The sequence below is a fragment of the [Limnothrix rosea] IAM M-220 genome (assembly GCF_001904615.1).
In the GTDB taxonomy this organism is placed as follows: Bacteria; Cyanobacteriota; Cyanobacteriia; order Cyanobacteriales; family MRBY01; genus MRBY01.
In genome coordinates this window covers 1-43,264 of sequence record NZ_MRBY01000036.1, presented here as the reverse complement: position 1 = coordinate 43,264, position 43,264 = coordinate 1, and the positions used below count along the sequence as shown (strand labels likewise).

Below are 43,264 nucleotides of genomic sequence, written 5' to 3'. Positions count from 1 at the left end.
CTCGCTCTCCCATTCACCGCGTCGTACTTCCGAGCATGCTTAAGCAAAACTCACATTAATTATGAAGTTTATATCAGTGATGTACGGCTCTGGATTCCTAAAACAAGGAAATATACCTATCCAGATGTGATGATTGTCCGAGATAAGCCGATTTATACTGACACCACAAAAATGACGATTACTAATCCGAACAAAAACCCCTACCGAGATGGCAGGGGTCAAGTTTTTTAATTACAACTATTTTTTATTGCAACAAGCCTTTCGACTTGAGTTAGCCCAAAAAATTAACCGTTGATGGCAGGAGCCTGAAGCGCCACAGGAGCCTCAGTACCAGCAGCCAAATCAAGCGGGAAGTTGTGAGCGTTACGCTCGTGCATTACTTCAAAACCGAGGTTTGCACGGTTTAGGATGTCAGCCCAAGTGTTGATTACACGACCTTGACTATCCAAAACAGATTGATTGAAGTTGAAACCATTGAGGTTGAACGCCATGGTGGAAATACCAAGCGCTGTAAACCAAATACCAACGACAGGCCATGCGCCGAGCAAGAAGTGCAAGGAGCGGCTGTTGTTGAAAGATGCATATTGGAAGATCAAACGACCGAAGTAGCCGTGCGCTGCAACGATGTTGTAAGTCTCTTCTTCTTGACCGAACTTGTAACCATAGTTCTGAGACTCAGTCTCAGTGGTTTCACGAACGAGAGAAGATGTTACTAGAGAACCGTGCATTGCGGAGAACAAAGAACCACCAAATACACCAGCTACTCCCAACATGTGGAAGGGGTGCATCAAGATGTTGTGCTCAGCTTGGAATACGATCATGAAGTTGAACGTACCAGAGATACCCAAGGGCATACCGTCAGAGAAAGAACCCTGACCGATGGGGTAGATCAAAAATACGGAAGTTGCAGCAATGACAGGGGCACTGTAGGCCACACAGATCCAAGGGCGCATGCCTAAACGGAAAGACAATTCCCACTGACGACCCATCCAGCAATAGACACCGATGAGGAAGTGGAAAATAACGAGTTGGTAAGGACCACCGTTGTACAACCACTCATCTAGGGATGCTGCTTCCCAGATAGGGTAAAAGTGAAGACCAATGGCATTGGAAGAAGGCACAACTGCACCGGAGATGATGTTGTTGCCAGAAAGCAAAGAACCTGCCACAGGCTCGCGGATGCCGTCAATATCAACAGCTGGAGCTGCGATAAATGCAATGATGAAGCAGATAGTTGCGGAGAGAAGGCAAGGAATCATTAAGACACCAAACCAACCCACATAAATGCGGTTGTCAGTGCTAGTGATCCATTGACAAAACTTCTCCCATAAAGACGCATTACCGCGCTTATTTAGAGTAGTAGTCATGGTTACTTATGATTTCAATAAGGTTTCTAAGGGTCGTTCTAGTAAGCCAGAACTTTTTTGTATTTACGCAACATCTTATGTACTGTTTCTAGGACTTAAAAAGCATCTTTACTTTTCTTGCTGAAGTTTTTCTTTTCTTTACTAAAAATCCTTGAATTGCTTAGTTTAGAGGCGTTTTCGCAAAATATCTAAAAAATAAAAATCTTTTCACTTTTATGATTGTGAAGTTTTGCAAATTAGATGGCGGGGAGGCTAATTTATGATTTTGGAAGGTATTTAAGAATATTAAGTTAATATTAAGCTGGCTTTTGTTTTGATACTAAAGTGGCGATTTGCTGGAAAAAGTAAGGGCTTATTTTCGATTGGAAAGATGGCTAGAGTTTGGTTTCTAGTCGCGCAGCATTTGATATGTAATGGTGCAATCAAGGGTGAAGAGAAGTAAGCTTAGTAGGCTGATAAAAATAAGGATTAGGATGGGATTGTGAGGGAGGTAATGGCTAGTTCGTTATGGATGTAATGGCTGTGTGGGGCGATCGCCGCGAGAGAGTGTTCTTCCGGGGTGGATAGGGTCCGACTTGCCAAAAAATATTCTCGAATCGAGATGGATTTGCGGTTGCTGGGATAACTGTCATGTTTAAGATTGTGTTCTTTTTCCTACTGGCTTGCCTGTAGCTTGAATTTTTTTCGCCAATCTGTGCGGAGGCGATCGCCTTGGGTTTGTAAGAAAACAGAGTAAAAAAGTTTTCCATGCGACAACACAAATCTCCATAATTTTTCCTATTTTTTAGCGAACAAGCCGGCTAATGTCTCCTCTCCTTCAAAATTATTCGGATCAAGATCAATTTCAGTTTTCCATTGTGATACCGCTGGGCGATCGCCTCACCGATTTAGAAAAATGCATCGCCTCGATCTGCCAACAGCAACACCAAGGACAAACAGAGATTTTATTGTTAGATGATGCTAGTCAGACTTTTAATCTCCAAGATCTAGAGCTTATTTTTGAGCAATATAGCGTCTATTTAAACCCAGAAAAATATACGATTCACTATATTCGTCATCCCCAATGTTTGGGGGAATATGCCAACCTTAATTGGGGTTTAAAGTGTGCTAATAGTCCTTGGATATATTTTGTATGTGATGATAATCTATTGCTCGAAAACACCTTACTATGGTTTGAAGAAATTATTGAAAAACAACCCAGTCTAGATTTGATTAGTGGTGCTTTTTATACGATTAATAAAACCGATGAAATTCTTGAAAAATCCGAGTTTTTGGCTAATAGTGGCTTGGTCGATCAAGGGTTTTTAAACCGATTTCTTGCCGAAAATCCATTACAATCTATCGCAACGATTTATCATAAACGTCTCTTTAAAAAAATTGGCTATTTTAATTTAGATTTAGGCAAGCTGGCAGACTGGGAATTCTACCGCCGTGTGACGAAAATTCGTGGATTGAACTGGTATTATTTGCCGCAATATATTGGTGCTTACCGTCAGGAGCCGATGTTAAAATCCCCGCTTGCAACAATCAATGTTTCGGATAAAGCTGTTTGGCAAGTGCTTAAATTATCACAGAAATATTTTTCACCAGTAGAGCAAAGAATTTCTCGGAAAAGTCGCTATTGGCAATGTTTCGGTGCGGTGGATGGGTATTTTATTGCGGGGCAAATTGATCAAGCCATTTCGATTTGTTTGGGGTTGGTCGACTTTTCTGGGCTTGGCGATCGCCTGTGGCTGGAGGTATTAAATCAATACGACTTTAAGTACAAACAACAAATTTACGAATTGATGCTTATCTTGACAAAACAGGTTGCTGAGGCGAGCTGATAGTTTAGCTAAATTTAGCTTTCTAAACGTTTTTGCCAGTCGGCATCAATGGCGGCTTGTTTGTCTAAGGTTTGGTCGAGTAGATCGCGGTCTGTGCCGTAGGCGATGTCTGCTTCACCGATGATTTTTTGGCTGGCAAATTGCTGGGCATATTTGAGTTTCTTTTGGATTGGTGGATAGCCTTCAGCGAGGACAGCGGCGGTTGCTTTACGTTGGCTATTGCGAGCGTCGAGTTTGCTATTGCGGCGTTGAATCCAAAAATAACGCACTAGGGGAATCGTCAAAAAGGCGATCGCATAAACGATCAAAGCCGGATAAAGGGCACTGACTAAACCGATAAAACCACCCATTTGTGCCACCATGACCGAATCTTGGAGCATGGAACCCAAGACTAGGGCGAGGACAAAATTAATGCCGCCTAAACCCATCGCCAAGAATTTTTGGTTGACGGGGGCAAGGGTAAATGTCCAACGGTTTTCTTCGAGATAGTCTGGCACAAATTGTTTACGACGTTCTTGGGCTTTGACCTGTAGCTCTGGGAAATAATAAATCAGTTCACCTTCGGGAGAGACTTCGGGGTAGCCGTTAAAGCGTGCCATTACCGCCATCATGTGGTTTTCTTCGGCAATGGCATCGAGGTCATCGAAATAGGGGGCAATTTGCTCGGCAACGACTGCACCATCGTTGTTTTGGATAATTTGGCCAATATTTTGCCAGCGACGTTCTTCGAGGTTGGGGTTCGGATTGCCGTCGCCAAAGAGGAACGAAAAGACTGACTCCAAAAAGTTCATGTCCGAGCTTTGGCTACTATTTCCCACTGTGCCTACGGAATATTGCGGCGATCGCCCATAGCCACGACGGTAATAGCCGGGGGTAAACATGCGGAATAAATCAGGCCCCCACCAAATGAGCCAGGTTGTGGGAATGCCACCGCCACGGGAGCGGGAGTTGTTGTTATCGTCACGATTGTTGGCTGCAAAAATGAGCACTAATATGGCGATCGTTATCAGGGCGATCGATGCGACTAACGCCACGCCAAAGGAAATGCGAATGAGATAAAAAACAACTTGCCAAGTTTTATCGAGCCAAGCTTTGAGGCGGAGTTTGGCGGATTTGCTCGTGAGAATTGACCGAAAATTTGACGGAAACTCGTAGACAATGTCGCCTGTTTCCGCCACTTGGAGTGTGCCGCCAGCTTCAGAAGCAAGGCCTGCTAGTTGATTTTGGGCAAGCTGTACGCTGAGTCCAGCCTGACTGGCAACTTCCCCGACTGTGGCGCGATATTGCAGTTTTTCAACTGCTTTCATTAATTGGGGTGAAAAGCTCATAAATTCTCGTCTTTTGTCACGAAATACCGAACTGGTCTTATCTCCAGTATAAAATTTGAGTTAGGTTCTGGGGAATTTTGCCATGATTGTTACAGGTCTCATTATTACGGCAGTGGCGATCGCCATTGGAATCGCCATAAATCGCATCATTGCCGCAGACCAGAGTTGGTTTTTTAAACTACGCCGTCCGGACTGGCTAACCTTCGAGCAAATTATCCCGATTGTCTGGATTTCGATTTTTATTTGCGGCATCATTTCCGCCACCTATGTGTGGGCCGCAGATCCCCATGGCTTTCGGACATGGCTACTCCTCGCGGGTTACGCCATCCTCGAAATTTCGATTATTTCCTACACCCAAGTCATGAGCAAAATGCAAAGCGTTACCGTTGGCGTTGTCATCGGCGGTGTGGGGTTTGTCATCGGTTTAATTTTGTCGCTTTTTGTATTTCCAGTGTCACGTCTGAGTTTTGCTTTACTTGTGCCCTATTTGCTGTGGAGTCCCTTTGGCACTTATATCACTTTGGAAATGATGTGGCTCAACCCCGGTAAGCGCTAATGTTGAGCGGCTACAAGAACGGGCGATCGCCCCATTGTGAGCAAATATTTCATCCGTTTTATCCCGTTGTAGGCTGATCTATAATTTCCCAATGGAAAATTTGACTATTACTAGACCGGACGACTGGCACCTGCATTTACGAGACGGCGACGCACTAAAAGCAGTTTTACCCCACACCGCGAAACAGTTCGCTAGGGCGATTGTGATGCCAAACCTCAAGCCACCCGTCCGCACCGTGGCCGAAGCAGCGGCCTACCGCGATCGCATCCTCGCTGCCATTCCAGTAGGGGAAAAATTTGAGCCATTAATGACCCTCTACCTCACAGACAACACGACACCTGCAGACATTATTGCGGCGAAGGATTCCCAATTTGTTAAAGCCGTTAAATATTACCCAGCCGGCGCAACGACCAACTCCGACTCAGGTCTCACGGATATCCGGAACGGCGATCGCGTGTTTGCCGCCATGGAAGCAGTCGATTTACCCCTATTGCTCCATGGCGAAGTGACCCACCAAGAAATAGATGTTTTCGACCGCGAAAAAGTTTTTATTCAAAGATATTTGATGCCCCTCAAGGAACGATTTCCAAAACTACGCATCGTGCTGGAACACATCACGACCGAAGATGCCGTGAAATTTGTTTTATCTACCGACGAGAAGGTCGCCGCCACCATCACTCCCCAGCACCTACTCCTAAACCGCAACAGTATTTTTCAAGGGGGAATTCGACCTCACTATTACTGTTTGCCTATCCTCAAACGAGAAACCCACCGCCAAGCACTCATCGAAGCGGCAACTTCTGGTAATCCTAAATTTTTCCTCGGCACCGACAGTGCTCCCCATGCCCGCGATCGCAAAGAAACCTCCTGTGGCTGTGCCGGTTGCTACTCGGCGCTGCATGCCCTCGAACTTTATGCGGAGGCCTTTGAAAGTGTAAATGCCCTCGATAAACTAGAAGCCTTTGCCAGTTTCCATGGCGCAGACTTTTATCAATTGCCGCGTAATACTGAGAAAATCACCTTAACTAAAAAAACTTGGCGTATCCCTGACGAGTTGCCCTTTCCCGACTCGGCATTAGTGCCTCTCCGAGCTGGGGAAGAAATGACTTGGCAAATGGTTTGATTGGTTGAACATTAGCCAAAAAATAAGCTCAGCGTCACGGAAAAAGCCGATCATATGCTGAGCTGAAAAGAATATTCGGTTGTCTCTTTATTTGGCAAAAACCATGGAAAATGACAATCGAATTTTTCTACTTATAGAATTTTTTACTTATAAAAGTCGCCGTGGGAAGGAACAGTTTCATAAATTTTTTCTTTGATTTGATGCGTCTCAACATGGTGCTGGAGCTGTAGTTCCGGCAAAATAGGTGAAAACGGCTGATGTAGACTAATCATTTGTGCCAAGGTCTTTTTCAGGTCTGTGCGGGACACAATGGCATCTACGAAACCATGTTCTAGTAAATATTCTGAGGTTTGGAAATTATCGGGAAGTTTTTCGCGGAGGGTCTGCTCAATCACACGTCTTCCGGCAAAACCGATCGCCGCCTGAGGTTCTGCCAAAATTAAGTCGCCCAACATCGCAAAACTTGCGGTGACTCCGCCCATGGTTGGGTGAGTGAGAATGGGAATATAAAGTAATTTCTGCGCGCGATGGCGTTCTAGTGCGCCAGAGATTTTTGCCATCTGCATCAGGCTGAGCATCCCTTCTTGCATTCGTGCCCCACCGGAAGCACACAGAATAACAACGGGTACACCTTCGGCTGTGCCATGTTCGACAAGGCGACAGATTTTTTCGCCGACAACGGATCCCATGCTGCCGCCCATAAAGCCAAAATCCATAATGGCGAGGGCAAGGGGTAAACCGTCGATGAGACCTGTGCCTGTGACAACGGCATCGCTAAGGCCTGTTTTTTCTTGGTAGTCTTTGAGGCGATCGCTGTAGGCTTTTTTATCGCGAAACTTTAAGGGATCAGTGGGCACGACATTGGCGTTCAGTTCTTGCCATGTGTCACTGTCGATGAGCTGATGGATACGATCACGGCTACTGACACGGTTGTGAAACCCACATTCTTTACAGACCATTTGATTGTTAATCAGGTCTTTCGTGTAGGTGAGCACGTCACAGGCTTTGCATTTCGTCCAGAGCCCATCCGCAATTTCGCGCTCTTGCTGGGGGTGGAGGGCTGTTTCATTGTTCTGGCGATTTGCCGCAAACCAATCAAAAAGAGACATAAGCGATAGTGACGGAACGTTAAAGAATTAAACCTGTTAGTCGTCTTCTGGGGGGCTGAGGAGCAAACGGGCTGTCCATTGATCTTGCGATCGCACTTGCAGCGCTGCTTGGCTACCTTGTCCGCAGTAGATTCCTAGTCCGATGCTAAGGACACGATTTGGGATGCTATGGGACTCTAGCAGTTGACCCATAAATTCGGCTTCCCAACGGGCTTTTGTGGTTCTAATTGTAATCCAAGTCACAGTTTAGAAAAAGTCAATGGTTATGGTAAAAGGTTGGGGCGATCGCCATTTTTGTGGTGTGGTATGGCGATCGCCCCGGTTTGGAGGCTGCCATTATCGGGCAAAGTTCCTTGACAATAGCACCGAAAAATTACGGTTTGCTAATCCGTTTATGCCTTGTAACATCTTCTATAATGGGCGGGTTTGTTGAGATTGGAGAGAAAAATATGTCCTTGCCCCACAAGCAGATCGGCGTTGCGGTTATTCGGAATGCAGCGGGGGAAATTTTAATTGATCGTCGGTTAGATCGAGGCGACATGGCTGGTTTGTGGGAGTTTCCCGGCGGCAAAATCGAAGCGGATGAAACGGTTGAAGCTTGTATTGCCCGTGAGATTAAAGAAGAAATAGCCCTAGATGTGAAAGTCGGCGATCGCCTGATTTTGATTGAGCATGAATATCCCAAATTTAAAGTATCGCTCCATGTCCATTGGTGCGACTATCTTGGTGGCGAACCCAAGGCCATCGAGTGCCAAGAGATTAAATGGGTCAAGCCGCAAAATCTGGGAGCCTATGAATTTCCTGAGGCTAATCAAGCCATTATTGATCTGATTCATAAAAGCTAATTTTTTTTCTAAAACCTGTGGGAACTCCGGCTAAATTCCCACGTCAAAATGGATATCTGGTGTGAGGAATCACCGGAAAACGCTTAGGGTCGAAACAAGGACAGACACCTAGGCGTTTTTCTTTGGATATGTGTGATCTAAATTTGCTGCGTGACAACATTTAGATACGCAACTTGTCATTACATGATCAACTGCCATTCCAGTAGAACCGCAACGGGAATATCGATAGTGACAGGATTGTCGAGGGGTAAGTTTAGCTGAACCGAGTCGCTTGTTGGTAAAAGTGGCAAAATTTCGCTCAGGTCAAATTGTCCAATATTCTTTGCCGGAGCCTCTGCGGCAAACTGATCTGGTGCTGTAAGGAGGCGATCGCCCTCCATGATTTTCAACTCCGCAGGATGTCGAAATACCGCCTGCTCAGGATAGCCAGATAGCCGTAAATCCACCTGCTCCACCACACCATCTTTGACGCGCTTAAACAAAATTACCTGCCAAGTTTGCCCCTGATCATCCCGAATAGATTGACGCGATTGGTACAACATTTGCCCCGGCTTTTCTTCCTGTTGCCGAATACTTCCATAGCTCGGTGCAGCCCAAACTAAACTACTACAAAAAAGTAAAATAATTAGACTTAAATTCAATAAAACTCTTTTAAAAAATAACGAGCATTTCATTGTTTATAACTCACTACTGATACTTTCTAAGGTGGGCATTAAAACGGAATACATACCACGCAAATCCCCAACTTTAAAGTCATAGGCAAGATCGTCGAGATATTTTGCTTTGATAAAATTAGGACGATCATTTTTAGCTCCGTGGCAAGCTAGACAGCTACTTTCAACATTAATGCGTCGGTAGTAATGTAAGCCATCCTGAGCGGTTTGGCTGAAACTTAAAAGTTCGGGGTCTTGTTCAAATTTGGCGATCGCCATCGTCTCTCGCAAAGTTTGAGGAGCATGGTCTAAATTACGATATTTTTTAGCAACTTGCTTTACTTGCCAACCATTATCCACACCGAGTTTTTTTGCCTGCATTCCCACAGGTTTACAGACCTCTCGCATCGTTTCTGGCGTAATGTCGCTACCCGGTTCAAGGGTACTAGCCAAACCCGAACGCATGGCATCCAACTCCTCAATCGCCTGCACCGCATAGCCAAACTCTGGTGGATTAACCGCCGCTAAAACGATATCAGGTTTGATCAAAATCAGGGCGATCGCCACAAAACCAGCACAAAACCCCCTCCATAATTTCCCATAACACATATTTAGATTCTCCTAATTATTTTGCAGCACATCTCTGCGTCACCAAATCACAGCGATCAAAGGAAAAAAAAATCCCTACCGTGCCATAGGGATTTTCAATTGTGAGATTGTCAACGAGAGAAAAATAGATAGATATTAGCCGCTAATACTCGGTGCTTGGAAAGCAACCGGAATTGATTCACCAGCCGCTAAATCAAGAGGGAAATTATGCACATTTCGTTCATGCATACTTTCAATGCCAAGATTCGCTCGGTTAATAATATCAGCCCAAGTATGAATGACTTTTCCTTGGGAATCTAGCAGCGATTGATTGAAGTTAAAACCATTTAGATTAAAGGCAAAACAAGCCACCGCTAAAGACGCAAACCAAATACCAATCACTGGCCAAGCCGCAAGAAAAAAGTGTAAAGCACGACTATTATTAAATGAGGCATATTGGAAGATCAATCGACCAAAATAACCATGGGCAGCAACAATATTATAAGTTTCTTCTTCTTGACCAAACTTATAGCCATAATTTTGAGATTCAATCTCTGTCGTTTCACGGATCAAAGATGACGTAACAAGGGAACCATGCATTGCCGAGAATAGCGCTCCACCAAATACGCCAATAACGCCAATCATATGAAAAGGATGCATTAGAACATTATGTTCTGCCTGCAATACAAGCATGAAATTAAAGGTTCCCGAAATGCCTAAAGGCATACCGTCAGAGAAAGAACCTTGACCAATGGAATACACCATTAAAACCGCGGTTGCAGCAGCGACAGGAGCCGAAAAAGCCACAGCAATCCAAGGGCGCATACCAAGGCGATAGGACAATTCCCATTCACGACCCATGTAGCAAAAAATGCCGATAATGAAGTGGAAAATAATCAGTTGGTAAGGGCCGCCATTATAGAGCCATTCGGCTAGAGATGTGGCATCCCAGATAGGATAAAAATGTAGGCCAATGGCATTGGAGCTAGGTACAACTGAGGCTGAAATGATGTTGTTGCCATAGAGCAGAGAACCGGAGACTGGCTCTCGAATTCCGTCAATATCAACGGGGGGAGCCGCAATAAATGCAAGGATAAAACAAGTCGTTGCGGTCAATAGAGTTGGAATCATTAGTACGCCGAACCAGCCAAGGTAAAAGCGATTTTTGGTACTAGTTACCCAACGGCAAAATTTCTCCCAAAGAGAGATATTTGTTCCTGAATTTAGAACTGTAGTCATAATTACTATTGTCCAGTTTCAAGTACTGGGATCAAGCTGTTTTCATGTAAGCTTAATCACTTTTTTACTATAAACAATATTTTCTATAATTGACAACTTTTCTGGGACTTTTTAGTGATTATTTTGTCTTTTTTTAATGAATTATTTGAGGTTTTAATTATTTTACTTGGGGTAACTTACTGGCACTAGAGGAAAGTTTTTATTTGTGTTTTTTTACATCGAACATTTTTTTTCGTTAAATTTTTTTCTTGTCCAAAAAAGTTGGTTTTCTCAGCATATCTAGAGGCAATAAAAAACGACTTAATTGCCTTGATATTTGGGAGGTTAAAATCTCTATTTCTTCAGGGTTGACGATGGTTTTTATCAAGATATTTGGCGGGGCGATCGCCCCGTGGAATCAGGCTGGATGGGTTGATCTGGCGATCGCCTAAAAAAAATCTCACCCAAACTTAAAAAGCTAGGTGAGAGTGGAGTTGTCTATGAGAGTTGAGAGGAAAACTTGTAATTAAAATTGGTAAAGGGTTAGCTCGTCGGCGGCATCACGACTTTTTTCGCAAGACCGAGGCGACGCAATAACCAAATGGACCACCATGTCATGTCGATTTCGTACCAACGCCAGCCTGCTTTGGCGACATGGGGATGGGCGTGGTGATTATTGTGCCAACCTTCGCCATAGGTGAAAATAGCTGCCCACCAGAGGTTACGGGAATTGTCGGCGACCTCAAAACGGCGATCGCCCCACACATGGGTAGCCGAATTAATCAGCCATGTACTATGCCAAAGCAGTACGGCTCGCACGAAAATACCATAGATTACCCAAGACCAACCGCCGAGAAAATAGAGCAATAATCCTAGGGGAATTTGTAGTAAGAGAAAATTGCGATTTAGCCAGCGATAATAGCCTTGACGCACGAGATCTGGAGCGTATTTTTTGTAACGTTCGTACTCAAAGAAATCAGGATTTGGGTATAGCATCCAAAGCATATGGCTCCACCAAAAACCTCGTTTTGCCGAATAGGGATCTTGGGTTTCATCTTCTGTATGGGCATGGTGCAAACGATGTCCCGCAACCCAGAAAATAGGCCCTCCTTGTAAGGCTAAAGTGCCAATAAAAGCAATAATATATTCAAGCCATTTGGGCACTTGTAAACTGCGGTGACTAAGAAGACGATGGTAGCCGAGGCAAATGCCAATACTGCCAAATAACCAATGTAGAAAAATGGCGACACCAAGGCCAGACCAAGAAAAAAACCATGGGGCTAATAAGGCAATGCCATGGACTACGGCAAAGAATAATGCGGAGACCCAATCTAATCGGGCTTTTGTGGTGATTTGAGGTGAAATATTGGTCATTAAATTACAAATTTTATCATCAAAAAATTAGCAAGGAATTAGTAAGAAATCAGTAATTCCCTAGGTATCGATGGGGCTATTTTAGATTGCTTTCGAAAAGGTTTGTTGGCGATCGCCTTTGCCTTGGAGATAGGGATCAAAGGCCGCCGCAATATTACGAATTAACAAACGTCCACGGGGAGTCACCTCAATCCCATCACCCCAGCGACAAATCAAACCATCAGCTTCAAGACTATCAAGAATGGGTAAAACATCAGCAAAATAATCATTAAAATCAAGGTCAAAACCCAAATGGTATTTTTCCTCTAAATCCGATGCCGATAGTTGAAACTCACACATTAATTCCATAATTACTGTCCGGCGAATCAGATCATCTCGGCTGAGTTGAAAGCCTTTGGCAATGGGTAATTGGTCGGCATCTATTGCCTGATAAAAATCCTTGAGACGCTTGTGATTTTGTAGATAAACGTCCTGCACCATACTGATGGAGGTCATACCAAAACTGAGCAAATCTGATTCTGGTTGGGTTGTATAGCCCTGAAAATTACGGTGTAATGTCCCTGCTTGTTGGGCGATCGCCAATTCGTCATCCGGTTTTGCAAAGTGATCCATGCCGATAAACCCATAGCCATTCTGGGTCAATTGCTCGATGGTCATTTTGAAGATATCGAGTTTTTCCGCAGTGCTGGGCATGGCCGCTTGGGGCATCTGTTTTTGCACAGGTTTAATCCAAGGCACATAGGCAAAATTGAAAACAGCAACGCGATCTGGATCGAGTTCAATTGTTTTTTGAATCGTTTCTTTAAATGTCTCCAAAGTTTGGAAAGGTAAACCGTAAATCAAGTCCACATTTACACTTTCAAAACCCGCTTCGCGAATCCAACCCATCACGTCAAAAAGCATTTTTTCCGGTTGAATACGGTTAATGGCTGCTTGAACTTTCGGATTAAAATCCTGAATACCAAAGCTAATGCGATTAAAGCCTAATTTTCTCAGAAATAAAATATATTCCCGATCTACATAACAGGGATTTACTTCAATGGAAACCTCAGCATTATCCGCCAGCTTAAAATGTTGATTTAGGGTATTCCAAAGATATTCAACTTGCTCTAAATTTAGATAATTTGGTGTGCCGCCTCCCCAATGGAATTGTTTGACGTGGCGATCAGGATGTACCAGTGCTGCGATTTGCTCAATATTGCGGGTTAGGGCCTCTAAATAGCGGGGAACAAAACTTTTATTCTGGGTAATGATGGTATTGCAACCGCAGAAATAACAGGGTGTTTCGCAAAAGGGAATGTGGCAATACAGCGATAGGGGCGTTTGTTTGTGGTTACCGATGGCGATCGCCGCCCGAAAAGCATCAAGATCAAAATCAGCAGTCAGCTCAGTCGCCGGCGGATAACTTGTATAGCGTGGTACAGCTTGGTTATATTTTTGGATTAAATCCCGATCAAACTTGACCGATTGAGATAAATGTTTCATGGCAAAACAGGGCGGAGGCCACCTAGGAGCCTCCACTCCAAAAAGGACAATTTACAAGAAATTTTTTAGAATGTTTTAGGGATTATTCCGCAGTAGCGAGGGCAACCGTTTGGGCATGGGGACAGCGGGCTTCGGTACTGCCGGGACGATCTTGGCGAGTCAATAGATCAAAGGTATGCTCCCCAATGGCCGCTTTCACCTCTGGCTCTAGGTCATGCATCACCGCGCGGTTGAGGGCAAAGGCATGGTTGGCTTCGGCAACGATACGCTCAATGGTGGCAGCATCTAAGGGCAAAGAATCTAAGGTTTCACGGTAATTGGTTTTAAATTGGCGGCGATCGCCCGGTGTCGGCAAACTATCAAAAGTGAACATGGCAGTACCCAAATCCTCAGGCAATCTCAAAGCACCACGCACAATCGATTTAAGCGCTTGTCCACCAGAGAGATCCCCCAGATAGCGGGTATAAGCATGGGCAATGAGCAAAATAGGATCATTTGTGGCAAGCTCTTGCAACCGTAAAACATAGGTCAGAGCACTGCGGGTGGGTTTAATCTTTTCATCCCAATTTTTACCATAGAAAAACTCTAAATCAGCAGCAATTTTTGCAGTGCGATTCAACTCAGGACAATAAATTTTTCCCAGTACCGGATCAGCTTGATACGTTAATAAAGCATCCTCTAACGTGCCGTAAATAAAATAAAGATTTGCCAATAGTTTACGAAATGGCACACGCTCAACAATGCCTTTTAAAAAACATTTCATATAGGCTGTATTTTCGGCAAGGGTGTGAGATTGCTTGGTTCCTTCGCGCAGTTCTTGGGATAAAGTGTTCATTTTTATAAAGTCCTAGCTCAATAAAGTATTCAACAGAGAATTAACCGCAAAAAAAAGTCCTATGACCCGACGTTAATGGACTTCGCCACGGGTCGCTTCCGCATCAATCGGCTTCAAGAAATAGAGGCGCAATAAGCAAACAATAATGGTCACAATCGATGGGATTTTTAGGATGAATTTCATCAGCGGCGGGCGATCGCCCATCATGATCTCAGCAATTTTTTCATTAGCTTCCGAGCACTGTTCGAGGAGGGGGAAGAATTTTGGGTTGTCAGTATCCATAATTTCAGCAAAAGCTCGCGCAGAGGTTTCATTGGTATTGCGAATCACGTCAATGTTGTATTGCTGGGCATCCAGACCAATCGCTTCATAAAAATCAGCCCGCTCAAACACCGTCATCGTATGGGTTGCAAAAACGGTCAGCAGGAAAAAACGTCCCCATAGCCGCCCTTGCCAGGTGTCCCACATTTTCGGCTGCGATCGCAGCAACGCCTTAAAAAAGTCACCATGGCGATTTTCGTCTTGACACCAATTTTCAAAGTAATTGAACAAAGGATAAAGATTGTGTTCAGGGTGCTTTTCGAGGTGACGAAAAACGAGAATGTAGCGCCAATAGCCGATTTTTTCTGAGAGATAAACGGAATAAATCACCCACTCCGGCGGAAAGAAAGTATAGGTACGTTTTTTAGTGAGATAACCCAAATCAAGGGACAACCCAAAATCCACCATGGCTTTATTAATAAATCCGGCGTGGCGGGCTTCGTCACGAGCTAGTAAGCCAAAGGCTTCGGCTAACACTGGACTCCGACCTTTTAATTTACGGGATAGTTCTTTAAACAATAAAAAGCCGGAAAATTCTGAGGTGCAAGACCGCTCTAAAAAATCAATAAAAGCAGCACGCGTTTTGTCGTCAAGGTGCTCAATGGAGCCATCAAAATTCTCATCCCGCACAAAATGATGGCGATTATAATCTGCACGCAGCTCATCTAAAGCCGCAGCAATTTCGTTATCCTGCAGATCCAATACCATATTGGCGATCGCCTCAAAATCCGTCGTGTAGAAACGAGGCGTTAGGAGCGTTTCTTGGACAGGCGCTTTAATACCCGGCCGTAACATCGGCGTATCCGAGGGAGAAAATGCTGTAACCATATCGATAAAAGCCCGTAAAAAAGTATGAAAAAATTGCATTTCGTAAAGCCCATCATTCCCAATATCCACGGGACTGACAAGATGGTTTCTAGAGCCGCCCCATAGTTACCGCAAAGGAAAAAATAGGGCGCAGACTAGGGTCTAGCTTGCTATAAAGAAATGCTAAAGGTTTAAAAATAATGGGGGAAAAGCTATTTTTTATGACTGATAACGAAGTTTGTTTTGATCCGTCCTATCGCTGTCCTATCCAATTTGTTGTGGATTTACTCGGCAATAAATGGTCAATTTTAGTCCTACGGGAATTATTTAAAGGCCCACGCCGTACCAACGAATTCCTTAAGGCGCTCCCCGGCATTAGCACCAAAACCTTGACCGTTCGACTGCGGGCTCTCGAAGCCCATGGTTTAGTGAAACGGGTCGTGTTTCCTGAAATTCCGCCACGGGTTGAATATTCCCTCACGCCTAAAGGTTTAGAGTTTCGTCCGGCTCTGATGGCAATGCACGAACTGGGAACCCAATGGCTCGACCAAAAGCCCTGCGTATGTCCCCTCGACATGGATGGGCAAACACCGCCCAATACGGGCGCGGGTTAATGTGAGCTTGGGTTGACAATGAATAGTCATCATCAGCAAAATTAGTTGGGGTTTAACGTGTTAAACCCTGACAGAATAAAGCTTTAAGGTCTATTAGATGTCCTAGCTTTGATGATTTGAAATATAGAAAAAAACCTTTAGGAACAAGGGACATTAACCTTGTTTCCATCAAAACTATCTGTTTTGGGCAATATCTCTGTGTCGCCAGCTTTTTCCCTTTGGCCTCTCAACATTTCAAGGGTTATTGATAGTCGTTTCGCATAAATTTTAGAGTGCTCCATAGCCAAGGCTAGCAAGATTAGTACAAAAGTCTTGGGATTCAATAATTAACGTCAGTTATGGATAAGAATGTAGCCAAAATTCTTTAGAGAAAAGGAGACATGGAGAGGGAGAGACACGGGGAAGCAACGAAAATTTGCATTTTTTGAAAGCTAGTAGGATTGTTTGCATAGAAACATCTCCCGATCTCTCGCTCTCCCATTCACCGCGTCGTACTTCCGAGCATGCTTAAGCAAAACTCACGTTAATTAGGGATGTTTCAATAGGTTTCGTTTACTTCGTGAGAATTTTACAAATCTCTGACTGTGTCGTCCTAAATTTATGGGCTTTGACTATATTTTTTCCCTAGAAAAGGTATCCGCAGGGATTTCAATCGGTTGCGCCGTTTCGTGATAACTCACCCTCAGCACCTGCCAAAGGAGAAACTGTCTAATTGCTTATGGGAAATATCTATATCCTGAACTCCGGCTGGTTGGGGTGTTCGGCATAGGCGGGCTAGGGTAAGGGCTGGTCGCTGATCTATGGGTAGGGGAACAAGGTGTGCATGTCCAATCAATGTCCCCTGCACGGAATGGGGTAGCGGAGCGTCTTTGGGACTCTGGGTCAAGTTTGGGGCAGTGATCTGACAAGTATTCGCAGTTTTTTAATTTAAAACTATTGGCATTTAGGGCAAATCAGGGAAAAGGGGAATATTAATCGGGTGCGATTTTGTTTTGCTGGTTTACTGTTGTTTTGGTCTGGGATAATCCTCCAAAATGGTCTAGGTCAAAGCTTTTGATTGATTTGTTTGGTGGCGATCGCCTGCCCCGGAGGACCGCCTCACTAGGCTTTAGGAAAATTTTTCGCTAGAGTAAGTAAAAATACGGGCTTCTTTATTGACTTATATTAGCAAGAAGAGTATATTCTTCCTTGTCTAGTAATAGGAAAGATTCTCATTATTAAAGTCGTATAGGGTGTCTGCCCTAGGGGTCTGTATTATGCAAAGGCTTGGTGAACTTGTGGCAACGGCGGGAATAGTGGCTGTGCCGCTATTGGTTTTTTCGGTAGTGGCGATCGCCCTGGTGATCGAGCGCATGATTTTTTGGTATCGCGTTAATAAACGGCAAACGAAGGTCGCGAAGGATGTTTTAAGGGATTATCGCCATGATCCGGGGTTAGCAAAACAGCGACTCAAGCGTTATCTTCATCTGCCCTTAGCGCGCATTTTTTTGGCGGCGATCGCCCTAGATGATGCGGAACCCGATGAGTTGGAATTAGCCATTAGTGGTGCAATTCAAGCAGAAATCCCCGTCATTAAAAGATTTAGTAATATTTTCGATACGATTATTGCCCTAGCGCCGCTATTGGGTCTATTGGGAACCGTCTTGGGTTTGATTCAATCCTTTGGCTCCATTGATCTCGGCAGCATTGGCGGTGCTGAAAGTGCAGGGGTGACATCGGGTATCAGTGAGGCGTTAACTTCGACGGCCTTTGGGTTGGTTGTGGCTGTATTTACTTTATTTTTTGCGAATATTTGTCGGGGGTTTTATGTGCGGCAGATTGCTCTCTTTCAGGAATACACAGCGGAGTTGGAGCTAGTCCATCGCCGTTATCATCGCCGCACATTAAGGGATGTCGAGCCAGATCAAGTGGGGGCAGACTATGCGACGTTACACCATTAATGAGCCGGATTTGCCTCCCCAAATTAATATTGTGCCGATGATCGATATTATTTTTGCGATTTTGACTTTTTTTATTATGTCAACGCTATTTTTGGGCAGATTTGAGGCATTGAGTGTCAATCTTCCTAAGGCGCAAACGTCCCAACCCCAGGAGTCTGTAAAGGCGACGGTCACGCTGGATGCGGCGGGTCAGGTGTATCTCAACAAAGAATTAGTGGCGATGGATGGGTTTCAGGATGAAATTGTTGCCCTTGCTGAAGTGCATCCCAATTTGGTTGTGGTGCTTAATGCTGATGGACAGGTGACCCATGACAAAGTGATTGCCATCATCGACCAAGTGCGTCAGGTGGAAGGGGCAAGGTTGGCGATCGCCACTAAGCGCCAGTAGGTCATGTCTCGTTTTTCGGTTTAAAGTCAACTATTTTTGAGTATCTATTCAGCAGCCATGAACACATCCGATCTCCTCGAACAGCAGCGACAACGGGATATTAAGCTGCTCAAAATTTTACTGATTAATAGTGCGATCGCCTCCACTGTGTTGCATGGTTGGGTGATGAGTTCGCCCGTCTCGTTTTTCCGCAATATACTCACCGTTGACAGGACTCCAAAAACTTCAGAAATAGAAGAGTTGGAGTTTGTCATTACCGATGTACCAGAGGAAGAAATTGCGCCAGAGGAAGATCGTTTCGAGCCAGAATCCCAAGCGGTTGTCCAAAATTCCCCGTCCGATGTCATCCCCCAAACCACGGCGATCGCCGCGATACCAGAAAAAAATCTCACACCTAAATATGCCCCAACGCCGCAATCAAAAGCGTCTGACTTCGATAATGACGAAGCAGTTGATCCCGCCGCTGCCACAACAACTGGCGATGAAAATGGAGATTTAGAAGCCGGACAAACATCAGGGCAAATGGCCTTTGGTGTAATGGGTCAAGCCGGTGAAGATGACGGTATGGGCTTCGGTCAAGCAACCTCCGGAAATGATCAAACCGACGGCGATCCGAGCGGCACAACCGATGGCATTGGCAGTGGTATCGAGGGGGAAACCAAACCCGGCAATACTTCAACAACAACTGCACCAGCAGCGAAGCCGAATCCGAAAAAAGCTCCGGAATTGACCTGCCTGAGCTGTCCAAAACCTGATTACCAAGGCACAGAAACCGCTGCAAAAGTGGATATGAACATTCGTCCTGACGGCACGGTGGAAGTGCGGCTGCGCCAGTCTAGCGGTGATCCAGCGGTAGATCGACAAACCTTAAAAACGTTGAGCCAATGGCGTTTTGCTCCAGATACTGTGCCGGATAATGGTGTGCGGCGCAATGTGCAGGTGACCTATGAAGAGCAAGGTTCAAAATTTCAGCGGCAAAATGAAATTCGCCGACAACAACAGCAAAATAATCCGCCAGTCGCGCCCAAGCCGGCCCCCGTTGCAAAACCCGTTGTTACTGAGCCGCCGAGCATAAATACGACTGGGGCAACGACTGCTGCTCCCCCATCAACGCCTGAGATTTCTGGGCGATCGCCGTCATCGACACCACCATCCCAGCCAGCCAAGCCACCGGAAACTCCCCCTCAGAATGTCGTAGCCCCAGCCACACAACCCATACCGGCAACAGCACCAGCGCCAGCGCCCATGCCAACTCCAGCACCTCAAGTCACAGCACCAACCCCGTCACCTGTGGCTGCCCCCACGCCTGCACCAGCGCCAAAACCCGCCCCTGTGGCTGCCCCCACGCCTGCGCCAGCGCCAAAACCTGCCCCTGTGGCTGCCCCTACACCTGCGCCAGCGCCAGCACCAGCAGCTGCACCAGCACCTGTTTCTACATCACCGGAGAATTAATCATGTTAAAAACCTATTTTGCCCGGGGCGATCCTACCAGTTCGTAAAATTCTAGTTTTTATCATTTTTTTTGCTGCCAATACTGCCATTCCTTGGTCAAGAACATTGGCAAAGAAAAAGGACAAGCGCCAACTTGCCCTCCTATATCGACATTCACATCGATAGTTTTTATGTTACGTAGCGATTTTGAATCTTGACAATCCCTCGCAATTTTTTTTGATGATTCGCCAGAGGTCGGTGCAAATTAAATTGTTTTTCGAGGCGATCGCCCTTGGATTTCAGACATAGCGATGGCCATAAAAATTATCGAGACATTTATTTCTTTTTTTATAGCTATTTTTTATTCCTATGGTGATTAGTCTTCGGGGCTTTTCCCAGCGTTTTTCGCAAAATCGTAGTGTTACGGTGTTGTGTTTGATGCTCGGTTTGGTCTTTTTCTCTAGCATATTGGCTTTATGCCAAGGGGCTGTTCCACTCAGTACTGGGCAGCTCTGGCAGGCTTTGCAACATCAGGGGGATCCCCTATACCAAACGATTATTTGGGATTTACGGTTGCCGCGCATTGTCGTTGCCTTAGTTGTCGGTGCGGCGCTGGGTCTATCGGGGGCTTTGCTTCAGGGGCTTCTGCGTAATGGTCTCGCTGATCCGTTTATTCTCGGCATTTCGGCTGGGGCGGGTTTGGTGGCGATCGCCTTTATTACCCTCAATGTTTTTGCCGCTTGGATCCCGCTGGGAGCATGGCTGGGCGCTCTAATGACAGCGGTGGTGGTCTACTGCTTGGGTTATGTCGGCGGCAGCTTAGCCGTAGATCGTCTGGTCTTAGCGGGTGTTGCGGTGAGTTCGCTGTTTGGCGCGATTCAAACCACCTTATTACTCATGGCGGATGATGGGCGCATTCAGGCTGCTTTAAATTGGCTTGTCGGCAGTTTAAATGGTCGCGGCTGGAGCGATATTCAGATGGTTGCCCCCTATGTCGGAGTTGCGCTGCTGGTGGGTTGCTTGTTAGGTCGCCCTTTAAATTTGCTCAATCTCGGTGATGATATGGCAGTCGGTTTAGGGATTTCCCTGACCCGCTCCCGCATCATTATCGGCATGACGGCCAGTTTGCTGGCGGCTAGTGCGGTCAGTATTGCGGGGCTAATCGGTTTCGTCGGATTAGTGGTTCCCCACGGCATTCGGTTGTTGGTCGGCTCGGATTATCGTTGGGTGTTGCCCCTATCGACCCTGGCGGGGGCTTGGATGTTGGTGTTGGCGGATTTGCTGTCGCGGTCTGGCACGGTGGAGTTGCCTGTCGGGGCGGTGACGGCTTTACTCGGCTCGCCTTTGTTTATCTTTTTGCTTTATCGTCGGGGTTTGGGAGGTCGTCTATGAGCACTTCAAAAACTTCACCGGAGGCGATCGCCCCCTTGTCCGACCCCCAGCAACGTCCCATACTCGCGGCGAGAAATCTCACGGGTGGCTACAACAAAAAGCCCATTGTGCAGGACATTAATCTCACCGTGCAGCAGGGGGAATGGCTCACTTTAGTGGGAGCAAATGGTTCCGGCAAATCGACATTATTGCGCTTGTTGTGCCGTATTTTGCAACCCCAATCAGGAGTCATTCATCTTGATGGGAAAGCGATTCACCGGCGATCGCCACGCGAAGTTGCCAAAGAGCTCGCCATTTTGCCCCAACAGTCAGCAGTTCCTACGGGATTAACCGTGCGTCAGTTGGTCGGTTTAGGGCGATCGCCCCACCAAGATTGGTGGCAATGGGAGCTAAACTCAGCCGATCAAGCACAAATTAGCTGGGCATTAGAACAAACCAATTTGTCTGACTACGGCGATCGCCCCATCACTGAGCTATCGGGCGGCGAACGGCAACGGGCTTTTCTCGCCTTAGCCCTCGCCCAAGATCCGAAGATTTTGGTATTGGACGAGCCGACCACATTCCTTGATGTGCACTATCAGCTAGAACTTTTAGAACTTCTCAAAACGTTAAACCATGACCAAAACCTCACTGTCATTACCGTGCTCCACGAGCTAAATCTTGCCACCCGTTATAGCGATCGCATCGCCATGATTCGGCAAGGAAAACTTTTTGCCCTCGGTGCACCTGCCGCCGTGGTCACGCCCGAAAATCTCCGTCTCGGCTTCGGTGTAGAAGCAGTGCCCATCAATACCCCTGTGGGTTTGCAGGTCTGTATTCTCTCCCCCGCCTAGGATTAGCGCCAACTAATCTGATTTATTTTCGTTTTCCATTCAACAGAGTTCTTGCAAAAAGTCACTAAACGCTAAATCAATCTCCTTCCTTGGGGAAGGTGCCGAAGGCGGAAGGGATTCTTGCGGTTGCGCCAATCAGCCGCCGAAAACTCGCCCCGAACCTCTCCTAAAAGGAGCTTGAAAGACTGGTGCAAAGGACTAGTTCATTCGACATTCACATTTACAAAATCATGAAATCTTTTTACTCTCGACTCTCCTTGAGCCTCCTTTGTGGTGTACCCATTGTTGCTACGGTTAATGGGGCGATCGCCTCTCCCACCTCTCTGATTGCCCAAGCAGAAAAACGACAAACCGTTACTGCCGTTAGCTTTGAACCTTGGGACGGCGGCTATGAAATTGTCCTAGAGACCAGCGACGGCGAACCCCTGAATATCGATGCCAGCAAATTTCAGCGGGACGGCAATGATTTCATTACCACGATCGAAAATGCCACCCTTGCCTTAGAAACCACAGATAGTTTCGTCGCCGCTAATCCCACCCCAGATATTGCCGAAGTGAGCGTTATCCAGCTTACCAACGATAGCCTCCAAGTGCGCGTCATGGGTATCGATGCGCCCCCCACCACTGAAGTGTCCATCCGGTCTAGCTTTTTAGCCTATGTGCTAAATCCCAGTGATTTGATCATTGCCGACCAAGAGATCACCATTCTCGGCACGCGATCGCCCCGTCCCGTTTCCCTCACACCCAACTCCGTTACCGTTATTGATCGCGATGATATCGACCGCACCTTAAGCCAAGATTTACGAGATTTGACCCGCTATGAACCGAATGTTTCCATCGGTAACGATCGCCGCTACGGCCTCCAAGATGTCCGCATTCGAGGCCTCGGCGGTAACCGTGTGCTGCTGCTCACCGACGGTATCCGCCTACCGACCCAATTTGAATTTGGGACACCCTCCCTCGGTCGAAACTACGTCGATATTGAAAGTCTGCAACAAGTAGAAATCGGTCGTGGCCCCGCCTCTTCCTTATTTGGTAGTGATGCCCTCGGCGGTGTCGTGAATTTTCGGACAATTGAACCAAGGGATCTGCTGAACGATAAACCCGATCAAGACTGGGTCACACGTCTCACCACCAATATTGACAGCGTTGATAAAGGGTGGCTCAATGCCGGAGTTACGGCTTTCCGAGCCGATAACGTTGAGTTTTTATTGGGCTATACCCGCCGCGATGCCTTTGAAGCAAGGGTTCCGGGAGATAATGATTTTGTCGATGATCTTTATACCAATACCAATAATTTCCTTGGCAAAATCAATTTCAACATTAATGAAACCTCAACCCTAGCCTTTACCACCGAAATTTTTGATAGCGATACTAACTACCAAGTCGCGCCCATTATTGCCGCAAACTTAATTGGACCACGGGGCTTTGTGGGCAATGACGAACGCACAGAAACGCAATTTTCCCGTAATCGCTATAGCCTTGCTTATCGCTATAACAGCGAAACGACAGAGGGTTTTCTTGATGCAGCCCAGCTTCAGGTGTATTACCAAGACTCCGGTACCGATGAGTTTCGCTTTCAAGATTTCGTCAGTCCTCTGACTGGCGATCGCCGCACCCGAAACTTAGACAATCGTTTTACCGATGAAATTTTAGGAGCCGATGTACAACTGCAAAGTAGCTTTAACATCGGTAGCGCTGCGAATATTTTGACCTACGGCTTTGATATCTCAAATACCCGGAACGAACGAGTGCGAGACGGTGTAGAACAGATATTTGATGCCGCCGGTAATCTAACTAGCAGCTCCAACCGAGTGGGAGCCGATAATTTTCCCGTTAAGGATTTTCCCGACGCAGAGACCCTACGGTTTGGAATTTTTCTTCAAAACGAGTTAGCACTATCCGATACTTTTACACTGTTGCCGGGGATTCGCTACGACAGTTACAACCTTGATGTCACCTCCGACGAGCTATTTGAAAACAATAGCCCTGAGGCACAAGCCGCTGATTTTAACGATTCGTCTCTCTCACCGAATCTCGGTTTTCTGTGGGAAGCAACGCCCAATGTTGCCCTTGTCGGTCGTTATGCGCGAGGTTTTAGATCGCCGCTCTATAGTGAAATCAATGCGGGTTTTACCAACTTAACAAGTCCCTTTTTCCGGTATCAAACCCTCTCAAACCCTAATCTCAAGCCAGAAACGAGCGACACCTTTGAGCTCGGTATTCGCAGTGCATTTGAGCGGGGAAACTTTAGTCTGACGGGTTTTTATAGTAAATACAATGATTTCATTGAAACCTTTGCGAGCGCTGGCACAAGATTTATCGGTGGTGCTCCAGTCTTTTTATTCCAGTCACAAAATATCAATGATGCCCGTACCTACGGCTTAGAGCTGGCGGGAGAATATCGCTTTAGTGATGAAGACCATGGGTTCAGTGTTTTAGGTAGTTTGGGCTGGACTGTGGGGGATGATCTAGATGCAGATCAACCCCTTGAAAGTGTCGATCCGATTAAGGCGGTGCTTGGGTTGCGCTATCGCGGTAAAGATGATCGTTGGGGGACAGAGCTGGTCACTACTTTTGTGGGCAAACCTCGTCTGCGCGATGATCGCCCGGTGGGTTCCTATAGTCCTGATGCCTATACTGTGGTGGATTTATTAGGCTATTACAACATCACGGAAGACCTAAAGCTAAATCTCGGTATTTTTAATTTGTTTAATACGGAGTATTTCCAATATTCCGATGTGCAACCGCTATTGAATTCCCCAGAACCGGAAGACATTAGTCGTTTTGCGCAGCCCGGCATCAGTTTACGGGCAGGGTTGAGCTGGCAGTTTTAGGATTTCGCGATTTTAAATTATTTACTTTTTCACCCATTGATTTGCTTAGGAGATATTTTTAATGGCTACTCAATTTCGTCACATTATGCTCATGGTTAAGGATGTTGCCGGAGCTGTGAAATTTTACAAAGAAGGTCTCGGTTTACCCGTCAAGGTCGAAACGCCGGGCTGGGCAGAAATCGAGGCAGATGGGGCAACGATCGCCTTTCATGGTGCGAATGAAGCTCCAGAAACGGGTAGTTCGCCCATCTTGAGTTTTACGGTTGATGATGTGCATCAGGCGATCGCCGATCTAGAAGCTCTTGGTGGCAACCTCGAAGGGCGAGTGCGGGAACCCTCTTTCGGGAAAGTTGCAGCAGTGCGCAGTCCCCAAGGACATTTGGTGAGTTTGCTCGAACCCACCCCTAAAGCTGCCGAATAATTATTGATTTTGCTAGCTGAATATAACGACTGAAACACATTCTCTGTAGGGGTTTAGCATGCTAAACCCCTACCAAAAACTAAATTTAGAAAAATTATGTTGCCCCTAAAATCAAAACTCACCATTGGTTTTCTACTGTTTGCCCTAACCGTCGGCTGCGCCCAAGCACCCAATGCCAATATTCCTGTGACCAATGAAACTGCTGAAACAACGGCTACTGCTGAAAACCCGGCTACCAAAACTAAAGTTGTAGCCTTAACTTCCCTTTCAGCCGATATTCTCCACCGCCTAGATGAAGACTCTTTAGTCGGCGTTTCTGGCAGTCGTTTGCTTGCCCAAGATCCAAAGTTTAGTGATCTGCCTAAGGTCAGCGAGGGACGCACGCCACCCAATCTCGAAAAGATTGTTGCCCTCCAACCAGACTTGGTAATCGGCGCAGTGGGCTTCCATGACCAGATCCTCGAAAAGCTCGATGAAGTGGGCATTGAAACGATGGCGGTAGCAGTGCCTGATTGGCGATCGCTGGAAGAGTTGACCCGAACATTAGCTGAAAAAATTGGCGCAGATCCAGAGCCTTTACTCACGGAATATGCCAGTTTCTTACCCGCTGAGCCTCAGGCTACTGATTCGGCGATCGTGCTTGTGAGTAATCAGCCGATTATGGCTCCCAATCGCGATAGTTGGGCGGGTGATCTACTGCAACAGTTTGCGGTGAATAATCTCGTTGCTGAGTTGCAAGGTAACAGTCCTCAGCAGGGTTATATCACGTTGTCCCCGGAAAAAATCCTTGAGGCAAATCCTGAAATGCTATTGCTCGTTGATGTGGGCGATGATTCCCTCGAACAGCTAAAATCTGCGCCTTTTTGGAGTGAGCTAGATGCGGTAAAAAATGACCGTGTTTATACTTTCGATTACTACGGCTTGGTTAATCCCGGCAGTATCGCAGCGATTCAAACAGCAAGTCAAAAATTGCAGGAGCTGAGCACCGCTGTTAATTAAGCTGTTAGTCCTCTGTAAACAATCAGTTGTGGAGCTATTAAGGCATGGTGAAAACCCTCATCCCCATCTTTTTGGTTTCCAATGCCCGCGAATCGGCAAAGTGGTATGCCCGTTTAGGATTTGTCGTAGAAGGGGAACATCAGTTTGAGCCGGGTTTTCCGCTTTATATGTTTTTGCGGTGTGGCGCGATTGGACTGCATTTGTCAGAACATCAGGGAGATGCTCGACCCAATACCCTCGTTTATGGCTATGTCGAAAATCTTGAGGCGATCGCCACCGAATTTGGGGTGGCAATCATCGAGCAACCTTGGGGGAGAGAAGTCCACCTCACTGATCCTGACGGTAACCGTTTACGTCTTGGCGCAAGCTAAACCTCTCAAATTTTAAAACTTACAATTTATTTAGCACTCATCTTTTTTATTTGATTATGACGACGAATACATCACCAGACCTTCAGCAATTATCCTTTCAAGAGGCCATCACCTTTACCCAACAATGGTTGCAACAGGTGGAAGCACAAACCTTGCCAGAGAAACGCATCTTGGCAGATCTGCAAAGTCTGCTGACGAGCCGTAATGGTGTGCGGGGTTTTTTTGTGGCCTATCTCACAGGCAATAGCCCCCTTGCTGATCAGGTTCCCGATACTTTTTTTGAGGCGTTTCGCGCCACAGCATCAGAGATTAGTGAAATTGTCGTGAAAAATTTAGCCATGTCCACGGCAATGGCGATCGCCCACGGACGGAATAATAATCTTGAACAACAGGCGGGTTCCGAACAAGTCCAGCGGCGCTCCATTAACTTATTAAATACATTACTCGACGGCACAGACGACAATCCCTTTGAGCAAGAGAGGCAGGCACTTATTACAGCCATCCAAACAGAAAAAGGCAAGTACGCTACCTTCCACCAAAAATGGGGCTATGACACGGAACAACGCCAAGCGATGCAGGCAGCTCTAGAGGCGATCGCCTAGCCGAGGAATAGATTGGGATATTTTCACTTTTTGTCCGTTAAAGAGGGACACGGAGAGTAAGGGACACGGAGATTGAGTGACACGGAGATTGAGGGACATGGCGATAAAAAAATAAAAACTGAGCAAAAAACATCCAAATCTAACAATTGAAATTGCACAGTTCATTCCTCCCACTTCTCACCCATTCACCGCGTCACCCTGCCCCCTTCTCCCCGTGTCATTTCCCGACTAACCTCGTCTCTACTGTGATGTAGTTGCCATTTCTGCCGACTTCTGAGCCGCTTGATAAATCCGCGAAAATTTAGCGTGAATCAGGGGCGGACGCATCGTAAAGCGAATCTGAAAATAGGGCGCAGCCAAGTCAGAATTTTCCACGACTTTGGCGTAGAAATCATCACCCAATTCTTCAGTCTCTGGCTGTAAAAAGTTCAACTTTAAATTCCACAAAATTTCGGGTCTGGCTGACCCATGGTCGCTTGCTAACTGCAATACTGCTTCTCGTTTTGCTAAGCGAGTGATGTGGGCTGTTTGTCTAGTTTCGACAATATCTTTGCCCTTCAGCACCGAAAATTCGACGGCGATCGCCTCTGGTAGCTCGTAAAACTCTTCAATAATTTCCGGCAACCGTAGATTATATTTACCCCGAATTCCGGCTACCTCATAGATCGTAATGGCTGTCTTTACGCCCTTGGGAGAAACTTGCTGCGTACCACGGATTTCAAGGACATCTTTCAACAATTCATAGGTATGCTCAGAAATTAAAATTTGTCCTCCCGTTGTATAGGATTCGATGCGATAGGTGAGATTCACTTGGCTGCCGACAACGCCATATTTCGCCCGCTTTTCTGAGCCGATATTGCCAACGACCACTTCCCCCGTATTGACCCCGATACCCATTTCAAAGGGCGCTAAACCAAAGGCTGCAATTTTTTCATTCACCGAACCTAAGGCTAGTTGCATGGCAATGGCACAGGCGATCGCCCGTTCAGGATCGTCGGGACGGGGTAACGGCGCACCAAAGAGAACTAAAATACCGTCCCCCATAAACTCATCGATTGTGCCCAGATAATCTGTGATCACATCGGCCATATCACTCAAATATAAATTGAGCAGTTTCACCACTTCTTCCGGATCGAGACGCTCGGAAATTCCCGTAAAACCCCGTAGATCCGACGTGAGAATAGTAATCGTTCTGCGCTCGCCCCCCAGCCTTAAACCCTCTGGACTTTCAAGCAGTGTGGCAACAATTTCATTACTGAGATAACGCCCAAAAGTATTGCGAATTTCCCCCGCAGAGCGCGCAATATAGGCCGTAATGGCGATCGCCGATAGAGACAAACCAAGACCCGGCGCAATCACAGGGAGCCACAAACCCGACACAATTGCGCCATAGGTACTGCCCACCAAAATAACAACCATTATCCCCAAACCCACGAGCCGTTCCCATGACCAAGCCTTACCCTGTCCCGTATTCCGCAGACCCCATGCCAGCGAGGCTCCGACCCCAGTCCAAAATAAAATCCAGAGATTTTCTTGCCACTCAGACCAACTGCGCATCAATGGGCGACCATCCAACACCGCACTTAAAATTTGGCTCGTCATATGGGCATGAATTTCCACCCCCGGCATGCGCTCCTTAGCAGACAGCGTGTAGGGTACAGGAAATAGATCTTTGTTCACCTCCGTGACATCACCAATGAGAACGATGCGATCGCTGAATAAATGGGGGTCAACTTTATCAGACAACACATCCGCCATGGAAACCTGGTCAAACGCATTAGTTGCACCACGGTAATTAATTAAAATCTGATAGCCACCATTATCAATACCGATATAGGCACCACTATTGGGGTATAAAGGCTCTAAAATAACATCGCCAAACTGATACCAACCTGTCCCTGCCGCCGCACCGATGGACACCCCGTCCTGCTCTAAATATAGACCGGCCAACAGGAGACTGAGGGCATAATGGTCTTGTCCCGTATCATCATCAATGGCGAGAAGAGAACGCCGGATGCGGGCATCAGAATCGGTGACTAAATCATTAAACCCAATTTGATTTTTCTCAGCAAGGGCTTCGGGGGGCGGCACAGTTTCGGCAGGGGTTTCGCCGACCATTTTTTCAATGCCATAGATATTGTCATATTTCTGAAAAATTGCCACAAGGTCGTCGTGACCCGGATCCACAGGCACATCACGATAAATATCTAGACCAATGAGGCGCGGTTCCATCGTCTGCAACTTTGCTAATAATTCGGCAAAAACTGCGTCGGATTGGGTGGTGTTACCGGCTTCAATACCGACAATGACGATACGCTCATCGGGAGGTTCGGGAGGCTGCCAGCGCACAAACTGATCGTAGGCTGCTAGCTCAACAAATTCGAGGAAACCACTCAGGCGCAGTAACCAAACTAATGTGGCAATGGTTGGCGTTGTTACGAGAACACCGCGCCAATTCCAACTAAATTCTTTAAGGCGTTGCCACACAGGAAATTACTCAATGTGAAAGAAATAGATGCTGCTGTTGTTTCCCTGAATCGCTGGACAAAATCAGGATTGTTAAAGGTCAATCTCTGTTTCTAGATCCGCAAGGGATGGATAAGATGACCTCAATTGTATCGGGGTCAAGGTAATTCGTGGTTATTTCAGTACGTGACTTTTTTTGGCTTTGATCTCGGCACTAAACAATTAGTCGAGTTTTCCTAAATCCTGCCAGGTGGCGATCGCCGTTTCTGACCAGAGCCAGTTTTGACTGAGGGCTTCGATACTCACACCTTCGGGGTCCGTACTATAGGCGCTATCTCGTAGTTTCACCGCTTTACCCTCTAAATTTTGCTGGGCTTCCCCAGACTGGGTTTGGGCATTTTGATAAAGGGTTAAGGCTAAGCCTGCATAGGCCTGTGCTAGGAGTGGCGGATCGGATGTGGATTGGTTGATGACCTCTGTCCAGGTTTGGGCGGCTGCGTCATATTTTGCCGCGGCATAGTCGGCAAAACCGGCTGCATGGAGGTAGTAGGGTTGTTGTGGATCATTGTCGTAGGCTGTTGACCAAAAGCGTCGCACATCGTCAAGGCTGGCACCGTCGGCATTATCTAGTGAGTCTTTCAAAATAAGCTGCCAAGCGTAGCGACCCCTCAAAAAATTGTATTGGGCAAAGTCAACGCTGTCGGTATTGGCAATTTCGTAGAGTACTGACCGGGCTTGGGGTAATGCCTGTTGATCGAGAAGGTGGGTTGTAATGCGATAAAGCAGCGACCAGTCACCCTGTCGTTGGCGTGCCAGTTCTAGTAGTGTCTCGTTACTGAAATTTGCGAGTTCGACATTTTCTGATCTGGGAATCGAGGTTGTTTGGAGGGGCACTTGTAGGGAGCGCTGCTGGAGATTTTGCCACAACAGACTGCCACCTAGGGCGATCGCCGCCGTGAGACCCAGGGCTACTTGCCAAGGATAGCGCCGGACAAACTGTGTGGCCTGGCCACGGGGAGCGATGACTAAGCCTTTAGGTTGATTTGGAGTGTGGGGCTGGGGTTGTTTATCTTCTTTGATGTCTTGGATATCAGAACTAATTTCCGCCAAAATATTTTTTATAAAGGCGGTTTCTTCCCCGGTGTCCGAGGGTAGCTGATTGGGAGGCGCAAAGAGGGACTCATCGGATTCATCCGCAAGGAAATCACTATCGGAGACTGTCAAGTCGGCGATCGCCAAGCGTGCCTCATCTTCCGGGGACAAAGTCGCCAGCTCAAAATCCGAAATGTGCATCAACTCCGCCAACCCCTCACGATTTAGAGGACGATGTTGCAACAGACCATGGAAAGTCGGATTCATATAAAGCACAGGCAAGGCCCAGTACAACTGGTGGGAACCATAGGCCGAAATGAGACCCTGCCGCACCCGCCCCAAACTAAAATCGATGGGATACCCTTGGTGCAAATTACGATAAAGCAACCGCGTAAAGGTGAGAGCCACTTGATCTGGAATTTGGGCAGACATGGCCAACACAGCCGGGATGCCTCGTCGTACCAGTGCCTGAGCTAAATTATTTTCTGTGGTGCTTTCAGCTTGATAGTTGGCGATGCCATCTGCCCCATGGCAGGAATTAAATAATGCAAATTGCACACCATTATTCGCCAGTAGCCCAGCTAGATCGTCCCCGGCGACGGATTCAGTCAGACCCGTTTCGCGATTAACCAAATAAATATCGCCACCGGAATTCCCTAAATTACTATGGCCTGCATAGTGGAAAACCTGATACTGCCCTTGCTCAAGAATTTCTGTCAGTTCTTGTCGGCCCGGATTATCCAGAATCGTCACTTCTAAAGGTGGCGTGCCGGGTACTGTTTCTTTATCCAGTTCACTTTGTAAATGGGCTGCCTCTTGGCGCAATTCCAAACGATCTTGATCGGCCGGGCTAGCGAGCACCATTAAAATTTTCAGGGTTTGTTCTGCCACATCATCCATGGACGGTGAGTCTGGCAAGCCTTGGATTTTGCTGTTGTAGCGAGAAAAGCTCGTTTCAATGCCCGTCGTTAAACTTTCAATTTCACCATCGGTGGTGTCGATACTATTAATCACTTCCCAAGGCAAACTAAACAGACGGGTTTCTTTAAACCCTAGTCGCAGCCGTAAAATGCGGTTTTGATTGTGGGCGATCGCCTGTGCCTTACTCCAACTATCACGCAAACTACCAAAAAATAACGCTTGGTGGAGCTGCTGCCCAAACTCCATTAACGTAGTCGCCACCGCTGGCACTTCCGTCATACTTAGCGAAGCCAAATCCGTATCCGGTGTTACTAAACGATTTTGTGCACTGAGGCGACCCGTCCCCTGTAATAGGCGCGATAGGGGATCGCTCATCAAATTTTGAGCAGTGGTAAGCCAATGTTCGACATCCCATTGCACCTGTTCCTCTGCTACGGGAACACCAGCCGCCATATTTTCTGTGCGGAGTAGATAACGATCCTCTCCCAGATGTGTAATTGAAAGTTGGAAGTCTTGGAACATGCTGGCTTACGGGTTTAACTGTGCGAACACCTCACACCTATTGATAACACTTGTCGGAAAAATGTTTCCACTCTTGTCGCTACACTTAATCCCCAAACCTCAGTCTTTACAGAGTCTTTAATATTGTCCCCCAAAAAATGCTCAAATCTAAACAGAAATCACACACAAATGATCCGGATAGGCAAACTGAATCTAATTGAAAGCGATCACTAAAGGCGATCGCCACAGGCCTTTTGATCTTTATCAAACCCTCACAATGCTCAACCATAAAATATCCGGACTTCATGTGTTCCATTGGAAGAACTTGTTGCAGTGTCAAAATTACGACCTGCATTGCCAAATTAGTGACCCGTAAAATCCTAAAGCCTACTGTAATAAACATCACAAAAAAAAGCAGATTTCTACGCGCAATTTTTCACCTGATAGGGAACATCTTTCACCTTTAATTCAGTCACTAAAAGCTAACCGCTTAAAAGTGATACTGAAAAAAATATCAACACACTGCGACAATGATTCTTTTTTTGGAGACTTAAATCTATGCAACTTTTAGAAGCTTTTAGACATTTCCTTTTTCCCTTTGATCAAGAAATTCTTGAAACACCGACCGTCAGTGAAAAAACACGACAGTGCAGTGGTAAGACAACCAAAAGTCTACAGGAAAAAGGCGAAAAGTCACGCGAATTCATTGCTTTAGACGGTTTTTTGTATCTAAATAATCTTTAAAAATTGTCTGCCTAAATCGATAAATCATGAAACCCATAGTCCCTAGCCCAGCTCTTGTAATTTATTAACCAGATCATCTTGAGCAATGACATAAACACCACGAATCTTTTTCTGGGAAACGGCTAATTGTGCCCGGGTAAAAACGAGAATTGGGGTGACAAAATCCCACTGTTTTTTGTCTCGCACCTGGAGGGCTTGCTTCATCACAATCTGCAAAAAATCTTTCTTAAAGGGATAGATGGTTCGCCCCATGCGACGGTGGAGACGGTGATCTTGAAAAATAACGGTTCCTTTGTGGGATTTGACATCAATCACGTAGGTCTTTTTCCGCGGTGAAACACAGATGACATCGGCATCTCCCAAGCCCTGGTCTAATCTCATGCCGTACTGAAATTCCCAGCCTTTTGGTTCTAGGGTCTGTAAAACTTCGGCCACTTGTTCTTCTGCCCTCGCGCCTAGATCGGCACGGTCGGCGGCTTCCCATAGATCGAGCCCCCGGAAGACAAAGGCAATGGCTCCAAAAACGGCGATCGCCACAAGGGAAATGGCAATCACAAAACCTAGTTGTAGTGCCAAAATCGGAAACATAAACACGACTAGCAGCGGCAACATCAATGCCCCAAAAAACGCACGCCAAGATTGCCAGCGCCGTCGCTTTGCCATTTGGCGCACATTTTGTCCCGCTTTACTGGAGAAGGCAACCATACATTAGCCTGTCGTGAATTGGTGTGCTGCGCTCGTCTGAGTGGAAGAAGTTTGTATCATAGGACAGGGATTACTCCCCATACCTAAATTATTATCTTGCACCTAATCTATGATGGAAAAACCAGCCCAAACGGACTATCCGATCCATGATTTGCTCCGTCAACGCTACAGTACGCTTGCTTTTGATGGCGATCGCCCTGTAGAAGCTGACAAACTTGGGAGTCTCCTCGAAGCGGCACGTTGGGCTGCCTCGTGCTTTAACGAACAACCTTGGCGATTTATTGTGGCAACCAAGCGTCATGCTGCGGCCTACCAGAAATTGCTAAATTGCATCGTTGAGGGGAATCAAGTCTGGGCAAAAAATGCCGATATCCTAATGATTTCCGTCGGAAAACAGCGATTTACTCGCAATGATAACCCGAATCCCTATGGAATGTACGATGTGGGTCAAGCCCTAGCGAACCTAACCCTCCAAGCGGAGGCCATGGGACTACGGGTTCATCAGATGGGTGGCTTCGACAAAGATAAAGCTCGCGAGGTTTATGGAATCCCTGTTGGGTTTGAGCCTGCTGCTGCTGTGGCCATCGGTTATCCTGGTGAGCTTGGCAGTCTTGATAATGAAGCTTTACGGGAGCGGGAAGCGTCACCACGGGTTCGTAAACCTTTATCCGACATCGTGTTCGGCGATCGCTGGGAACAGAGCTACAGCCTGCTCGAATAGGACTCAGAGCAGAGCCATGGGCACTATCCTAAAGATTTGTGATCAAAGATGTGCCATCAATGTCAATCTTGGTCAGTCTTACTAACCACGACAATCGTTTCTGAAAAATATAGTGATAGTGCCGACTTTTCGAGGTGATTTTGCACAAATATTCCACCTCCTAATTTCGCTTGTTGTGTGGTCTAGAAGTCGTTGCATCAACCTATGTATTCTCTGTCTAACCCATCACTGTTCTTAGGCTTTTAGAGCGTACTGACCTTAAGTGTTGAAGTATTTAGCAACGGGATGGTAAGTGATAATGGCAGACGTGGATTGTTCGGGATAAATCTGCTCGCTTTCGTCCATGTACATATTAATGCGGTCAACCTTTAGTAGCTCTAACTGGGTGTATTGGTCTTGGATATTGGGACAAGCGGGATAGCCAAAACTATAGCGAGACCCTTGGTATCTTTGGCGCAACATATCTTTGATATTGTCTGGTTCTAGATCGCCATAGCCTAACTCTCGACGGACTTTGGCATGACCCCATTCTGCTAGGGCTTCGGCAGTTTGGACGGCTAATCCATGGTAGTAAAGGTAATCGGTGTATTCGTCATTATCAAAGAGTTTCTTGGCATATTCGGTGGCAATTTCACCAACGGTCACGGCCTGCATCGGAAAGACATCCACATGACCGGAATCTACGCCGGCAAAAAAGTCGGCAATACATAGTCGTCTGCCGGATTTTTGGCGGGGAAAATCAAATTTCGCCACCTGCTCTAGGGTTCCGTCCGCTGCATATTTATCGGCATCGTAAATAATCAAACTATTTTCTTGGGACTGACAGGGAAAATAACCATAAATAAGGGTTGGGTGGAGGAGGTTTTCGGCGATCGCCCGTTGCTTCCATTGTTCTAAGAGAGGATAGATTTCATCAGCAATAAATTTGTCATACTCTTCCTTCGTTTGGTTTTTCTTCTTACGGAATTGCCACTGACCGACAATTAAAGCTTGTAAGTCTAAATACCAAAACAACTCTTTCAAATCGAGATCTGCCGAAGTTAAAACCTTTGTGCCCCAGAATGGTGGCGTGGGACGCTCAATATCTGGATCGACAGCTTCGGAACGGCGGGTATCAATAATCTCTGGTTCTTCTGGTTTTGCCTCAACTGCGGCGACGGCAACAGACCCATTGGTTTCGGCATGGCCATTGCTAGCATTTTCGTCGTACTCATCGAGGAAGCCTTTGAGATCGTCCCAATTTTCCGCAGATTTGGCGGGCATGAGCTTATCCATAAAGTGCAAATCGGCAAAGGCATCGCGGCCATAGATTACTTGGCCTTTGTAGGTATTTTGACAGTCTTGATTGACAAATTTTGGGGTTAACGCCGCACCACCAAGAATCACAGGCACGGTAATGCCACGCTCGTTAAAAGTAGCTAAATTATCTTTCATGAAAGCGGTCGATTTCACTAACAAACCACTCATGGCAATGCAGTCTGGCTGATGTTCTTCGTAGGCTTGAATGATATTTTCAACGGGTTGTTTGATGCCAAGGTTTACGACGTTGTAGCCATTATTAGAAAGAATGATGTCGACTAGGTTTTTACCGATGTCATGGACATCACCTTTTACGGTTGCAATGACAAATGTTCCTTTGCCGCGATCATCGCCTTCTTCTTTGTCCATAAAGGGTTCGAGGAATGCCACTGCGGCTTTCATGGTTTGGGCAGACTGGAGCACGAAGGGTAATTGCATTTGCCCAGATCCAAATAGTTCGCCGACAACTTTCATGCCATCAAGTAGGAAAATATTAATGATGTCGAGGGGCGGATGATTTTCTAATGCTTCTTTTAGGGCATCTTCTAAACCTAATCTTTCGCCATCAATAATGTGTTGTTTTAAACGCTCATTAATGGGGAGATTTTTATCGATGGCTTCGGATTTCTTGGCCTTTTTTCCTGCAAATAATTCTGTTAGTTTGGTCAGGGGATCGTAGATGCAAATATCACCGTCAAATTCCCGGTGATCGCCGATCAGATCACGACAAACTTTTTGGTGCTCTTCACTGATCTTTGATAGGGGAAGAATCTTGCTGGCACTAACAATGGCCGCATCCATGCCCACTTGCATACATTCATGGAGAAAGACCGAATTGAGCACTTGACGGGAAGCGGCGTTTAGACCAAAGGAAATATTAGAAACACCCAAAATGATATGACAATCGGGCAACTCATCGCGGATCTGTTTGATGGCATCAACGGTTGCTTTACCATTCAGGCGATCTTCTTCAATACCGGTGGAAATAGGCAATGCTAGGGGATCAAAAAAGATTTCATGGGCAGGAATGCCATACTCCAAACAAGCATCATAGGCACGTTTGGCAATTTCAAATTTTTTCGCCGCTGTCCGCGCCATACCCTCTTCATCAATGGTGCCAATCACCACACCCGCACCATATTTTTTGGCGAGGGAAAGCACCTTATAAAAACGTTCTTCGCCATCTTCATAGTTAGTGGAGTTGAGGATACATTTTCCCCCTGCCACCTTGAGGCCGGCCTCCATTTTTTCCCACTCGGTGGAGTCGAGCATCAAGGGTAATGTGATGTTATTAACCAGTCGCGAAGTTAGCTCGTGCATATCCCGCACACCATCGCGACCCACATAGTCAACGTTCACATCAAGGACATGGGCTCCTTCTTTCACTTGGGATTTGGCAAGGGAAATGAGGCTATCCCAGTTTTCTTCATTGAGTAGCGTGCGGCATTTTTTGGAACCGCTGGCATTTAACCGCTCACCAACAATCAAGAAAGAATTGTCTTGGATATAGGGCTGGGTGCTATAAATGGATGCTGCTGATGGTTCGTAGGTTGACTGGCGTTCTTTGGGTTTGAGTTCAGAGGCCAGTTCGGTTAGGGCTTTAATGTGGTCGGGACGAGTGCCGCAACAACCACCAATCACCTGTACTCCAAGGTCTTCGATGAAGTGCATCATCGCCATTTTCATTTCGAGGGCCGTCAGTTTGTAGTGGGCTTGGCCGCCAATGTTTTCCGGCAAACCGGCATTGGGAATGCAGGAAACAATGAAAGGGGAATGTTCTGATAAATATTTGATGTGCTCTTTCATCAGGTCGGGGCCGGTGGCACAGTTCAGACCCAAAATGTCGATTTTGTAGGGTTCGAGGATCGCCACTGCTGCTGATATCTCTGTACCGACAAGCATTGTGCCCATGGTTTCCATTGTCACTGAGACCATTATCGGCAGGCGATCGCCTTTTTTCTCAAAAGTCTTTTCAATACCATTTAGAGCCGCTTTAATTTGCAACACATCTTGGCAAGTTTCGACGAGCATCAGATCAACGCCGCCATCGTAAAGACCCTCTGCCTGTTCTGCAAAGGCATTTTCGAGGGAATCGTAATCGATATGTCCCAAGCTGGGCAACTTTGTGCCGGGGCCAATGGAGCCTGCTACAAAACGAGGCTTTTCAGGGGTGGAAAATTCTGCTGTGACGGATTTTGCTAGCTCTGCGGCTTTTTTGTTGAGTTCGTAGGCTTGATCGGCGAGATCATATTCTGCAAGAACGATAGATGTACCACCAAAGGTATCGGTCTCAATGACATCTGCCCCGGCTTCGAGGAAACCGCGATGGACGATCGCCACGGCTTCGGGCTTCGTTTCGACAAGATATTCGTTACAGCCTTCATACTCCGCGCCACCAAAATCCTCGGCAGTGAGATTCTGCACTTGAAGATTTGTTCCCATTGCACCATCAAATACGAGGACGGGACGTTCGGGACTATTGAGGCGATCGAGAAAAGCACTTTTCATAGATTGTTTCGAGGGACTGGAACAAAGCAAGCTAAGTTCATTATTTTAGCGTGAACCCTTAACCAAAACTTTAGAAATACTCGATATCGATATATTTGGGTTATTGGGGGGCGATCGCCGCTATCTTTTGCTGGCTAGATAGAATAGACGAGACGAATTCTTTCAGCGCAGGAGCCGTGTGTGATGGTTGCAACTTCAGCAAAACGCTACAGCTTTGAAGAATATTGCCAATACGACGATGGCACAAATACCCGCTACGAACTCGAACATGGACAACTAATTGCAATGACACCACCGAAAGGGCTGCATTTTTTGATTGCGCAACGTTTAGAACGTCTTTTTACGGCACAACTCCAGCAGCGCGAGGAATCTTGGGTCTGCTTGAAGGAAGCTGGTTTAAGAACAACAGAACGAAAATCCCGGATGCCAGATTTGATGGTAATTGAGGAAAAATACTTTATGGAGTTGTTAGATGAAGCTTTAATTTTCGAAAAGTCACCTCTCGTTGCTGTTGAAATTGTTAGTCCAGAATCGGCCACACGGGATTACCGTTACAAGCGGTCGGAATATGCGGCGATCGCCGTCCCAGAATATTGGATTGTTGACCCACAAGAAGAGAAAGTAACAGTCTTGATTTTTAATGAAGGTCTTTACGATGAAACTGTTTTTAGCGGGATAGAAAAAATCATCTCACCTCAATTTCCGGGATTGGATATTTCGCCTCAAGAATTATTTGAGCTTCCTTAAAATCACTTTTTATTTTCAGATTAGGCGTAGCCAACTAAATAGTTCTGTCGCTGTCAGTTGCCAATTCTCGAGGATAGATAGTGTGGGCAATGTAGCGTCTTGTTCTTTGAACTCAGCAAGTTTGTCAGAATGAAACACTGTCACGGAATAGTCATCAGGGGCGATTAACCAGCCTAGTTTTGAACCTTGTTGTATGGAAAAAAGGATTTTCTCGATGACGCGCGGTGGACTTTGTTCTGGAGACAAAATTTCAATAACCCAATCGGGGGCAACAGTGAAGCGATTTTGGATTTCGCCATTGTTGTCTACAGGAATATTTGCCCACTCGAATACAGCGATATCTGGCACAAGAGATCTTTCGCTAAAGGTGCAACGAAGTTCAGGGAATGCATAGGCTAATTTTTCGGGTTGTCCTATGCGATTAATCTCGGTGACGAGACGACCTTGTAATGTGCTGTGTTTTCCTTGGGGCATCGGCTTTTGATAAACATTCCCGTTGATATATTCGCTAGCGGGTTTTGTTTCAGGCAATGCCAAAAACTCAGATAAGGAATACTGCTGGGATGTTACGGCGACTGTTGCCATCAGATTTTTCCATCAACCACGCAACCATTGTAATCATTCTCGTAGGGGCGTTATCGCGATGCGCCCTCTATTCGTTGAGTTGGGAATCTCATTCACTAATCGCTGGGGCATAGTTTTCGAGCCAGATACGCAACAGCTCAACTGTGATTTGCCAGCGGGGTTCTTCGTCATCACTAGAAATGTCGTGGATGACATCATGTTTCGCCAGCATTTTTAGGGCAGGTTTGAGGATGTCTGCATCTAAAGGAAGCAACTCTAAAAGTTCGGCGGTGCTTAAGCCATCGGTGTAAACAGCAAGGGTTTTAATAATCTGTTGTTGTCCGGCAGTATCTTGAGAAGCTTGTCGCCAAACACCATCAAAGTAGTAGCGTCCTTTCCGGAAAAAGTCCTCGGTGATAATGGCTTCAACATCTTCGGTGGTTAGGAGGTTATCGCGCTGTCTACCTTGCTCAAAGACATAATCGTTATAGCGGCGCACAAGCTGGAAACCAATGAGCTGCACAAGATAGGGTTGCCCAAAGGTGAGGTCATAAATGCGTTGGAGGGCGGCGGGTTCATAGTCGAGGGGAAAGTCTTCGGTGGGGCTAACAAGCAGTTGGAAGGTTGCCTCACGATTCAGGAAACTCACACGAATCGGGATGACGCTGGCGAAGAAAGGCTGGAAATAATCAGCGGTCATTTCCTCTAGGGTATGCAGTCCGGCAAAGGCAAAGGCAAGTTTTGGACTCATCTGCACCAGTCCACGCAAGTATCCCAGAAATTCTTTGGAGATTTGGCCTTTCTCAATGAGGTCTTCGAGGATTTCAAATTCATCAAGGGCAATAATCAGGCGATCACCCTCCATTTCTGCCAGCACTTTTTTTAGGTATCTTTCAAAGTTGCGTTTAGGGAGTTTGAGTAAATCGTCATCGCTGGGAGGTTCGATATCTGTGGCGATCGCAATTTCATCGCTGAGGGCAATGAGCACTTCGCCCACTCCTTCCTCAACTTCGCCGAGGCGTTGCAGGTTGATGTAGATGACTTTCCCTGTGGAACCGATATGGCTGGTGGCGTTACGGAGGATGGAGGTTTTACCCATGCGGCGGTGTCCGTACAAAACAATGGATTGGCGAGTTTTATTGGTAATCCACAGTTCTTCGAGTTGACGCATAATGTCATCACGTCCGGCAAAGTTCTGACCAATCACGGGATCGCCAATGACATAGGGATTTTCGACGGGTTGGGTGATTTCTGCGCTACCGATTTCTAGGGCGAGGGGTTCGATGGCAGCTTTCCATGTTTGGGCAATGTCAACGATTAAGCCTCGTTCTGCTGTGGGGAGTTGATCTTGGGTTTGAATGATTTTGGTGAGTTCACCGATTGCACGGTTTAGAGCAAGGGAGCGGGTTTGCTTGGCAATGCTGTGGAGGAAAGATTGAGTATCTTGAATGACTCGTTCAAAGCCTGAAATTGCTTGCCAAGTGATCGGTCGAAAACAAGTTTTTATTTGGAAAGACTGTAATTTTACTTGTTCAATATCTTCAGCTATATTCGCTTGTTGACAGAGCGAAATATTATAAGCAAGTTGATACATTTCCTCACCATGGGCAATCGAACGGAGAGTTTTAAATATTTCAGCTGCACAAGCCGCTTTTTTCTCATGGAGATAAACAAATCCCAATGCCACAAAACTATGCAGAGAATCCTCACGGTAAACTTTCAGTTTCAAAACATTAGAATTTTGAATTAGACTGTCAGTTTGAATTTCAAAAAAGAGAATAAACCCTGCAAAAATCTGAGTTAAAAGTGCAGGGTATAGATCAAAAAAGCAGAATTCAAGAACATCAAAATACTTGATATTATCTGACAGATAAGATATTTTCTTTATAATTTGATCTTTATGGACTTTTTTAAGAGTTTCATTTAGAGCTTCGACACATGGAATAAACTGATATGAGAAGGTCAGTAGTTGGTTTATATTGTCAATTCCTGTCGTGAAATCTTTTTCCAGCCAATATTGAATTATTTTTTGAAGAGTTAGAATTGGTATAAACGAAGTATTTACGTAAGATTTACTGAATTGCTTCTTCTGTAATATTTCTAAATTTGTAAGAAGCCAACTATCAAATCGACATCTCGCTAATACGGATAATATTCCACTTGATACACCACAAAAAAAAGCTACTCTAAAGCCATGTTGAAGACCAATAGAAAAGCCAACTGTAGACCCAATAATAAATGCGCCAGATAAACTTCTTAACGAATCAATCAAAACACCTTGATACCTATTGAATACCCCTCGGGCAATACCAAGAGTTACACCCAAAATACCTCCAAGAATCAATGAAAGTTTTAATATAACCTGTTCATCTATTTTTGCGTCTATAAAGCCTCCTACTGCACTAGAAGAAATGCTAACTACAATACATATAATAGTTCCTGACTCTACCGATTTTCTTGTATAAAAAAGATATCCTATTAATATTGAAAAAAACACACAAAATAAGGCGTTATACTCATTGTTTTGAAAGCCTATTAATCTCAGGGCTAAGAATGTTATCAATGCCAATACTAATCCGAGTGTTAGACCTTGGCTAAAAAGTCTTTTTTTTGATATTGGAGAAGGAAATTTTTGAGAGTATAAAATTAGCGCCTGCGGAAAGTAAAATACCCAGTACAGCAGCCGAAGGTAGTCCAGTGGGTTCCAGAGTTGTAGGGGACGGTTAAGCTTTGGGGCAAGGTCTAGCTTTGGGACAGGAGAGTTGTCAGTCATCAGTTATCCTCCCGTCCTTCCTTGGGGAAGCTTTTCGTATGAGGAAGGGGTTTTTCGATAGGTTGCGCCACCCACGAGGAACCCACCCCTAGCCCATCCCAAGAGGGGAATATTGACCACAGACTAACCATTTGTCCAATCCCCCAGCAGCAACCCTTCAATATTTTCAAAATGTCGCGTGTTCGCCGTCACCAAAACATCACCCCGCGCCTTTGCCACCGCCGCAATCAACACATCATTGGGCTGACTCGGTTTACCAATACGTCGTAATTGCCCTTGAATCTTGCCAAACTCTAGTGCTGCCGCTTCATCAAAATCAATCACTGGCACTAACTGTAAAAAAGTCTCTAAAATCTCTAAATTTCTCTGACGTTGTTGCGAACAATAAACCCCGGCATAAATCTCCGCCAAAACCACAGTAGACAAATAACATTCTAAAAAATGGCGATTTACCAACTTCATGACGCTAGCGTTACCCTTCGTAAAAGCCACATAGATGTTGGTATCCAGCAAGTACATTAAGCAGACTGTTCCATCACGTCATCACCCCACGAAGCCTGTAGCTCCTCAAAAGCCTGTCGTTTTTCTGCTTCGAGCATTTCTAGCGTATCGATTAAATCTTGCTTTTCTTCCATCGGTATTGCCAGCAGACGCTCCAAACTCTTCCGGCGTGTGGCTTCATCTAGCTTAGAAGCATCAGGGATTTCATAGACTTTTTCTAGACCATCATGGCGATCGCCCTCGTAGAAAGTATCAAGAATTTTGCCGTTGCGAGTAATTGTAATTTTCATAAAACATTCGCCAATTTATCTTGAAGTCCCCTTTACAAAGGGGGATTTAGGGGGATCTCTCGTTAGGATGCGAAACCTACTGAGGCTCCCTCCGCCTTCGGCACCTCTCTTATTAAGCTATCCATTACGCAAAAGTCGCTGTAAAGGTTTAAAGAAGGAGCTTTGAAGC

General features: G+C 46.0%; 39 protein-coding genes and 1 pseudogene. 21 read left to right on the top strand and 19 right to left on the bottom strand.

All coding sequences use genetic code 11. From position 1 onward, the window contains the following. Positions 1 to 231 (top strand): annotated as a pseudogene (locus tag NIES208_RS19235) (hypothetical protein); the annotation flags it as partial. A gap of 53 nt (positions 232 to 284) precedes the next feature. On the opposite strand, the gene psbA (NIES208_RS13440) reads toward NIES208_RS19235, so the two are convergent. Beyond that, on the bottom strand, positions 285 to 1,367 hold the full coding sequence (gene psbA, locus NIES208_RS13440) for a photosystem II q(b) protein (RefSeq protein ID WP_075893499.1): 1,083 nt from the start codon (positions 1,365 to 1,367) through the stop codon (positions 285 to 287). An 803-nt stretch (positions 1,368 to 2,170) separates the two neighbouring features. Between psbA (NIES208_RS13440) and NIES208_RS13435 the strand changes: the two genes are divergently transcribed. Then, complete coding sequence (locus tag NIES208_RS13435; RefSeq protein ID WP_075893498.1) at positions 2,171 to 3,193, top strand: glycosyltransferase; 1,023 nt, start codon at positions 2,171 to 2,173, stop codon at positions 3,191 to 3,193. 14 nt (positions 3,194 to 3,207) lie between these two features. On the opposite strand, the gene NIES208_RS13430 is transcribed toward NIES208_RS13435, so the two are convergent. Further along, positions 3,208 to 4,521 (bottom strand): hypothetical protein, encoded by a 1,314-nt coding sequence (locus NIES208_RS13430; protein WP_075893497.1) that lies wholly within the window; start codon positions 4,519 to 4,521, stop codon positions 3,208 to 3,210. An 82-nt stretch (positions 4,522 to 4,603) separates the two neighbouring features. Between NIES208_RS13430 and NIES208_RS13425 the strand changes: the two genes are divergently transcribed. Both NIES208_RS13425 and pyrC read left to right on the top strand, forming a co-directional pair. Next, entirely contained in the window at positions 4,604 to 5,077 is a 474-nt protein-coding gene (locus NIES208_RS13425; RefSeq protein ID WP_075893496.1) for a TspO/MBR family protein, read from the top strand. A 91-nt stretch (positions 5,078 to 5,168) separates the two neighbouring features. Then, complete coding sequence (pyrC, locus tag NIES208_RS13420) at positions 5,169 to 6,200, top strand: dihydroorotase (RefSeq protein WP_075893495.1); 1,032 nt, start codon at positions 5,169 to 5,171, stop codon at positions 6,198 to 6,200. A 143-nt stretch (positions 6,201 to 6,343) separates the two neighbouring features. Here the strand turns inward: pyrC and accD are convergent, their stop codons facing one another. Together accD and NIES208_RS13410 are read right to left on the bottom strand one after the other, a co-directional pair. Beyond that, a complete protein-coding gene (gene accD, locus NIES208_RS13415) occupies positions 6,344 to 7,309 on the bottom strand; it encodes an acetyl-CoA carboxylase, carboxyltransferase subunit beta (RefSeq protein WP_075893494.1) in 966 nt (321 codons plus the stop codon). A gap of 36 nt (positions 7,310 to 7,345) precedes the next feature. Beyond that, positions 7,346 to 7,552, bottom strand: coding sequence for a hypothetical protein (locus NIES208_RS13410; protein WP_075893493.1), 207 nt, complete (start codon positions 7,550 to 7,552; stop codon positions 7,346 to 7,348). Positions 7,553 to 7,568: 16 nt separating this feature from the next. On the opposite strand from NIES208_RS13410, the gene NIES208_RS19040 reads away from it, so the two are divergent. Next, positions 7,569 to 7,742, top strand: coding sequence for a hypothetical protein (locus NIES208_RS19040; protein WP_171971773.1), 174 nt, complete (start codon positions 7,569 to 7,571; stop codon positions 7,740 to 7,742). Between the two features lie 16 nt (positions 7,743 to 7,758). Continuing rightward, positions 7,759 to 8,154, top strand: a complete 396-nt coding sequence (gene mutT, locus NIES208_RS13405) for an 8-oxo-dGTP diphosphatase MutT (protein ID WP_075893502.1) — start codon at positions 7,759 to 7,761, stop codon at positions 8,152 to 8,154. A 179-nt stretch (positions 8,155 to 8,333) separates the two neighbouring features. Here mutT and NIES208_RS13400 read toward each other — a convergent pair whose 3' ends face one another. The 3 genes from NIES208_RS13400 to psbA (NIES208_RS13390) form a co-directional block, all read right to left on the bottom strand. Beyond that, positions 8,334 to 8,795 (bottom strand): DUF3122 domain-containing protein, encoded by a 462-nt coding sequence (locus tag NIES208_RS13400; RefSeq protein WP_225875311.1) that lies wholly within the window; start codon positions 8,793 to 8,795, stop codon positions 8,334 to 8,336. A 36-nt stretch (positions 8,796 to 8,831) separates the two neighbouring features. After that, positions 8,832 to 9,416 carry a Tll0287-like domain-containing protein gene (locus tag NIES208_RS13395; RefSeq protein ID WP_075893491.1) on the bottom strand — a complete coding sequence of 195 codons (585 nt, stop codon included), beginning with the start codon at positions 9,414 to 9,416 and terminating at the stop codon, positions 8,832 to 8,834. A gap of 135 nt (positions 9,417 to 9,551) precedes the next feature. Continuing rightward, complete coding sequence (gene psbA, locus NIES208_RS13390) at positions 9,552 to 10,634, bottom strand: photosystem II q(b) protein (protein ID WP_075893490.1); 1,083 nt, start codon at positions 10,632 to 10,634, stop codon at positions 9,552 to 9,554. 248 nt (positions 10,635 to 10,882) lie between these two features. Here psbA (NIES208_RS13390) and NIES208_RS18655 point away from each other — a divergent pair, with 248 nt between their 5' ends. Continuing rightward, complete coding sequence (locus tag NIES208_RS18655) at positions 10,883 to 11,065, top strand: hypothetical protein (protein WP_139325065.1); 183 nt, start codon at positions 10,883 to 10,885, stop codon at positions 11,063 to 11,065. A gap of 91 nt (positions 11,066 to 11,156) precedes the next feature. Here NIES208_RS18655 and NIES208_RS13385 read toward each other — a convergent pair whose 3' ends face one another. The 4 genes from NIES208_RS13385 to acsF form a co-directional block, all read right to left on the bottom strand. Beyond that, complete coding sequence (locus tag NIES208_RS13385) at positions 11,157 to 11,987, bottom strand: acyl-CoA desaturase (RefSeq protein ID WP_075893489.1); 831 nt, start codon at positions 11,985 to 11,987, stop codon at positions 11,157 to 11,159. An 81-nt stretch (positions 11,988 to 12,068) separates the two neighbouring features. After that, complete coding sequence (gene hemN, locus NIES208_RS13380; protein ID WP_075893488.1) at positions 12,069 to 13,472, bottom strand: oxygen-independent coproporphyrinogen III oxidase; 1,404 nt, start codon at positions 13,470 to 13,472, stop codon at positions 12,069 to 12,071. A gap of 82 nt (positions 13,473 to 13,554) precedes the next feature. Beyond that, on the bottom strand, positions 13,555 to 14,307 hold the full coding sequence (locus tag NIES208_RS13375; protein ID WP_075893487.1) for a biliverdin-producing heme oxygenase: 753 nt from the start codon (positions 14,305 to 14,307) through the stop codon (positions 13,555 to 13,557). A 72-nt stretch (positions 14,308 to 14,379) separates the two neighbouring features. Continuing rightward, positions 14,380 to 15,456, bottom strand: a complete 1,077-nt coding sequence (gene acsF, locus NIES208_RS13370; RefSeq protein WP_075893501.1) for a magnesium-protoporphyrin IX monomethyl ester (oxidative) cyclase — start codon at positions 15,454 to 15,456, stop codon at positions 14,380 to 14,382. Between the two features lie 200 nt (positions 15,457 to 15,656). Here acsF and NIES208_RS13365 point away from each other — a divergent pair, with 200 nt between their 5' ends. From NIES208_RS13365 to NIES208_RS13315, 11 genes are all read left to right on the top strand, one after another. Beyond that, positions 15,657 to 16,049, top strand: a complete 393-nt coding sequence (locus NIES208_RS13365) for a winged helix-turn-helix transcriptional regulator (RefSeq protein ID WP_139325064.1) — start codon at positions 15,657 to 15,659, stop codon at positions 16,047 to 16,049. Positions 16,050 to 17,305: 1,256 nt separating this feature from the next. Next, entirely contained in the window at positions 17,306 to 17,989 is a 684-nt protein-coding gene (locus tag NIES208_RS13360) for a MotA/TolQ/ExbB proton channel family protein (protein ID WP_075893485.1), read from the top strand. Continuing rightward, on the top strand, positions 17,970 to 18,377 hold the full coding sequence (locus NIES208_RS13355; protein WP_075893484.1) for an ExbD/TolR family protein: 408 nt from the start codon (positions 17,970 to 17,972) through the stop codon (positions 18,375 to 18,377). The genes NIES208_RS13360 and NIES208_RS13355 overlap by 20 nt, the downstream gene beginning before the upstream one ends. Before the next feature lie 57 nt (positions 18,378 to 18,434). After that, a complete protein-coding gene (locus NIES208_RS13350; RefSeq protein ID WP_075893483.1) occupies positions 18,435 to 19,829 on the top strand; it encodes an energy transducer TonB family protein in 1,395 nt (464 codons plus the stop codon). 348 nt (positions 19,830 to 20,177) lie between these two features. Next, complete coding sequence (locus NIES208_RS13345; RefSeq protein ID WP_075893482.1) at positions 20,178 to 21,200, top strand: FecCD family ABC transporter permease; 1,023 nt, start codon at positions 20,178 to 20,180, stop codon at positions 21,198 to 21,200. After that, complete coding sequence (locus NIES208_RS13340) at positions 21,197 to 22,033, top strand: ABC transporter ATP-binding protein (protein ID WP_084176636.1); 837 nt, start codon at positions 21,197 to 21,199, stop codon at positions 22,031 to 22,033. Before NIES208_RS13345 ends, NIES208_RS13340 begins: the two co-directional genes overlap by 4 nt. A 230-nt stretch (positions 22,034 to 22,263) precedes the next feature. Beyond that, complete coding sequence (locus NIES208_RS13335) at positions 22,264 to 24,870, top strand: TonB-dependent hemoglobin/transferrin/lactoferrin family receptor (RefSeq protein WP_075893481.1); 2,607 nt, start codon at positions 22,264 to 22,266, stop codon at positions 24,868 to 24,870. Between the two features lie 61 nt (positions 24,871 to 24,931). Then, complete coding sequence (locus NIES208_RS13330; protein WP_075893480.1) at positions 24,932 to 25,291, top strand: VOC family protein; 360 nt, start codon at positions 24,932 to 24,934, stop codon at positions 25,289 to 25,291. A gap of 96 nt (positions 25,292 to 25,387) precedes the next feature. Continuing rightward, positions 25,388 to 26,290: an ABC transporter substrate-binding protein gene (locus NIES208_RS13325; RefSeq protein ID WP_075893479.1), complete on the top strand. Its 903-nt coding sequence runs from the start codon at positions 25,388 to 25,390 to the stop codon at positions 26,288 to 26,290. A gap of 44 nt (positions 26,291 to 26,334) precedes the next feature. After that, the gene (locus NIES208_RS13320; RefSeq protein WP_075893478.1) at positions 26,335 to 26,661 is read left to right on the top strand and encodes a glyoxalase superfamily protein; all 327 of its coding nucleotides are present in this window, start codon (positions 26,335 to 26,337) and stop codon (positions 26,659 to 26,661) included. 56 nt (positions 26,662 to 26,717) lie between these two features. Next, complete coding sequence (locus tag NIES208_RS13315) at positions 26,718 to 27,263, top strand: hypothetical protein (protein WP_075893477.1); 546 nt, start codon at positions 26,718 to 26,720, stop codon at positions 27,261 to 27,263. Between the two features lie 240 nt (positions 27,264 to 27,503). Here the strand turns inward: NIES208_RS13315 and NIES208_RS13310 are convergent, their stop codons facing one another. Together NIES208_RS13310 and NIES208_RS13305 are read right to left on the bottom strand one after the other, a co-directional pair. After that, positions 27,504 to 29,750 carry a CHASE2 domain-containing protein gene (locus NIES208_RS13310; protein WP_075893476.1) on the bottom strand — a complete coding sequence of 749 codons (2,247 nt, stop codon included), beginning with the start codon at positions 29,748 to 29,750 and terminating at the stop codon, positions 27,504 to 27,506. Positions 29,751 to 29,951: 201 nt separating this feature from the next. Beyond that, a complete protein-coding gene (locus NIES208_RS13305) occupies positions 29,952 to 32,264 on the bottom strand; it encodes a CHAT domain-containing protein (protein ID WP_075893475.1) in 2,313 nt (770 codons plus the stop codon). Between the two features lie 537 nt (positions 32,265 to 32,801). Between NIES208_RS13305 and NIES208_RS13295 the strand changes: the two genes are divergently transcribed. Then, positions 32,802 to 32,987 (top strand): hypothetical protein, encoded by a 186-nt coding sequence (locus NIES208_RS13295; RefSeq protein WP_075893473.1) that lies wholly within the window; start codon positions 32,802 to 32,804, stop codon positions 32,985 to 32,987. A gap of 42 nt (positions 32,988 to 33,029) precedes the next feature. Here NIES208_RS13295 and NIES208_RS13290 read toward each other — a convergent pair whose 3' ends face one another. Next, on the bottom strand, positions 33,030 to 33,692 hold the full coding sequence (locus NIES208_RS13290) for a nuclease-related domain-containing protein (RefSeq protein ID WP_075893472.1): 663 nt from the start codon (positions 33,690 to 33,692) through the stop codon (positions 33,030 to 33,032). Between the two features lie 109 nt (positions 33,693 to 33,801). Between NIES208_RS13290 and NIES208_RS13285 the strand changes: the two genes are divergently transcribed. After that, positions 33,802 to 34,413, top strand: a complete 612-nt coding sequence (locus tag NIES208_RS13285) for a nitroreductase family protein (RefSeq protein ID WP_235641393.1) — start codon at positions 33,802 to 33,804, stop codon at positions 34,411 to 34,413. Positions 34,414 to 34,671: 258 nt separating this feature from the next. On the opposite strand, the gene metH is transcribed toward NIES208_RS13285, so the two are convergent. Further along, entirely contained in the window at positions 34,672 to 38,220 is a 3,549-nt protein-coding gene (gene metH / locus NIES208_RS13280; protein ID WP_075893470.1) for a methionine synthase, read from the bottom strand. Positions 38,221 to 38,403: 183 nt separating this feature from the next. Between metH and NIES208_RS13275 the strand changes: the two genes are divergently transcribed. Beyond that, a complete protein-coding gene (locus NIES208_RS13275) occupies positions 38,404 to 38,967 on the top strand; it encodes a Uma2 family endonuclease (protein WP_075893469.1) in 564 nt (187 codons plus the stop codon). Positions 38,968 to 38,982: 15 nt separating this feature from the next. Here NIES208_RS13275 and NIES208_RS13270 read toward each other — a convergent pair whose 3' ends face one another. From NIES208_RS13270 to NIES208_RS13255, 4 genes are all read right to left on the bottom strand, one after another. Continuing rightward, positions 38,983 to 39,552, bottom strand: a complete 570-nt coding sequence (locus NIES208_RS13270) for a Uma2 family endonuclease (RefSeq protein WP_075893468.1) — start codon at positions 39,550 to 39,552, stop codon at positions 38,983 to 38,985. An 88-nt stretch (positions 39,553 to 39,640) separates the two neighbouring features. Then, positions 39,641 to 41,260 (bottom strand): AAA family ATPase, encoded by a 1,620-nt coding sequence (locus NIES208_RS13265; RefSeq protein ID WP_139325063.1) that lies wholly within the window; start codon positions 41,258 to 41,260, stop codon positions 39,641 to 39,643. A 1,167-nt stretch (positions 41,261 to 42,427) separates the two neighbouring features. Next, a complete protein-coding gene (locus NIES208_RS13260; protein WP_075893466.1) occupies positions 42,428 to 42,823 on the bottom strand; it encodes a type II toxin-antitoxin system VapC family toxin in 396 nt (131 codons plus the stop codon). Next, on the bottom strand, positions 42,823 to 43,095 hold the full coding sequence (locus tag NIES208_RS13255; protein WP_075893465.1) for a hypothetical protein: 273 nt from the start codon (positions 43,093 to 43,095) through the stop codon (positions 42,823 to 42,825). Before NIES208_RS13255 ends, NIES208_RS13260 begins: the two co-directional genes overlap by 1 nt. Positions 43,096 to 43,264 lie beyond the last annotated feature (169 nt).

Excerpts from the sequence above, each read along its gene's own strand:
- psbA (WP_075893499.1), bottom strand. The coding sequence starts at position 1,367 with ATGACTACTACTCTAAATAAGCGCGGTAATGCGTCTTTATGGGAGAAG.
- NIES208_RS13435 (WP_075893498.1), top strand. The coding sequence starts at position 2,171 with ATGTCTCCTCTCCTTCAAAATTATTCGGATCAAGATCAATTTCAGTTT.
- NIES208_RS13430 (WP_075893497.1), bottom strand. The coding sequence starts at position 4,521 with ATGAGCTTTTCACCCCAATTAATGAAAGCAGTTGAAAAACTGCAATAT.
- NIES208_RS13425 (WP_075893496.1), top strand. The coding sequence starts at position 4,604 with ATGATTGTTACAGGTCTCATTATTACGGCAGTGGCGATCGCCATTGGA.
- pyrC (WP_075893495.1), top strand. The coding sequence starts at position 5,169 with ATGGAAAATTTGACTATTACTAGACCGGACGACTGGCACCTGCATTTA.
- accD (WP_075893494.1), bottom strand. The coding sequence starts at position 7,309 with ATGTCTCTTTTTGATTGGTTTGCGGCAAATCGCCAGAACAATGAAACA.
- NIES208_RS19040 (WP_171971773.1), top strand. The coding sequence starts at position 7,569 with ATGGTTATGGTAAAAGGTTGGGGCGATCGCCATTTTTGTGGTGTGGTA.
- mutT (WP_075893502.1), top strand. The coding sequence starts at position 7,759 with ATGTCCTTGCCCCACAAGCAGATCGGCGTTGCGGTTATTCGGAATGCA.
- NIES208_RS13395 (WP_075893491.1), bottom strand. The coding sequence starts at position 9,416 with ATGTGTTATGGGAAATTATGGAGGGGGTTTTGTGCTGGTTTTGTGGCG.
- psbA (WP_075893490.1), bottom strand. The coding sequence starts at position 10,634 with ATGACTACAGTTCTAAATTCAGGAACAAATATCTCTCTTTGGGAGAAA.
- NIES208_RS13385 (WP_075893489.1), bottom strand. The coding sequence starts at position 11,987 with ATGACCAATATTTCACCTCAAATCACCACAAAAGCCCGATTAGATTGG.
- hemN (WP_075893488.1), bottom strand. The coding sequence starts at position 13,472 with ATGAAACATTTATCTCAATCGGTCAAGTTTGATCGGGATTTAATCCAA.
- NIES208_RS13375 (WP_075893487.1), bottom strand. The coding sequence starts at position 14,307 with ATGAACACTTTATCCCAAGAACTGCGCGAAGGAACCAAGCAATCTCAC.
- acsF (WP_075893501.1), bottom strand. The coding sequence starts at position 15,456 with ATGGTTACAGCATTTTCTCCCTCGGATACGCCGATGTTACGGCCGGGT.
- NIES208_RS13365 (WP_139325064.1), top strand. The coding sequence starts at position 15,657 with ATGACTGATAACGAAGTTTGTTTTGATCCGTCCTATCGCTGTCCTATC.
- NIES208_RS13360 (WP_075893485.1), top strand. The coding sequence starts at position 17,306 with ATGCAAAGGCTTGGTGAACTTGTGGCAACGGCGGGAATAGTGGCTGTG.
- NIES208_RS13355 (WP_075893484.1), top strand. The coding sequence starts at position 17,970 with ATGCGACGTTACACCATTAATGAGCCGGATTTGCCTCCCCAAATTAAT.
- NIES208_RS13350 (WP_075893483.1), top strand. The coding sequence starts at position 18,435 with ATGAACACATCCGATCTCCTCGAACAGCAGCGACAACGGGATATTAAG.
- NIES208_RS13345 (WP_075893482.1), top strand. The coding sequence starts at position 20,178 with ATGGTGATTAGTCTTCGGGGCTTTTCCCAGCGTTTTTCGCAAAATCGT.
- NIES208_RS13340 (WP_084176636.1), top strand. The coding sequence starts at position 21,197 with ATGAGCACTTCAAAAACTTCACCGGAGGCGATCGCCCCCTTGTCCGAC.
- NIES208_RS13335 (WP_075893481.1), top strand. The coding sequence starts at position 22,264 with ATGAAATCTTTTTACTCTCGACTCTCCTTGAGCCTCCTTTGTGGTGTA.
- NIES208_RS13330 (WP_075893480.1), top strand. The coding sequence starts at position 24,932 with ATGGCTACTCAATTTCGTCACATTATGCTCATGGTTAAGGATGTTGCC.
- NIES208_RS13325 (WP_075893479.1), top strand. The coding sequence starts at position 25,388 with ATGTTGCCCCTAAAATCAAAACTCACCATTGGTTTTCTACTGTTTGCC.
- NIES208_RS13320 (WP_075893478.1), top strand. The coding sequence starts at position 26,335 with ATGGTGAAAACCCTCATCCCCATCTTTTTGGTTTCCAATGCCCGCGAA.
- NIES208_RS13315 (WP_075893477.1), top strand. The coding sequence starts at position 26,718 with ATGACGACGAATACATCACCAGACCTTCAGCAATTATCCTTTCAAGAG.
- NIES208_RS13305 (WP_075893475.1), bottom strand. The coding sequence starts at position 32,264 with ATGTTCCAAGACTTCCAACTTTCAATTACACATCTGGGAGAGGATCGT.
- NIES208_RS13295 (WP_075893473.1), top strand. The coding sequence starts at position 32,802 with ATGCAACTTTTAGAAGCTTTTAGACATTTCCTTTTTCCCTTTGATCAA.
- NIES208_RS13290 (WP_075893472.1), bottom strand. The coding sequence starts at position 33,692 with ATGGTTGCCTTCTCCAGTAAAGCGGGACAAAATGTGCGCCAAATGGCA.
- NIES208_RS13285 (WP_235641393.1), top strand. The coding sequence starts at position 33,802 with ATGATGGAAAAACCAGCCCAAACGGACTATCCGATCCATGATTTGCTC.
- metH (WP_075893470.1), bottom strand. The coding sequence starts at position 38,220 with ATGAAAAGTGCTTTTCTCGATCGCCTCAATAGTCCCGAACGTCCCGTC.
- NIES208_RS13275 (WP_075893469.1), top strand. The coding sequence starts at position 38,404 with ATGGTTGCAACTTCAGCAAAACGCTACAGCTTTGAAGAATATTGCCAA.
- NIES208_RS13270 (WP_075893468.1), bottom strand. The coding sequence starts at position 39,552 with ATGGCAACAGTCGCCGTAACATCCCAGCAGTATTCCTTATCTGAGTTT.
- NIES208_RS13260 (WP_075893466.1), bottom strand. The coding sequence starts at position 42,823 with ATGTACTTGCTGGATACCAACATCTATGTGGCTTTTACGAAGGGTAAC.
- NIES208_RS13255 (WP_075893465.1), bottom strand. The coding sequence starts at position 43,095 with ATGAAAATTACAATTACTCGCAACGGCAAAATTCTTGATACTTTCTAC.